At 61.6% G+C, this 57,181-nt stretch carries 52 protein-coding genes (1 of these 52 cut by a window edge); 29 read left to right on the forward strand and 23 right to left on the reverse strand.

What is annotated here, in order from left to right; all coding sequences use genetic code 11:
• The 3 genes from JMJ54_RS14405 to JMJ54_RS14415 all read left to right on the forward strand — a co-directional run.
• Nucleotides 1-602: pyruvate kinase (locus JMJ54_RS14405; protein WP_239000112.1), on the forward strand; the 602-nt coding region annotated here is incomplete at its 5' end.
• A gap of 267 nt (nt 603-869) precedes the next feature.
• Nucleotides 870-2,096, forward strand: coding sequence for a serine/threonine transporter SstT (gene sstT / locus JMJ54_RS14410; protein ID WP_203539257.1), 1,227 nt, complete (start codon nt 870-872; stop codon nt 2,094-2,096).
• Nucleotides 2,097-2,259: 163 nt separating this feature from the next.
• A complete protein-coding gene (locus JMJ54_RS14415; RefSeq protein WP_203539258.1) occupies nt 2,260-3,264 on the forward strand; it encodes a LacI family DNA-binding transcriptional regulator in 1,005 nt (334 codons plus the stop codon).
• A gap of 55 nt (nt 3,265-3,319) precedes the next feature.
• Here JMJ54_RS14415 and JMJ54_RS14420 read toward each other — a convergent pair whose 3' ends face one another.
• From JMJ54_RS14420 to JMJ54_RS14470, 11 genes are all read right to left on the reverse strand, one after another.
• Nucleotides 3,320-4,120 (reverse strand): transporter substrate-binding domain-containing protein, encoded by an 801-nt coding sequence (locus tag JMJ54_RS14420; RefSeq protein ID WP_203539259.1) that lies wholly within the window; start codon nt 4,118-4,120, stop codon nt 3,320-3,322.
• A gap of 43 nt (nt 4,121-4,163) precedes the next feature.
• Nucleotides 4,164-5,078, reverse strand: coding sequence for a glycosylasparaginase (locus JMJ54_RS14425; RefSeq protein WP_203539260.1), 915 nt, complete (start codon nt 5,076-5,078; stop codon nt 4,164-4,166).
• Nucleotides 5,079-5,082: 4 nt separating this feature from the next.
• Nucleotides 5,083-5,817, reverse strand: a complete 735-nt coding sequence (locus JMJ54_RS14430) for an amino acid ABC transporter ATP-binding protein (protein WP_203539261.1) — start codon at nt 5,815-5,817, stop codon at nt 5,083-5,085.
• 1 nt (nt 5,818) lies between these two features.
• Nucleotides 5,819-6,490, reverse strand: a complete 672-nt coding sequence (locus JMJ54_RS14435; RefSeq protein WP_203539262.1) for an amino acid ABC transporter permease — start codon at nt 6,488-6,490, stop codon at nt 5,819-5,821.
• Nucleotides 6,490-7,161 (reverse strand): amino acid ABC transporter permease, encoded by a 672-nt coding sequence (locus JMJ54_RS14440; RefSeq protein ID WP_203539263.1) that lies wholly within the window; start codon nt 7,159-7,161, stop codon nt 6,490-6,492. Before JMJ54_RS14440 ends, JMJ54_RS14435 begins: the two co-directional genes overlap by 1 nt.
• Nucleotides 7,162-7,336: 175 nt before the next feature.
• A complete protein-coding gene (locus tag JMJ54_RS19450) occupies nt 7,337-8,347 on the reverse strand; it encodes a GGDEF domain-containing protein (RefSeq protein WP_275411122.1) in 1,011 nt (336 codons plus the stop codon).
• 208 nt (nt 8,348-8,555) lie between these two features.
• Nucleotides 8,556-9,422: a hypothetical protein gene (locus tag JMJ54_RS14450; protein WP_203539264.1), complete on the reverse strand. Its 867-nt coding sequence runs from the start codon at nt 9,420-9,422 to the stop codon at nt 8,556-8,558.
• A gap of 102 nt (nt 9,423-9,524) precedes the next feature.
• Entirely contained in the window at nt 9,525-10,766 is a 1,242-nt protein-coding gene (locus JMJ54_RS14455; protein WP_203539265.1) for a hypothetical protein, read from the reverse strand.
• Nucleotides 10,750-13,935 carry an outer membrane lipoprotein-sorting protein gene (locus JMJ54_RS14460; protein WP_203539266.1) on the reverse strand — a complete coding sequence of 1,062 codons (3,186 nt, stop codon included), beginning with the start codon at nt 13,933-13,935 and terminating at the stop codon, nt 10,750-10,752. The genes JMJ54_RS14455 and JMJ54_RS14460 overlap by 17 nt, the downstream gene beginning before the upstream one ends.
• 14 nt (nt 13,936-13,949) lie before the next feature.
• The gene (locus JMJ54_RS14465) at nt 13,950-15,110 is read right to left on the reverse strand and encodes an alkane 1-monooxygenase (RefSeq protein ID WP_203539267.1); all 1,161 of its coding nucleotides are present in this window, start codon (nt 15,108-15,110) and stop codon (nt 13,950-13,952) included.
• Between the two features lie 16 nt (nt 15,111-15,126).
• Entirely contained in the window at nt 15,127-16,245 is a 1,119-nt protein-coding gene (locus JMJ54_RS14470) for a 2Fe-2S iron-sulfur cluster-binding protein (RefSeq protein WP_203539268.1), read from the reverse strand.
• A gap of 299 nt (nt 16,246-16,544) precedes the next feature.
• Between JMJ54_RS14470 and JMJ54_RS14475 the strand changes: the two genes are divergently transcribed.
• The 9 genes from JMJ54_RS14475 to JMJ54_RS14515 are packed head-to-tail and all read left to right on the forward strand — an operon-like array spanning nt 16,545 to nt 26,385.
• Entirely contained in the window at nt 16,545-16,826 is a 282-nt protein-coding gene (locus JMJ54_RS14475; RefSeq protein ID WP_203539269.1) for a MoaD/ThiS family protein, read from the forward strand.
• Between the two features lies 1 nt (nt 16,827).
• Nucleotides 16,828-17,982: a molybdopterin-synthase adenylyltransferase MoeB gene (gene moeB, locus JMJ54_RS14480; RefSeq protein ID WP_203539270.1), complete on the forward strand. Its 1,155-nt coding sequence runs from the start codon at nt 16,828-16,830 to the stop codon at nt 17,980-17,982.
• 21 nt (nt 17,983-18,003) lie between these two features.
• A complete protein-coding gene (locus tag JMJ54_RS14485; RefSeq protein WP_203539271.1) occupies nt 18,004-18,441 on the forward strand; it encodes a hypothetical protein in 438 nt (145 codons plus the stop codon).
• Between the two features lie 6 nt (nt 18,442-18,447).
• Nucleotides 18,448-21,117 (forward strand): aminotransferase class III-fold pyridoxal phosphate-dependent enzyme, encoded by a 2,670-nt coding sequence (locus JMJ54_RS14490; RefSeq protein ID WP_203539272.1) that lies wholly within the window; start codon nt 18,448-18,450, stop codon nt 21,115-21,117.
• The gene (locus JMJ54_RS14495) at nt 21,114-21,854 is read left to right on the forward strand and encodes a sterol desaturase family protein (protein WP_203539273.1); all 741 of its coding nucleotides are present in this window, start codon (nt 21,114-21,116) and stop codon (nt 21,852-21,854) included. Before JMJ54_RS14490 ends, JMJ54_RS14495 begins: the two co-directional genes overlap by 4 nt.
• Before the next feature lie 13 nt (nt 21,855-21,867).
• On the forward strand, nt 21,868-22,215 hold the full coding sequence (locus tag JMJ54_RS14500; RefSeq protein WP_203539274.1) for a hypothetical protein: 348 nt from the start codon (nt 21,868-21,870) through the stop codon (nt 22,213-22,215).
• A gap of 2 nt (nt 22,216-22,217) precedes the next feature.
• On the forward strand, nt 22,218-23,507 hold the full coding sequence (locus JMJ54_RS14505) for an APC family permease (protein WP_203539275.1): 1,290 nt from the start codon (nt 22,218-22,220) through the stop codon (nt 23,505-23,507).
• A gap of 11 nt (nt 23,508-23,518) precedes the next feature.
• Nucleotides 23,519-24,457, forward strand: coding sequence for a ferritin-like domain-containing protein (locus JMJ54_RS14510; protein WP_203539276.1), 939 nt, complete (start codon nt 23,519-23,521; stop codon nt 24,455-24,457).
• 20 nt (nt 24,458-24,477) lie between these two features.
• Nucleotides 24,478-26,385, forward strand: a complete 1,908-nt coding sequence (locus JMJ54_RS14515; RefSeq protein ID WP_203539277.1) for a metal-dependent hydrolase — start codon at nt 24,478-24,480, stop codon at nt 26,383-26,385.
• Here JMJ54_RS14515 and JMJ54_RS14520 read toward each other — a convergent pair.
• Entirely contained in the window at nt 26,380-27,096 is a 717-nt protein-coding gene (locus JMJ54_RS14520; RefSeq protein ID WP_239000113.1) for a helix-turn-helix transcriptional regulator, read from the reverse strand. The genes JMJ54_RS14515 and JMJ54_RS14520 overlap by 6 nt on opposite strands.
• A 1,633-nt stretch (nt 27,097-28,729) precedes the next feature.
• Between JMJ54_RS14520 and JMJ54_RS14525 the strand changes: the two genes are divergently transcribed.
• From JMJ54_RS14525 to JMJ54_RS14550, 6 genes are all read left to right on the forward strand, one after another.
• Nucleotides 28,730-28,912, forward strand: coding sequence for a hypothetical protein (locus JMJ54_RS14525; protein ID WP_203539278.1), 183 nt, complete (start codon nt 28,730-28,732; stop codon nt 28,910-28,912).
• 284 nt (nt 28,913-29,196) lie between these two features.
• Nucleotides 29,197-30,435 carry an HlyD family secretion protein gene (locus JMJ54_RS14530; protein ID WP_203539279.1) on the forward strand — a complete coding sequence of 413 codons (1,239 nt, stop codon included), beginning with the start codon at nt 29,197-29,199 and terminating at the stop codon, nt 30,433-30,435.
• A 1-nt stretch (nt 30,436) separates the two neighbouring features.
• The gene (locus JMJ54_RS14535) at nt 30,437-32,557 is read left to right on the forward strand and encodes a peptidase domain-containing ABC transporter (RefSeq protein WP_203539280.1); all 2,121 of its coding nucleotides are present in this window, start codon (nt 30,437-30,439) and stop codon (nt 32,555-32,557) included.
• A complete protein-coding gene (locus tag JMJ54_RS14540) occupies nt 32,550-34,445 on the forward strand; it encodes a hypothetical protein (RefSeq protein WP_203539281.1) in 1,896 nt (631 codons plus the stop codon). The genes JMJ54_RS14535 and JMJ54_RS14540 overlap by 8 nt, the downstream gene beginning before the upstream one ends.
• 75 nt (nt 34,446-34,520) lie before the next feature.
• The gene (locus JMJ54_RS14545) at nt 34,521-34,961 is read left to right on the forward strand and encodes a toxin-activating lysine-acyltransferase (RefSeq protein ID WP_203539282.1); all 441 of its coding nucleotides are present in this window, start codon (nt 34,521-34,523) and stop codon (nt 34,959-34,961) included.
• Nucleotides 34,952-36,082, forward strand: a complete 1,131-nt coding sequence (locus JMJ54_RS14550; protein WP_203539283.1) for an erythromycin esterase family protein — start codon at nt 34,952-34,954, stop codon at nt 36,080-36,082. Before JMJ54_RS14545 ends, JMJ54_RS14550 begins: the two co-directional genes overlap by 10 nt.
• Nucleotides 36,083-36,146: 64 nt before the next feature.
• Here the strand turns inward: JMJ54_RS14550 and JMJ54_RS14555 are convergent, their stop codons facing one another.
• The gene (locus JMJ54_RS14555) at nt 36,147-36,662 is read right to left on the reverse strand and encodes an RrF2 family transcriptional regulator (RefSeq protein WP_203539284.1); all 516 of its coding nucleotides are present in this window, start codon (nt 36,660-36,662) and stop codon (nt 36,147-36,149) included.
• Nucleotides 36,663-36,794: 132 nt separating this feature from the next.
• Here JMJ54_RS14555 and JMJ54_RS14560 point away from each other — a divergent pair, with 132 nt between their 5' ends.
• Entirely contained in the window at nt 36,795-37,997 is a 1,203-nt protein-coding gene (locus JMJ54_RS14560) for an NAD(P)/FAD-dependent oxidoreductase (protein ID WP_203539285.1), read from the forward strand.
• A gap of 209 nt (nt 37,998-38,206) precedes the next feature.
• Here the strand turns inward: JMJ54_RS14560 and glmS are convergent, their stop codons facing one another.
• Nucleotides 38,207-40,033, reverse strand: a complete 1,827-nt coding sequence (gene glmS / locus JMJ54_RS14565) for a glutamine--fructose-6-phosphate transaminase (isomerizing) (protein WP_203539286.1) — start codon at nt 40,031-40,033, stop codon at nt 38,207-38,209.
• A 194-nt stretch (nt 40,034-40,227) separates the two neighbouring features.
• Here glmS and JMJ54_RS14570 point away from each other — a divergent pair, with 194 nt between their 5' ends.
• Complete coding sequence (locus JMJ54_RS14570) at nt 40,228-40,536, forward strand: hypothetical protein (RefSeq protein WP_203539287.1); 309 nt, start codon at nt 40,228-40,230, stop codon at nt 40,534-40,536.
• A 15-nt stretch (nt 40,537-40,551) separates the two neighbouring features.
• On the opposite strand, the gene JMJ54_RS14575 is transcribed toward JMJ54_RS14570, so the two are convergent.
• The 4 genes from JMJ54_RS14575 to JMJ54_RS14590 form a co-directional block, all read right to left on the reverse strand.
• A complete protein-coding gene (locus JMJ54_RS14575; protein ID WP_203539288.1) occupies nt 40,552-42,087 on the reverse strand; it encodes a BCCT family transporter in 1,536 nt (511 codons plus the stop codon).
• A gap of 123 nt (nt 42,088-42,210) precedes the next feature.
• Entirely contained in the window at nt 42,211-42,876 is a 666-nt protein-coding gene (locus tag JMJ54_RS19275; RefSeq protein ID WP_239000114.1) for an outer membrane lipoprotein, read from the reverse strand.
• 136 nt (nt 42,877-43,012) lie between these two features.
• Nucleotides 43,013-44,680: a DUF2813 domain-containing protein gene (locus JMJ54_RS14585; RefSeq protein ID WP_203539289.1), complete on the reverse strand. Its 1,668-nt coding sequence runs from the start codon at nt 44,678-44,680 to the stop codon at nt 43,013-43,015.
• A gap of 113 nt (nt 44,681-44,793) precedes the next feature.
• Entirely contained in the window at nt 44,794-46,386 is a 1,593-nt protein-coding gene (locus tag JMJ54_RS14590) for a methyl-accepting chemotaxis protein (protein WP_203539290.1), read from the reverse strand.
• 233 nt (nt 46,387-46,619) lie between these two features.
• On the opposite strand from JMJ54_RS14590, the gene JMJ54_RS14595 reads away from it, so the two are divergent.
• Entirely contained in the window at nt 46,620-47,711 is a 1,092-nt protein-coding gene (locus tag JMJ54_RS14595; RefSeq protein WP_203539291.1) for an AI-2E family transporter, read from the forward strand.
• A gap of 13 nt (nt 47,712-47,724) precedes the next feature.
• On the opposite strand, the gene JMJ54_RS14600 is transcribed toward JMJ54_RS14595, so the two are convergent.
• From JMJ54_RS14600 to gcvA, 3 genes are all read right to left on the reverse strand, one after another.
• Nucleotides 47,725-48,384 carry a Pr6Pr family membrane protein gene (locus JMJ54_RS14600; RefSeq protein WP_203539292.1) on the reverse strand — a complete coding sequence of 220 codons (660 nt, stop codon included), beginning with the start codon at nt 48,382-48,384 and terminating at the stop codon, nt 47,725-47,727.
• Nucleotides 48,385-48,520: 136 nt separating this feature from the next.
• Nucleotides 48,521-48,979, reverse strand: coding sequence for an MEKHLA domain-containing protein (locus JMJ54_RS14605; protein WP_203539293.1), 459 nt, complete (start codon nt 48,977-48,979; stop codon nt 48,521-48,523).
• The gene (gene gcvA / locus JMJ54_RS14610) at nt 48,976-49,899 is read right to left on the reverse strand and encodes a transcriptional regulator GcvA (RefSeq protein WP_203539294.1); all 924 of its coding nucleotides are present in this window, start codon (nt 49,897-49,899) and stop codon (nt 48,976-48,978) included. The genes JMJ54_RS14605 and gcvA overlap by 4 nt, the downstream gene beginning before the upstream one ends.
• Before the next feature lie 106 nt (nt 49,900-50,005).
• Here gcvA and JMJ54_RS14615 point away from each other — a divergent pair, with 106 nt between their 5' ends.
• Both JMJ54_RS14615 and JMJ54_RS14620 read left to right on the forward strand, forming a co-directional pair.
• Entirely contained in the window at nt 50,006-50,299 is a 294-nt protein-coding gene (locus JMJ54_RS14615) for a hypothetical protein (RefSeq protein ID WP_203539295.1), read from the forward strand.
• A gap of 67 nt (nt 50,300-50,366) precedes the next feature.
• Nucleotides 50,367-50,909, forward strand: a complete 543-nt coding sequence (locus tag JMJ54_RS14620) for a carbohydrate-binding protein (RefSeq protein WP_203539296.1) — start codon at nt 50,367-50,369, stop codon at nt 50,907-50,909.
• A gap of 1 nt (nt 50,910) precedes the next feature.
• On the opposite strand, the gene JMJ54_RS14625 is transcribed toward JMJ54_RS14620, so the two are convergent.
• Complete coding sequence (locus JMJ54_RS14625) at nt 50,911-51,405, reverse strand: outer membrane protein assembly factor BamE (RefSeq protein WP_203539297.1); 495 nt, start codon at nt 51,403-51,405, stop codon at nt 50,911-50,913.
• Between the two features lie 289 nt (nt 51,406-51,694).
• On the opposite strand from JMJ54_RS14625, the gene JMJ54_RS14630 reads away from it, so the two are divergent.
• On the forward strand, nt 51,695-51,997 hold the full coding sequence (locus tag JMJ54_RS14630) for a hypothetical protein (protein WP_203539298.1): 303 nt from the start codon (nt 51,695-51,697) through the stop codon (nt 51,995-51,997).
• Nucleotides 51,998-52,032: 35 nt separating this feature from the next.
• A complete protein-coding gene (locus JMJ54_RS14635; protein WP_203539299.1) occupies nt 52,033-52,293 on the forward strand; it encodes a carbohydrate-binding protein in 261 nt (86 codons plus the stop codon).
• Nucleotides 52,294-52,354: 61 nt separating this feature from the next.
• Here JMJ54_RS14635 and JMJ54_RS14640 read toward each other — a convergent pair whose 3' ends face one another.
• Entirely contained in the window at nt 52,355-55,177 is a 2,823-nt protein-coding gene (locus JMJ54_RS14640) for a valine--tRNA ligase (protein WP_203539300.1), read from the reverse strand.
• 196 nt (nt 55,178-55,373) lie between these two features.
• Here JMJ54_RS14640 and JMJ54_RS14645 point away from each other — a divergent pair, with 196 nt between their 5' ends.
• From JMJ54_RS14645 to JMJ54_RS14660, 4 genes are all read left to right on the forward strand, one after another.
• Nucleotides 55,374-55,691, forward strand: coding sequence for an ElaB/YgaM/YqjD family protein (locus tag JMJ54_RS14645; protein ID WP_203539301.1), 318 nt, complete (start codon nt 55,374-55,376; stop codon nt 55,689-55,691).
• Between the two features lie 79 nt (nt 55,692-55,770).
• Nucleotides 55,771-56,160, forward strand: coding sequence for a phage holin family protein (locus JMJ54_RS14650; protein WP_203539302.1), 390 nt, complete (start codon nt 55,771-55,773; stop codon nt 56,158-56,160).
• The gene (locus tag JMJ54_RS14655; RefSeq protein ID WP_203539303.1) at nt 56,157-56,462 is read left to right on the forward strand and encodes a hypothetical protein; all 306 of its coding nucleotides are present in this window, start codon (nt 56,157-56,159) and stop codon (nt 56,460-56,462) included. Before JMJ54_RS14650 ends, JMJ54_RS14655 begins: the two co-directional genes overlap by 4 nt.
• 12 nt (nt 56,463-56,474) lie before the next feature.
• Nucleotides 56,475-57,181 carry the 5' portion of a carbon-nitrogen hydrolase family protein gene (locus tag JMJ54_RS14660; protein ID WP_203539304.1) on the forward strand. The gene runs 52 nt beyond the window's last position, so the window shows 707 of its 759 coding nt (coding positions 1-707); it begins with the start codon at nt 56,475-56,477; its stop codon lies off the right edge, out of view.

Below are 57,181 nucleotides of genomic sequence, written 5' to 3' on the forward strand. Positions count from 1 at the left end.
TCACCGCGACGCAGATGATGGAATCGATGATTTCCAGCCCGGTGCCGACCCGCGCCGAAGTGTCCGACTGTGCCAATGCGGTGCTCGACGGCACCGACGCGGTGATGCTGTCGGCCGAATCGGCGGCGGGCAAGTACCCGGTCGAGGCGGTCGAGGCGCTGGTGCGCACCTGCATCGAGGCAGAGCGGTCGGTCGACGGTCGCGGCGAAGCCCCGCACGACACCTTGCCGTTCGACCGCATCGACCAGACCGTGGCGATGGCGACGCTGTACGCCGCCGGCCACCTCGACCTGAAGGCGATTGCCGCGCTGACCAACTCGGGCACCTCGGCACTTTGGCTGTCGCGTTACATCAGCGGCACGCCGATTTATGCCTTCACGCGCGACGAGGTCACGTACCGCAAGATGGCGCTGTACCGCCACGTGCAGCCGCGGATGATGGATGCGGACCTGCAGGATCGCGATGCGCAGATCACCCATGTCCAGACGGCGCTGTTGAAGGCCGGCGTGGCCGCGCCGAACGACCGGATTGCACTGACCTTCGGCCAGCCGGCCGGGCGGGGCGCCAACACGCTGCGGATTCTGGAAATCGCGTCGCGCTGATCGACGCACCAGCCCCCGAAGGCCCGCTGTTGCGGGCCTTTTTTGCGCCGGCTGCCGGCCCGGGACATCGGGGGAGCGTGCGCCGGGTGTCCGTGGATGACGGCATGCCATTGGCACGGTGGGCTATCGTGACACTCGGGAAAGCGGTGATTGCGCCGCCGGACGACCGCAGGGTAAAAGCGCGGCCCGGGACGAAAACCTGTCCGCCACGCGATGGCGGAGGCGTCCGGACCCGTTCAACCGCTTCAACTCCATATCGAGAAATTCATGCGATTCGCATCCAAATGGTTGTCGCTGTTCCTGACCGGCAACCTGATCCTGCTCATCCTTGCCGGCATGGTCGGCGGTGCGCTGCTGGCGATGCTCTGGCCGGCGGCAGGCGAGGCCGCCGCCTTGCTCGGCACCATGTTCGTCAGCGCGCTCAAGGCCATTGCGCCGCTGCTGGTGCTGCTGCTGGTGGCGTCGTCGATCGCCAACAAGCGTCGCGGCAGCGCTACCGGCATGCAGCTGGTGCTGGTGCTGTATCTGGTCGGTACCTTTGCCGCAGCGCTGGTCGCGGTCTGCGCCAGCTTCCTGTTCCCGTCGTCGCTGACGCTGGTGACTGCGGCGACATCGACCAATCCGCCGAGCGGCATTACCGAAGTGCTGCGCAGCCTGCTGCTGCAGGTGTTCGACAATCCGGTGCACGCGCTGGCCAACGCCAACTACATCGGCGTGCTGGCCTGGGGCGTCGCGCTCGGCTTCGCGCTGCATCACGGCAGCGAGCCGACCCGGCAGATCCTCGCCGACGTCTCGCACGCGGTGTCGCGCATCGTGCAGATCGTGATCCGTTTCGCGCCGTTCGGCGTGTTCGGCCTCGTCGCCGAGTCGGTCGCGGCGACCGGGTTTTCGGCGCTGCGCAGCTACTCGCACGTGCTGCTGGTCCTGCTCGGCTCGATGGCCTTCGTGGCGCTGGTCGTCAACCCGCTGATCGTCGCCGTGGTCACCCGTCGCAATCCGTATCCGCTGGTGTTCACCTGCCTGCGCGAAAGCGGCATCACAGCGTTCTTCACGCGCAGCTCGGCGGCGAACATTCCGGTGAACATGCAGCTGTGCGAAAAGCTGGGCCTGAACGAGGACACCTATTCGGTGTCGATCCCGCTCGGCGCGACGATCAACATGGCCGGTGCCGCGATCACGATCACGGTGCTGACGCTGGCGGCGACCAACACGCTTGGCATTCCGGTCGACCTGCCGACGGCGCTGCTGCTGTGCGTGGTCGCCAGTCTGGCCGCGTGCGGCGTGTCCGGTGTGGCCGGCGGTTCGCTGCTGCTGATCCCGATGGCGTGCAGCCTGTTCGGCATGCACAACGACGTGGCGATGCAGATCGTCGCGATCGGCTTCATCATCAGCGTGATCCAGGATTCGGCCGAAACCGCACTCAACAGCTCGACCGACGTGCTGCTGACCGCTGCCGCGTGCATCGCCCGCGAGCCGCATTCGGTCCCGCGCTGATTTGCCGAGGCCTGGACGAAAACAGCCCGCCATCGCGGGCTGTTTTCACGTGGTGAAGGCGCGCCGGCGCAATTACCGGTTGCGAAAGAAAACCGTTTGCCGTCGCGGTAACGGGCCGGCGGCGAGGTATCATGGCGGCCTGACCCATCAGGACTCTCGCCGCGTGAGCCAAGACCCCGCACCGGATCGCAAACCGACCATTTCCGACGTTGCCGCACTGGCAGGCGTATCGCGCGCGGTGGCGTCGCGCGCCTTGTCGAGCGAGCCGCGACCGGTGGCCGCCGGCAAGCGCCAGCGTGTGCTCGAAGCGGCGCAGCAGCTCGGCTTCACGCCCAATCTGCTGGCGCGCAGCCTGACGACGCGCTCGGTCAATCTGGTCGCCATCATCGTCAACCACATCCATGACCTGAGCGACCTCGACCTGTTCGACCTGTTGCTCAGCGAGATCCAGACCCTCGGCAAACAGGTGATCCTGCTGCGGGTCGGCTCGGTCGACCGGGTCGAGGACTTCCTGCGCAGCGGCATCGCCTGGCATGTCGACGCGGTGCTGGTGTTCTCCGATTTCGCCGACGCCGCCACCGTGCGCAGGATGTTCGATACCGGCATGACGCTGATGCTCAACGGCCGAGGCGATGCGCAGTCGCCGGCGGTGCTCGCCGACGAGGCCAGCGGCATCGCCGAAGCCGTGGCCCACGCCGCGGCCAGGGGCGTGCGCGACGTGGTGCTGGTGACCGGGCGGGCGACGTCGAGCGTCGAGGCGGTGCGGATCGACTGCTACCGTGCCGCGTTCGCGCAGCACGGCCTGCGCCTGCTGCAGACGCTGCAGGGCGACTACTCGTACGACAGCGGTCACGCAGCGGGGTCGTCGCTGTTCGACGCCGGCGAGCCCGATGCGGTGTTCTGCACGTCGGATGCGATGGCGATGGGCATTCTCGACGTGCATCGTGCGTCGTTCACCGATGGCCGGCCGACGCGGTTCCGCCTGTACGGCTTCGACGACCTGTCGCTGACGCACTTCGATGCCTACCCGGTCGCGTCGATCGGTTACGCCAAGCGCGACTACGTGCGCGAAATCCTGAAAATCCTCGCCGATCCCGGCTGCTTCAGTCCCGGCATGCCGCCGGTACGGGTGCCGACGCGGTTCGTGCCGCGCAGCAGCGCGGGCTGAACCGGACATGAAAAAGCCGCGCAACGCGCGGCTTTTTTGCGGGTAGCGGACCGGCTTATTTGATGTCGGTCAGCGACGGCGGGTTGGCGGTCTTGCCCCACCACTTCTTGTAGTTGGCCACGTAGGCGCCGGACTTGATGTAGTCGTCGACGAAACCGTTGATGAAGGCGAGGAACTTCGGGTCACCCTTGGCGATGCCGATGCCGATCGGGTCGTTCGAGTACAGGCCCGGCAAGGTCACCAGCGCGTTGTTCTTGGTGGCGAGGTAGTCGAGCAGCGACGAATCCTCGATGCCGGCGTCGACGCGCTTCTGCTGCAGCAGCAGCACGCCTTCCGGGGCGAAGTTGTCGGTGTAGACGAGCTTGGCGCCCGGTACTTCGCGCTTGATGAAGGCTTCGCCGGTGCTGCCGCGGCCGACGACGATGTTCTTGCCGTTCAGTCCCTTCAGGTCCTTGATGCCGGCACTCTTTTGCACGATCAGCCGCAGCCCGGCCCGGTTGTACGGGTTGGAGAAATCGATCGCCTTGGCACGCTCGGGCGTGATCGACACGTTGGCGACGACGAGGTCGAGCTGGCCGGACATCAGCATCGAGATCCGCGCATCACCGGAAACGTCGGTGAACTCGGGCTTCACGCCGAGCTTGGCGGCGATCCTGTTCGCGACGTCGACGTCGTAGCCGACCGGATTGTTGCGGGCATCGCGGAAGCCCACCGGCTCGCCGCCGAGCGAGACGCCGATGCGCACGGTACCGCGCGCCTTGATGTCCTCGAGCTTGCCGGCGACGGCTGTCGCGGAAGTGAAAGCGAGGCCGGTGGCCAGCGCCAGAACGGTAAAGCCGGAGAAGAGACGTTTCATGATGAGATTTCCCTGTCAGCGTTCGGTTGGAGTTTGGAGCCCGTTAGGCGCGCAATGCCGTGCGCAGCTCAGGCTGCGACATCGACGGTTCCCACAGCCAGTACTTGATGTCGCCCTGGCAACGGAAATTCACGACCCGGTGGTCGCCGTGGGCGTCGATCGCATGGATCACCACCCCGGCGAGGAAACCGGTCGACAGTTCGGACAGCTCTTCGACCGCGAGTGCGACCGCGTCTTCGAGCGAATGGCCCAGTTTCATCGCCAGCACGATGCTGCGCGACGTGCTGCAGCGTACTGTCATTTCGCCGGTATGGGTACACGCGGCGGCACCGTAGCGGCTGTCGGCGTAGAAGCCGGCGCCGGCGATCGGCGAATCACCCAGCCGGCCCGGATACTTCCAGGCCCAGCCCGATGTCGACGTCGCGCTGTGGATGCCCTGCTTGCTGTCGCGGCAGAGGAAGACCGTGGTGTCGCGCACGCGCTCGGGGTCGGTGATCGTCGTCGACAGCGGAATCAGCGGCACGTCGGGGAACCTGGCCGCGTCGGCGCCGAGCTCCTTTTCGAGCCGTTCCCACCAGACGCGCTTGCTGTCGTCGAGCAGCGTTTCTTCCGGCGAGAAACCGGTTTCAATCGCAAACCGTTTGGCGCCTTCACCGGTGAGCATCACGTGCGGCAGCCGCTGCATCACCTGTTGTGCGACCGCGCATGCCGGCAGGATGTCGGGCAGGGCACCGACGGCGCCGACGTCGCGGGTCGTGCCGTCCATCACCGCAGCGTCGAATTCCATCCGGCCCAGCATGTTCGGCCAGCCGCCGTAGCCGACGCTGCGAACGCTGGTTTCGCGCTCGACCTTGCCGATGCCGGCAACCATGGCGTCGAGCCCGTGGGCACCCTGTTTCAGCAGCTCGACCGAGTCGGCAAAGCCGGGCCAGGCTTCGGAGTTGGCCAGCAGAATCATCGTGTCATCCCTTGCTCATATTGGAGAGAAACTGCCGGACGCGCGGGTTCGCGAGCCCGCCGTCGTCGGCGAAAAATTCGGTGGTCGGCAGGTCGACCAGCAGGCGGCCTTTTTCCAGAAACACCACGCGGCTGGAGATCGTCCGGGCGAACTCGACCTCGTGGGTGACGAAAACCATGGTCGTGCCCTCGTCGGCCAGCCGGGCGAGGATGCGCAGCACTTCGGCCGTCATTTCCGGGTCGAGCGCGCTGGTGACTTCGTCGAGCAGCAGATAGCTCGGGTTCACCGCGAGTGCCCGGGCGATGCCGACACGCTGGCGCTGTCCGCCGGACAGTTGGGCCGGATAGGCATCGGCGCGCTCGCTGAGGCCGACCGAGGCCAGCAGTGCGCGCGCATCGGCTTCGGCTTTTGCCTTCGGCACCTTGAGCACTTCGACCGGCGCCAGCATCAGGTTCTGTACCGCGGTCATGTGCGGGTAGAGGTTGAACAGCTGGAACACCGTCGCCGAACGCTTGCGCGCCTCGGCCAGCTCCTTCGGCCGCGCGACGTCGAAACCGTCGACCGAGATGCTCCCGCCGTCGAGCTTCTCCAGCCCGTTGATGCAGCGGAGCAGCGTCGACTTGCCCGAGCCGGACGAGCCGAGGATGGACACCACTTCGCCTTTCTCGACTTTCAGGTCGATGTGGTCGAGCACGGTGACACCGTTGAATACCTTGCGTACGCCTTCGATCTTGATCATGTCACAGCCCTTTCCAGTCGCTGTGGACGCGCAGGCGCGCCTCCAGCTTGCCACCCAGCCGCGCAATCAGCTTGGCGCACAGGTAATACAGCACGCCGACGGCCGTCCAGACGATGAACGGTTCGAGCGTGCGCAGATTGAGGATGTTGCCGATCTTGGTCAGGTCGACGACGCCGATCACCGACACCAGCGAGGTGACCTGCAGCTGGTTTACCGCCAGACCGATCAGCGGGCCGATGGCGAAGGCGGTCGCCTGCGGCGAGACGACGCGGCGCAGCGTCTGCCAGCGGCTCAGGCCGAACACCCGCGCCGCTTCGATCTGGTCGCGGCCGACCGACTCGATCGCCGATACGGCGATCACGTAGATGAAGGCCGCGGTGTTGCCCGACAGCGTGATCACCGCCGCCTGCACCGGCGTGACGTTGATCTGCGCCAGCACCGGCAGGCCGAAGAACACCAGGAAGAGCTGCACCAGCACCGGCGAGTTCTTCAGCGTCTCGGCGACCAGCGTCACCAGCTGCATCAGCACGGGAATCCGGTAGAAGCGCACCGTTGCCCACGCGATGCCGAGGACCAGCCCGATCGCCGAAGTGGCGAGGAAGACCAGTACCGACACCGACAGGCCCTGCCCGAGCAGGACGAGGTCGTACCAGGTAAAGCTGCCGTATTGCATCAGGACACGACCTCCACGATGTCGCGGTTCAGCCGCCGGTGCAGCGCGCCGATCGCCAGCGAGACGCTCCACGTCAGCACCGCGTAGACGACGAGCAGCACGAAATAGACCTCGAACGGCCGGAAGGTGTCGGACGCGACGATCTTGGCCGAGCCGGTGAGTTCGTTCAGGGTGATCGTCGACAGGATCGACGAGGTCAGGATCAGGTTGACCAGCACCGCACCGAGCGGACGGATCGAGGTGCGCAGCGCGATCGGCATGACGATCTTCAGGAAGACGGTGCGCTTGTGAAGGCCGAACACCTGCGCGGCCTCGATCACGCCCGGGTCGATCGCGAGGATGCCCGAACGGATCACGTTCGAGGTGAACGCGCCGCCGGCGATCGACAGTGCGACCACGCCGGTGGTGAAGGCGTCGATGTACAGGCCGAGCACCGGCAGACCGAAATAGAAGAAGAACATCTGCACGATGAACGGCACGTTGCGGAAGATGTCGACATAGATGTCGGCAGCCCGCCGCAACGGTTTTGACGCCGACGTCGACGCCATTGCCACCAGCGCGCCGGTGACGACGCTGCCGGCCAGTGCCAGCGCACAGGCTTGTGCGGTCAGGATGGCACCGTCGCGCAAGACGCCGAGGTGCGGTAGGAGGACCGTGAGGTCGAACTGCATCGTGGCTCACCATGAAAGTGAAATCGGTTTCAATTTACGAGACGAGGATTCGGGCCGTCAATACCAAGGGCATGGGGTGTTTCCTCTATGCCGGTGCGGTGTCCGCGGATGCGGCCGTGCGCCAGCGGGTCAATGGCGGGGGAGGGCAGTATGCGACCGGTTGAAGTGACGGGGGTCAGTGGGCCGTGCGGCGATGCGTCTTGACGGCATACATTGCCGCATCGGCCTGCTGCAGCGCGCTCTGGATGTCGGTCTGCATCGGGTCGACCGATACGACGCCGACACTGGCGCCGCCGTAGTCCAGCCGGGCGTCGCCGACGGCAAAGGCGGTGACGGTCTGCGTGAACAGGCGTTGCTGGAAGCTGTGCGCGGCCTGTGCCGGTGGCGTGTCGTCGGCCGGCCCCATGCCGACGGCGACGAATTCGTCACCGCCGATCCGGGCGAGGAAATCGCCCGCACGAAGCGTCGTGGACAGCTGTTGCGCCACTGCCTGCAGCAGGCGGTCGCCGGCCTCGTGGCCGTGCGTGTCGTTGACCGTTTTGAAACCGTCAAGATCGATGAGCGCGATCAGTACCTGGTGTGCGCTGCGACCGGACAGCGAAAACAGCCGCCCGAGCTCCTGCAGCAGGGCACGGCGATTGGGCAGGCCGGTCAGCGGATCGGTCAGCGCCTGTTGCGACAGTTCGCGGTTGGCTTGCTGCAACTGTTGCAGCAGCTGCTCGCGTTCGACGTGCTCGGCGATCAGCCGGGCAAACAGCCCGATGATTCGGTCGGTGCCGGAGGTCAGCGTCCGTGGTGCCGCGCTGGCGGCGCACAGCGTGCCGTACAGCTCGCCCGAACGCATGCGTACCGGCGTGCTCAGATAGGTGCGGATGCCCAGCGCACGGGCGGCATCCGAATCGCCCCAGCAGTCGGCGACGTTGTCGGTATACATCCGTCCCTCGTCGAGCGCGCGCTTGCACAACGTGTCACCCCAGTCGACCGACAGGCCCTCGGGAATCACCAGCGCACCGGTGTTCCGCGCGTACAGGATGTCCTGCTTGCCGCGCGCTTCGTCGATCGTGGTCAGGTAGGTCGATTCGAGCCCGGTGACGGTTTCGAGCATGTCCAGCAGCGGTCGGGTCAGGCTTTCCAGATCACGGGCTTCGGTGACGGTATCCGACAGTGCCAGCAGCATCGTCTCCATGCGTTTCATCCTCTCATGCTGTTCGATGGGATCACGGCAGGCACCGGGTACGCCTGCCGCGACGATTTCGATGATGCCGGGGATCGGCAGCCCGGAAAAGACCAGCGTGCACCGGAGGACGAAGCGGGCCCGCCGGAAGGGCGTTCTGCCAGCGGCAGGACGCCGTGCAGCCTTGCCTTTCGGCCCGTACGGCGGGCCGACTGCGGGATCACTGGGCCTTGAATGCCGTATAGATGTCCCGGCTCCACGAGACATTGCGCATGCCGGCGACGAGGCGAGTGAAGTCCTTCAGCATCAGCCAGTAGGCATTGCCGCTCGGGTAGCAGTTCAGGTAGCGCCGGTTGTCCTTCTGCCCGGAGCGCCAGGGCGTCGAGATCAGCGTGCGCCGGTCGGTGCTGGTGATCTGTTTCAGCGTCGGCAGGTAGTGGTTCGTGTACACCGGGTCGAAATACGGGACGCCGGCCTGTTTGCCGCCGTACACCCGCGGTACGTTGGCCGCCATCGCAATCACGTGCTTGATGGGCTGATCGCGCAGCGCCACAAGCTCCGGCGAGCAGTTGTCGTTGTTCGACAGCACCAGCAGCGGGGCATCCTTGGATTTGGCCAGGTAAATGTGGATGTTGTTGCCGAAGGTTGAAAACGGCTGTTCGACAAAATCACCGAAAATGTATTCCAGTGACGCCAACAGCGGCGAAACCGTGCCGAATGCCGATTTTCCCTTGGCCAGCCTGAACATCGAGCGGATACCGGAGAAACGCCCGGCATGGTGCTGGTTGCGGAACACCATTTCGGCGTCCTCGCTGCACAGGGATTCGATGGCGATCCGGTTCCTGCCCGACGAAAAAGCCAGAAAACCGAACAGCGCGTACACCGAGCCGGAGAAGGCATGAATCTCGCCGAACCGCGCCAGCCGGTCGGCACCGATGGCGTTGAGCACGATGTACTGGCGCGTAAAGCTGGGGCCGGTACTGTCCAGCAGCAAGCATGACGATTCGGGCGTCTGGCAGGCGATTTCGTCGGCGATTTCGGCGCCCACGCGGGCCTTCAGCGCCTGGATGTTGGCCGGAATTTTCATGATGTAGCGCTCCCGATGCAGTTGGAGAACGGGGTGGCAAGAACCGTCATCGCAAGGCGCGCGCCGGGACGGCGGACGGACACGCGCCAAGGGTATGACCGATCAATAGATATAGGAAATTTCAGCAAACTGAACGTTGTTTTTACGTAGGCTACCGAAAAAGCTTTCATCCTTGCCGCGATAAATGTCGGCGCCCGCAGAAAGCTTGATGCTGTCGGAGTAACGCCAGTTGATGCGGGGGCGGATGGCATAGTCGCTGTCGCGGAAATTGACGACGCCGACGATTTCGTAATCGACGCTGTCGTTCCACAGGCGCTGCGCGATTCGCAGCGTGAGGCCGTCCTGGTACTGGTGGAACTGATTGTTGGCGATGCGCAGTTTCCGCCGCACCGCGCTCTCGGCGGGCGTCACCCCGTCGAGCAGCGGGTCTTCGTCGAAGTAGCGAAAGAAGTACTGCATGCCAATCGTGGCATTGGCCGGCAGATTGGTTTCGACGCCGGTGATGCCGTACCAGTGCGAAATCCGGCCGTCGTTGACCTTGAAGTCGGTTTCGGGGAAATCCATGTGGGCGATTTCGCCGCGCAGGCCCCAGCCGCTGAGCGTCGTCGCCGCATCGGCACCGAAGACCTCGAGTTCGGCGTAACCGCGATTCACGCCCACGATGCGCTGGTCGGCCAGCCGCATCAGCTGCAGCGAGCGCGGCTTTTCCAGTCCCTTGAAGTACGACAGGGACCAGTCGAAGCCGTCGCCGCTGTGGTCGAACTTCGCGGCGTACTCGTACTGCTCGGCATCGGGCCGCATCGGCAGGTTTTTCTCGGCCTCGTCGTTCGGCATCCGGCTCTGCTTGACCTCCTTGCCCAGCAGCGTCAGCCGCCCAGGATTGCCGAAATCGTGCGAGACCGACAACATCGCCGCGCCCATCCGCTGCGCCTCGTCGACCGACTGCGGCGAGGTGTAGTCGCGGGCACTGATGTTGTCCGTCGGGTTGATCCGGTCGGCCCGGCCCCAGGCGACGACCTGCCAGCCGGCCCGGATCTGCGTTTCCTCGCCGGTCCACTGCAGGAAGGCTTCGCGCAGGATGCTGCGGGTGCTGCCGCCTTCGTCCTGCGCGAAGTTGTAAACCAGACCGCCGGCGCGAACACTCAACTGGTCGGTGAGGTTGACGCTGGCGTCGGCGGACAGCATCGGCGCCAGGATGCCTTCGCGGTCGTCGAGCACCCGGTTGCTGCTCCAGGCCCCGAGCGAGGCGACCGCGCTGAACTGGGCATTGTCGAAGGCGGCGCCTGCACCGCCGCTTGCAGCGAGGCAAGCGGCGAGCAGCAGCGGCTTAAAGTTCGGTTTCAAGGTAGCGCGGTGTGAAATAGAGACCCTTCACGCCCTGATTGGCCTTGAAGTCGTACCAGTCGATCACCGTCTTGTGGCCGGTCTGCACGTTCTGTACTTCCATGTGCATCGGCTGCCAGCGGCGCTTTGCAACGTCGACGTTGACGAGGTTGCTCAGCGTAGCCACTTTGAGCAGTTGCTTGCCGTCGTCGTAGAACTCGGTCTTCAGCGCCAGAAACGACTCCTCGTCGATCCAGCTGACCCGCTTGGAGTAGCCGGCCTGCTCGGCCACCTTCGCGTCCTTGGGCAGCGACTCGATCATCACCACCGGCTTGTTCGCGATCGTGGCATTGCCGACGACCTTGTGCGTCCACTCGCTGACCTTGTGGCCGATCACGTCGCCGTACGACATGTCGGTGCCGGCGAAGCTCTCGTTCTTGTTGGCCGAGGTCAGCCGGCGGGTCTTCTTCAATGCCGGCATATAGATCCACATGTCGTCATCACGGTCGCTGTGCTCGGCCAGCAGGATCACGGTGTTCTTGATGTCGGTCGGCGACATGAAACGGGTCATGCGCTTGGTGTCCACCGTGTTGTCCTGCATCTGCGTCGCGCCGAAGGTTTCGCGGACGCGGCGGTCGCCGTTCTTGTTGATCAGCTGGAACGTTGCCTTCGAGGTCGAGTCGGTAAAGCGGTTCGCGACGTAGTTCTTTTCCATCACGCTATCGGCCGGCGCACTCGTCGCCTTGGCTTCACGCGGGAGCGACAGTGTCCCGAGGCCGAGTACAGCCGCGACCATCAGCATGCCGCTGGTCGAACCTGCCGTGCCGAGTGCGGTGCCTGCCACGTTCACGGTCTGCGATTTGCGGTCCATGCGCTTGAGCAGGAAGGCCGGCTTGAGCAGCTGGATCAGCGAAGGCAGCAGCAGCAGGGTGGTGGCCACGCTGACGACCATCGACATGACGATCAGGATGCCGGACCAGATGTGGATGTTGAAGCCCTTCGACAGCATCAGCACCGAGTAACCGCCGCCGATCGCGGTGCCGACATAGAGAATCGCACGGCCTGCCGATTCGATGGCGCTGTCGATTGCCGCTTCGAGTGTCGGATGGAACTGCAGCTCTTCGCGGATCCGGTACAGCAGGTAGATCGCATAGTCGGCACCGATACCGATTGCCATCGGCGCGGTAATGGCGTTGGGCGTGTTCAGCGGAATGCCGGTCAGGCCCATCACGCCGAAGTTCACCAGTGCAGTGATGGCCAGCGGCGTGACCACCAGCAGGGCTCCGAGCAGCGAGCGGAACAGCAGCAGCGACACCGCGAAGATCACCAGACCGATCTGCAGGACGTTCTGCAGCTTGCCGTTCACCAGCGATTCGGACAGCGCCGTCGATTGCGGCACGCTGCCGCCGAAGTAGATCTTGATCCGCGGATCATTGTGCTGGGCCAGGAAGGCCTTGGTGTTGCTGATCACCTTCTGGATCTGGCCACTGTTGTCATGCTTCACGAAGGCGGTGATGTTGGCGTACTGGTAGTTGTAATCGACATAGCGGTCGAAGTCGGCCGGTTCGCCCGACATCGAGTACAGCAGCAGGTATTGCGACACCAGATCGCGGCTGGCCGGAATCGACATCGCTGCCGGCGAGTCGGCGTGCATTGCCTGGTTCATGCGCTTGAGCAGATCCACGACCGAGATCGTCTTGCCGATGCCAGGCTGGGTTTCAAGGAAGCGCTGGGTCTGCTCGATCAGCTGCAGCACCTTCGGATCCTTGATCACGTCGTGCGCATTGCCTTCGAACACCACGTACAGGGTGTTGGTACCGGCCATTTTCTCGTTGATCAGCTTGTCGTCGAGCTGGAACGGCAGGTTGGCGGCAAAGAAGCTCTTGTTCGAGTTCTCGACCTTCAGGTGCGTCAGGCCGAAGGCCGACACGATCACGATCAGCAGGAAGGCGAAGTGGATCTTGCCGAACTGGCGCGGGCTGATCGCGCGCTTGATCAGGCCGATGACCGGGCTGAGCACGTCGAAGCGCGGCTTCGTGGTCCGTACCTTCGGTGCTTTCAGCCACGAGCGGACCGCCGGAATGAAGGTCAGCTCGATGATCAGGCCGGACAGGATGCCCAGACCGGTGAAGATGCCGAAGTTGCGGATCGTGGCAATCTCGAACGACATCAGCGACAGGAAGCCGATGACCGCGACAATGCCGGCGGCCAGCATGACAGGCCCGACCTTGGACATCGAGCGGATCACCGCCTCGCGATTGGCTGCCTTCGGTGCCAGGCCATTCTTGACCGCGAGTTCGAACTCCTCGTAGTAACGCTTGAGCAGCTGTACCGCGTGGCCGGCAGTGACGGCGAGAATCAGGATGGGCGTACTGGCGTTGAAGGCATCAAGCGGCACCTTGGCGATGCCCATCATGCCCAGCCCCCACAGGACCGACAGGAAGGCGGTCACCAGCGGCAGGAAGAAGCCTTGCCAAGTGCGGAAGGCTTCGAAGTGCAGCAGGCCGACCAGCAGCAGCGCGATCGGGAACAGCAGCGCCATGCGCTGCGTATATTTCTCGACGTAGTAAACGAACATCGGCGTACCGCTGACCGCGACGCTGATGTCGTTGTTGGCCAGCGGCTGGACCAGTTTGTACGCGGCTTCCAGCGTCGGGGTGAAGCCCTTGGCGCCCTTTTCGACGGCGATGGAAATCGTCGCCATGTCGCGGGCGTCGGATACCACGACACCGCTGTAGATCGGGTTGCGCTGGATCGCCGTTTTCAGCTTGGCGATGGCGTCCGCGTCGATCGTGGCGCCATGCAGCATCGGCTTGACCTCGAGCCCTTCGTCATTGCCGGCGATGCCCTTGGCCCGCTTGGCGGAAAGGCTCATCAGGGTTTCCGGCTTGACGTTCGGCAGCGTGCGCAAGCCGTCCGAAATGGTCCGTACCCGATCCAGCACGGCAGGCTGATAGATGTCGCCATGCTTGGGTGCAACCGCCACGACCAGCACGTAGTTCGAGCCGAAGACCTTTTCGGCCAGATTGGTGCCGATCACGTAGGGATGCTTTTGCGGCAGCATCTGGTTGGGGTCGATGATGACCTGAAGATGCCGCATTTGCGACATCATGAATCCCGTGACCAGGAAGGTGGCCAGGATGACGAGGAAACGCCACCTGATGATCTGCCCAATATACTTGGTAAACATTGCTTGTATTTCCTTCAGTCGTTGCCGCGCATCAAGATTGGATTAAGGCTGAGCTGATTGGCCTGCTTGGCCAGGATCTTTTCTTCCGGCGAGGCGGAATTCCTGTCCCATTGCGCCAATTGCGGCGCCGCAAATCGATGCCACCAGAACGGAATCATCGCCACCACGATGGTGCCGATATAGCCGTACTTCAGCTGCAAGCTGGTATCGACTGCTTCGAGTTCCCAATACCGCTTGTGCGCATTGGCATGGTGATCGGCGTGGCGGGACAGATTGAGCAGGGCGTTCGACGACATCCGCGAATCGCAATCCCAGCTGTGCCGCGGCTCGACCTTGCTGCCGGGCACGCGGACGACGCCGTAATGCTCGATGTAATTGACGGTTTCGAACAGGAATTTGGCCAGCACGATCACGAAGGTATAAACCGCGACGCCGAGCAGGCCGGCGGCCAGATACCACAGGACGTAAATGGCGGCGGTCATCGCCAGTCCGGTCAGGACGCGGTTGTGCAGCGACAGCAACGGCTTGCCACTATTGGCCAGCCGCTGCGATTCCACTTCCCACGACTCCCGGTACTGGCCGAGGCTGGAACGGATGAAGAACGCATAGACCGACTCGCCCCGGCGCGCGGTGGCCGAATCCAGATCCGTACCGACATTGCGGTGATGCGAATACACGTGGGAAATCGAGAACTGGGCGTCACCGGTCATGGCCAGCAGATAGCGGCCAATGAGCATGGCCACCTTGTCGGTCGTCCGGTGCACGAGTTCGTGGGCGTACAGGTGGTTGGACGACAGCACATATCCGACGGCAATGGTGCTGGCGATCATTCCGCCAAGGCCGGCTTCCTGCTTGATTGCAAGCAGATTGACCGGAACGAGGCTCGATAGCGCCGCCGACAATCCGAGCAGATCGCCCGGAGAAACAATCCACATCAGGCTGAACATATAGAGCGATACGATGGGTACATACAGATACACCATCGAATCGAGCACCCAGTGCTGCGAATAGCTCGGCACGCTGCGATCCGGCGGCGTCAGGATGTCGACCAGCGCATTGATCAGGATGATGGCGACCGGGACAAGGAAGGCCCACTGCGGTGCCAGAAAAACCGTCATCGCTGCGGACGGCACAATGAAGCAGGTCAGATAAGAGTGCTTGAAGTATTTGTACATGGTCACGCTCTAGCCATTAAATAACCGCAGCGGTCGTTGCGGCGACCCCTTGCTCGTATTTGTCGAAACTCATTTGATCCGGATGCATGCCCGCCTGCCGAAGCGTGGCGATGGCGCTGTCCACCAGCGGCGTGGGACCGCACAACAGGACGTGCCAGGCCGATGCCGGCAGCCGGAACCGGTCGTTGTGCCGTGCGGCTTCCGCGAGGATGTCGGTCAGGTGTTCGGCGACATAGCCGCGCCTGCCCGCCCAGCTGCTGCCGGCCGGCTCGCGGTCCAGAACCACGTTGACCGACAGCGGGATTTGCGCCGCCTCGGCGCGGCGCTGCAATTCGTCCAGCGCATATATCTCTTTCTGGTCGCGGGCGCCGTAGACCAGAACGACGGGTCTGGCGGTCGGCGAGCCGCTGAACTTGTCCAGACAGGTGCCGATCATTCCGCCAATCGCACCAAGGCCGCTGCCGCCGGCAATGCACAGCAGGGGCAAGGAGGTGTCCGAACCGGTTTCGTCGAGGCCGAAGTCGCCAAAAGGCGCTTCGATGCTCAACGGCTTGCCGGCGTTGGCCGGATCGACGATCCAGGACGAGAGCGCGCCGTCGGGATAGTGGGTGATGTCGAACTCGACAATATCGGCGTGATGGCCTGCCGCAATCATCGAATAGCTGCGTGCGGTGATGTCCAGCTCGAACGGCTGCAAACGGGCGAACTGGCCGGCGCGCCAGCTCAGCGGCGCATCCAGTTGCAGGCGGACCCGATGGATGCGCGCGGTCATCGGCCGCACCTCCAGCAGGCGCGCGCCGACCTTGGCGGCACCATCCGGCTCGCTGTTGTCCCAGGCGATCACCATGTCTGAGTGCACGGCGGTCTGGCACGCCAGATAGGTACCAGCCTCGATTTCCTGCCGGGAAAAAACGTACTCCCGCTCCATCAGGGATTTGGGGCGTCCTTCGATTACCTTGATCTGACAGGTCTTGCACGCACCAACACGGCAGTTGTAGGGGGCGGGCATGCCATGCCGAAGTGCCGCCTCCAGAAGATTGCTGCCCTGCTCGATTTGCAGGGTCGTGTTGGCCGGCAGGAACCGTACTTCGAACTTGGCGGTTTCCTTCGGCTTCCTCTGGAACAAACCAAACATAGCGTCTCCCGTTCATTACTGCCTGCCATCGCCCTGCATGGCCAAGTGCACCGCGTTTATGAGGTTCGGCGCATTAGGGCCGGCGGAGAATAGCGTGCAAGCCTGCGGGGACAAATAGTCAGATCGGATGGGGTATTTAGAACTACGCCTTAATGACCGTGCCGGTCTGCTCATATCCATTCATGCCGAATGCGTAAAGAATCCGTCGACCGAATAAAGCGTCAAATCCGGCCGCGTTCTGCCTGACGTGGCTTTCTGCTCCAAATGGCATCCAGTTGATTCGAGAAGGAAGCAAAGCAATGAGCGTGGTACACATCAATTTGCCGGTTCCCCTGCGCAAACTTGCCAAGGGCGCCACTTCAATCGAGTGTCAGGCCAATACGGTCCTGGATGCTTTGCTGAAGCTGGACGAGATCGATGCATCGATTTCCGCGCGATTGCTCGAGGATGATCGCAGTGCCTTGAAGCGTTATATCAACGTTTATGTTGACGGAAAGCACATTTCAAAAACCGGCGGCCTGCAGACGACGCTTGCAAACAGCAGCAAGCTGGAAATCGTGACTGCATTTGCAGGAGGCTGAATTGAGCTACGAACAGCGTGCAGTCCATTTGCGAGCCGCGATCCCCGAAATTCCCGCCGAACAGGTGCTGGACATGCTCCGGCATGACGACGCGGTGCTGATCGACGTTCGTGATGCCGAAGAGGTGAAGGGCGGTCTGCCCGAGCCGGCGCAGCATCTCGCGCGCGGTCAGCTGGAATTGAACATCCATCATCTGGTCGACGACGTGCACCGCCCGATTGCGGTGATGTGCGCCAGTGGATTGCGTTCGCTGTTTGCGGCCGAAAGCCTGATCAACCTCGGCTACACCAAGGTGTTCAGCGTCCGGGGGGGCTTCAAGCAATGGAAGGATGCCGGTTTGCCGACGCGCGTTCCGCAGCAACTGAGCGTCTTCGATCGCGAGCGCTATTCGCGCCACCTGCTGATTCCCGAGGTCGGTGAAAAGGGCCAGCTGCGTTTGAAGAGCAGCCGGGTGCTGCTGCTCGGTGCTGGCGGGCTGGGCTCGCCGGTGGCGCTGTATCTGGCCGCCGCCGGTGTCGGCACGCTGGGCATTGTCGATCCGGACGTGGTCGAGAGCAGCAATCTGCAACGCCAGGTGATCCATGGTGAAGACCAGCTGGGAAAGCTCAAGGTCGACTCGGCCGAAGCTGCGATCCATCGGCTGAATTCCCAGATCAAGGTGATCAAGCATCCTGTGCTGCTCGATGAAAGCAACGCATTGTCATTGCTGCAGGACTACGACCTGGTCGTGGATGGCTCCGACAACTTCAAGGCCCGGTATCTGGTCAACGATGCCTGCGTCAAGCTCGGCATTCCGAATGTGCACGGTGCCATTTACCGTTTTGAAGGCTATGTCACGACGTTTGCAGCCTCGGACGAGGCGCCGTGCTATCGCTGCATGTATCCGGAGCTGCCGCCGCCGGAAATGGCGCCTTCGTGTGCCGAGGCCGGTGTGCTCGGCGTGCTGCCGGGTGTGATCGGCCTGCTGCAGGCAGTCGAAGTCATCAAGCTTCTGCTGGGTATCGGTCGCAATCTGTCGGGAAAAATGCTGCGGGTCGATGCGCTGAACAATGAATTCTCGATGCTCGATATCGACAAGGCCGAACAGTGCCTGTGTTCGCATCACCGGGACGAAATCCAAATCAAACCGATCGAAGCCTTTGCCTGCGCGATTTAACCCCGGACCGCCAATTCAATCATGACTTTCTACAAGATGCTGATCCTGGTCCACGTCATTGCCATGATGTCGTGGATCGGCGCGATGTACTTCAATCTGACCTTGCTGTTTCCGATGTACAAATCGCAAGGCGGAAATAGGTATGCCGATCTGATGCAGGCGCAGGGTACGCGGGCGGCGCCATTGCTCTATTTGCTGATCGTGCTGACATTGATGTCCGGTATTGGCCTGGCATTGCTGGGGAGTCAGCCTTTTTTTGCCCCTGAGGCAATTTCAAAAACGATCGGTCTTCTCTTGATGGCCGGCTGCCATCTCTATGGCAGCCTTGTATTGTGGCCACGTGTCTTTTTTGCCCTTGATTCGGAAAAGGAAAGTCTTTTCTCCGTCTATCGTCTCTCCATGTTCATCAGCGCGAGCCTCGGTACTGGCGCAATCGTTGCTAGCTATCTCTGGAAATAATTTCATATGAACAACAACGAAAGCTGTTATCTGAATCCGGACCGGGACTACTTGCTGCGGCACGTGCAGCTGAACAAGACCATGGTACGCGGCGAGGGTGTCTATCTGTATGACGAGGACGGCCACCAGTACCTCGACTTCCTCGCGCAGTACGGTGCGGTGCCGTTCGGCCATAACCCCGAGCAGGCTTGGGACGCGCTGTGCGCCGGCCGCGGCGAGCCGTCGATGGTGCAGCCGTTTTATACCCGCGCAGCCAAGTCGCTGGCGCAGGAGCTGGTGTCGCTCGAACCCGAGTTCAATTTCAGCTACGCGGTGCTCAGCAACAGCGGCGCCGAGTCGGTCGAGGCCGCGCTGAAGCTGGCGCGGGCCGCCACGGGCCGCGAAGTCATCATCAGCCTGTGCCTGGGCTTCCACGGCAAGACCAGCGGCGCGCTGACGGTCACCGGCAACCCGGTCTACAGCGAGCCCTTCCTCGTCAGCACTGCGCAAAGCGTCAAGGTCGAGCCGGAGGATTTCGAGCAGCTCGAACGCGCGTTTGCCGAGCACGAGGTTGCCGGCTTCATTTTCGAAACCGTGCTGGGCGAGGGCGGCATGCAGCCGCTGTCGGCCGAGTACATCCAGCACGCTGCCGCGTTGTGCAAGCGGCACGGTGCCATGCTGATCGCCGACGAGATCCAGACCGGTCTGGGCCGCTTGGGCGAATTCTTCTCGATCAAGCGGGTTCCCGGCGTCCGTCCGGACATCATGTGCCTGTCGAAAGCGCTCGGTGGCGGACTGGTGCCGATCGGCGCGACCTTGTGTACCAAGGGCGCCTGGAGCGAAGCCTTCGGCATGTATCACAGCTCGACCTTCGCCAATAACCAGGTCGCATGCCGTGTTGCCCTGTCGACGCTGGCCAGGCTCAAGGAAAACGACCGTGCGCTGATGCGCCATGTGGATTCGATCTCCGCGTATCTCGATCAGGCTCTCGAGACGCTGGTCGGCCAGTATCCCGATGTGTTCAGCCAGCACCAGGGCACGGGCCTGATGCACAGCCTGCGGCTCAAGCCGTTCTGTGGCGCCGAGAGCTACTTCCTGGCCCACGCCAGCATTCAGGGTTATCTGGTACCGCTGATCTGCGGTTATCTCGTCAACGTCGCACGCATCATCGTCGCGCCGCTGTTCAACCGCCAGGATCTGCTGCGGATCGAACCGTCGCTGATCATCGAGCGCGAGCATATCGATCGCCTGATCACGGCGCTGTCCGAGTGCGCGCTGCTGATCCGCAACAAGCAGTTCTCGTCGCTGTTCGCCTACGTGGTCGGCCGTCAGCCCGAGGAGATCAGCTATTCGTGCAAGCCGCCGGTCGCGCTGCCGATGGAAGCGTTGCGCGAACCGAACGTCGGCGGGGACCCCGAGCGGCTGGGCAGCTTCGCCTTCCTGATCCATCCGACGTCGGCCGAAGATCTGCTCAACATCATGCCGCGCTCGATCATCGATTTGAACGAGTCACACAAGCTTGAATTCCAGCAGTGGATGGCCAGCTGGTTCTCGCGCCGCTACGAGCCGGCACCGGTATTCCACGCACCGCGCATCAAGTCCAAGCTGGGCGGCTATGTCGAAGGCTGGCTGATTGCCTGCCCGTTGCCCCCCGAGCGCATGATCCGCCTGCCCAAGCAGCAACGGATGAAACTGCTGAAGCAGTATGTCGAGGCAGCCAAGTCGGTCAACGCCGACATCATCGGTCTGGGCGCCTTTACGTCGATCATTTCACGCGGTGGGATGGATATCGTCGGCGAGGGCATTCCGATCACTACCGGCAACAGCTTCACCGCAATCGCGAGTGCCGAAAGTCTGCACAAGGCGCTGGTTACGACCGGGAAGCAGTCGGGCGACAGCCGTATTGCCATCGTTGGCGCGGCCGGGTCGGTCGGCCGGCTGGCCGCGATCCACCTCGCAACCTACTACGCCTCGCTGATCCTGGTGGGCAACTCGGCAAACGCGCAGGCGCTCGATCAGCTCGGCGAGATAGCCGGCGAAATCTACGCACAGGCCTTGGTGCAGATGCAGCAGCATTCAACGTCGGGGCTGGCGAACTATCTGCGCGAGCACCTGCTCGATCGCCAGACCGTGATGGCGCGTTGCAACCAGATGCTGCTGAGCGACGGTGCACCCGATTACCGTGCCGTGCGGCAACTGATCGAGTCGCACCTGCCCGGCGCCGCGCCGATCGAAATTTCGGTCAGCATCGAATACGCGATGCGCAATGCCCATGGCGTGCTGTCGGCCACCAGCGCCGGTCACAGCTTCATCGAGCCGGCATGGTTGCGGCAGTCGGCTGTCGTCTGCGACGCGGCCCGCCCGCCCGATCTGAAGGACAGCGTTCGCGAAGAGCGCCCCGACGTGGTGGTGTTCGAAGGCGGTGTGGTGCGTTTCGTCGAGCCCTACCGGTTCGGCCGCGCCAACATCCTTGGCTTCTGTCCGACGCTGAACCTTGCCTGCCTGTCGGAAACCGTCGCCCTGTCGATGAGCGGCGTGAAGCAGTCGTACAGCCTTGGCAACCGGATTCCCTACGATCAGGCGCTGCGCATCTACCGGCTTGCGCTGTCGCACGGTTTTTCGGACTGCATCGCCACCACCGAAGGCGAGCTGGATTTGCGCGTGCATCACCTTGAAACGGAAGGTGCGCTGCTATGAGTGCGCAGGCCGTTTACCTCGGTGCATTGCGGCGCGCCTATTTCTCCGACCACAGCGTCCTGTTCTACGGCGTGCTGTCGGTGTGCTGCGCGGCTGCCGCTGTGACGCAGCTGCCGTGGTCGCAGTCGCTGCTGTGCTTCTTCATCGGCTGGTGCCTGTACCTGCCGGAGGAGTACTTCAGCCATGTGGTGGTCTTCCACGGCAGGATTCCGCGCAACGCCTTTCTGTACCGGCTGCTGTACCGGCTGCATCTGGGGCATCACGACAAGCCGCGACGGCTCGACCTGCTGTTCACCCCGGTGTGGTACACGCTGCCGGCGTTGCTGCTCAATGTCGTGCTGTTCTACTGGGTCAGTGGTGACGTCTGGCAGGCCGCGGCGCTCAGCGCCGGGCTGATGGCCGGCTACCTGATGTTCGAATGGTGGCACCTGATCGTCCATTCGCCGTACGAGCCCGGACCCGTTTTGCGCTACATCCGTCAGCAGCACATGGGCCACCACCACTGGAACGAGAAGCGCTGGTTCACGATTACTCCGGCCGCCCTGGTCTTCGACGTGGTGTGCCAGACCGGCGGCAAGGTACACGACGCGCCGCGCAGCAAGAATCCGCCGACGGCAGGGCTGGACGAAGACGATGCACGCCTGGTGCGTGCACGTGACCACTACCGTTTCAGCAGCGACTGGAACGAGAACGAATCGGCGATCTGGCAGCTGGTCGGCCAGCAATCATCGCAGTGATGGGACAGGAACGATGCTCAACATACTTGAAGACTTCAAACTCCAGGTCAACGCAAACCCGCAAATCCAGCGCATTGTCAAAAGCTGGGATACCGATATCGTGCTCGAAGAAAACGATACGGCGACCAGTTACTGGATGAATATCGATCGCGGCCAGATCGGCCAGATCCATCTCGGCGATATCGCCAATGGCAACGACAATCCGATCCGTATCGTCGGCGACGGCGCGACGCTCCGCGCGGTATTCGAGGGAAAAATCAACGGCATCCGGGCCAACAATGACGGATTGCTCGAGATCTATGGACAGATGAATGATCAGGTCAAGCTCGACGCGATTGCACTGATCCTGTGGGGAATCTGAGCGTGAAAAACGCTTTTGATGTCCTGAGGTTGTGCGCCATTGCGGTGGGCATGGCCATCACCATCAGTTGCAACACGGTGCTGGTCTCGCTGTTCCCGTTCGTGCAGGGGTCGGCATTGTTCGCCGCGCTCGGCATTGCCGGGCTGTGCATGGGCGTGATTGTCCTGTGCTTTACCGAGCTGGCATCGCGCTTTCCGGGAGCGATTGGCATCCGGGCATTTACCAAGGCGGCATTCGGCAACCGGTTTTCGCTGAGTATCACGCTGTTCTACGTCGTGATGATGATGATGATCGGCGGTCTTGAGGGCTATCTGTGTTACTTGCTGCTCTTGCAGGTCCTGTCCCCGCCAATTGCCGTGCTGGTATTGCTCGTGCTGGTCCTGTCGATACTGATGGTCAACCTGTCCGGCTATGAATTGTCGTTGAACCTGCAAATCGCCATTACCGTCGCCGTCGTCACGCTCATGCTGGTGCTGGCCGTCATGGCCTTTGCCGAGCCCGCAACCGGGACTCATCCGGCGGTGGCACCGACCAGGATTGACGGCTTGCTGGGCGCCGTGCCGCGTGCGCTGTTCCTGTTTGTCGGCATCGAATGGGCCGTCATGCATGTCTCGCGTCACGATGCGTTCCGCCGGACGCTGCCGATCGCACTGATCATTTCGGTGGCCACGATCGCACTGCTGTACGGCACTTTTGGCGCTGCCCTGCAAAAGCATTTCGTTGCGGCCGAACTGGGCAGCCTAGCGCTGCCTCACCTTGAACTGGCCCGTGTCATCGCCTCACCGGCCGCACTGTGGCTAGCGACCCTGGTCGGTTTGCTGGCCGTGCTCAGCTCGTTCAACGTGGGTTTGTCGGGTGCCGCGCGCATTCTGTACAGCCTGGCGCGCGAACGTGAAATTCCGGCTTGGTTCGCGCAATTGCACGGGCCGAGGCTGAGCCCGAGAAACGCCATGCTGTTCATTTCGGCAGGCGTGATGCTGATGGCGCCGCTGATGGCAGCACCGGTACTGAATACCTCGCTGAGCCGTCTGTTCAGCGCTCACCTCGTTGCCGTTTACGCGCTGATTCTGTTGGCCTGGCTGAAAATCCGCCGGCAGCCGGATCGGCGCGGGGTGAAGCAACCGCTGCATCCGCTGATTGTCTGGCCCACGATGCTTTTCCTTGCCGTCATTGGTGTCGGTGTCATTGCCGAGCCGGAGGCAAAAATCGCACGCCTCATCCTCCTGGGTGAATTGGCAGTCATCGGCGCGATTTGCACCTATCTGTACCGTCCTACTTTGATAAAAGCCTGAGGAAACCGAAAGTGATTGAATCCGTTGCTGCTGAATCGCCGAGCAAGAGCGTTACGTCTGAGGTTTTGGCTCAGGAGAAATTCGTTGCCGACGACTGGGATCCGTCCCGTTTCGATGTCCAGCACTGGCTCGAGCGTGCACCGTGGCGCACGCTCAGGGATACGCGTTACGGCATTCGGCCAGATATCGGTGTGACCCACCATGCGGTCCATGACGACAAGCTCGTCAACCAGATCTACAAGCTGGACATTGCCACGTTCCTGACCGCTGAACGCGTCTCCTATACCGGCATTGCCAAGCTCATGCAGCACGCGCCCGATGAGGCTTCGCAGGTTTTCCTCGCGACGCAGACGGTCGACGAAACGCGGCATTACGAAGTGTTCTGTGAGCGTTTGGCACAGTTCGGCGTCTCGCCGCAGCAGCGCGACCAATTGATGGAAGACATGACGACGAAGGAGTTGCGTTCCTTCTATGACCTGATCCGCGAACAGGTCGACAAGGGTGATTTTGCCGCGGCGATGATGGCGCACAACATCATTCTCGAAGGAATGGCCTATCCGATTTACCGTTACGAATCGGCCTACTGGTCGGTCTTCGACCCGAGCCTGTCCCAGCTGATTCGCGGCGCATTCTCGGACGAAGTCCATCACGTCCGCTTCGGCGAGGCCATCATCAGCCGGTATACGAAGCTGGGCGATGCGTCACGCAACCGGATGCAGCGGCTGGCTTCCGAATTCCACAAGCTGATGACCGACGTCTTCGAATCTTCCATTCAGCACTACATCCACCTCTATCAGCTGGTCACCGACCAGTACATGGAAGAGGTGGGCGATATCGAAATCTTCCAGGGCAAGAAAATTCGTGATGTTTCGGAAAAGGATCAGGCCTACATCCTGATGGAGCAGATCCAGCAAGAGCATCAAAACCGGATGCAGCGCATCGGCTTGTAACCCACAGAAGCTCAATTGCCATGTCACCTTATATCGCGTTCTTCCTGCCTGCGCTGACGTGCTACGGAACATATGCCATGTGGCCGGGCGCCTATGGCGGCCTTGCTTTTGTCTATGCGGCCATCGTGTTCATTTTCGGCGCCATTCCGCTGGCCGATTGGGTGGCAAGCCGGGGTACGAAGGATGGCGCGCGCGCGGCGACGGTTCGCCCGATCAGCGAGGTGCTGATCGTGGCGATGAGCCTGCCTTTGCAGATCGGCAATATCTTCTTTTTTGCCTGGTATGTGACGACCCATGATCTGAACGGCTACGAGGCGGCTGCCTTGCTGTTCATTGCCGGCATTTTTTCCGCCTTGTACGCGCAGAACCCTGCCCATGAACTGATTCACCACCGTAACCGTCTGGAGCGGGTGATCGGCATCCTGCTCTTTTCGACCAGCCTTTATTCCGGTGCAAAACTGGCCCACGTTCACAGCCATCATCTGCTTGTGGCCACCGACCGCGACCCCACCTCCGCCAAGTACGGGCAATCGCTGTACGGCTTTCTGCCCAAGGCGATTGCGGTGAACCTGTTCGGCTGGTGGGGCAGGAAAGGGGACGGCTTCGTCAAGGTGCCGCTGTTCCAGCGCCGGATCGTCTGGGAAAACCTGTTCGGTTATGCAATGAGCGCGATTTGGGCTGCGCTGATCTTTTCACTGTTCGGTGCAGTAGGGCTGGTGTTTTTCCTGCTCCAGTCCATGATCGGCATTCTGGTCCTGGAAATGATGAATTACATCGGCCATTACGGGCTGGAACGGCGTGTCGATGCAGCCGGCCAGATGGAGACGGTGACTGCTTGCCACGCTTGGGACTGCGATCTGCCGTTCAGCAATCTGGTGCTGATTTCGGTGCAGAAGCACGCGGATCACCACGTCAACCCGAACAAGCCGTACGGCGAATTGCAATGCCTGCCCGACAGCCCGCGCTTGCCGCTCAGCTATCCGCTGCTGTTCATCCTGACGCTGATGCCTGGCCTCTGGCGCCGGCTGATCCATCCTCGGCTCGATGCATACCGTGCTGCGCATGGTCGCGATGACAATCGATCGGGAGGAGGATCGCCGAGCAGTACCCCGGTCGAACTGAGTTTCGCATCGCCGGAGCTGGATTTCGGGCGCTGCGACCCGGCCCGCTGGAATGGCGGATCGGTCGTCAAAAGCCATTTCTGGAACACGATGTCGAGCTTGCTGCCCAATATCGAGTTCTGTGCGATTCGCAGTCTGATGCCTTTGGCTTCGCAAATTCATGATGGCAAATTGCAACGCGAGGTCCGGCAGTTCTGCGATCAGGAAGCCAATCACGGCACCGTGCATTCCCGGTTCAACCGCGAATGCCTGCACTTGGCCTATCCGGCGCTTGCAAGCATGGAAGATTGGGAGCGCAAAGTCTTCTCGTTCTTCTCGCGGGTACTGCCCCAAAACCTGTTCCTGTCCCTTTTTGTCGCAGTGGAGCACTGGACCGCAGCATTCGCACAGTATGGACTGGACAATATCGACGAATGGTTTCCCGACTGCGATCCGGTAATGCTGAAACTATGGGAATGGCATGCGGTCGAGGAACTGGCGCACAAATCGGTGTGCTTTGATATTTACCGATACCTGGGTGGGCGCTATTTCGGCATGGTTATCGGCATGTTCATCCTGTTGGGTACCGTCATGCTGCCCGGCATCATATTGCGGCTTGGTTATCTCCTGTGGAAGGATGCACCGCTATTGAAACTGTCAACGTACGCTTCGCTGCTGAGTTACCTGTTCGGCTGGCACGGCATTTTTACCCGGACGACATCGGATTTTCTGAAATATTTCAGTCCGAGCTACAAACCGTGGGATGTGGATAGTCTGCCGCTGATCAACGCATACCTGCAAAAGGAACAGGCAGAACCGGCCTTATAAAATCTTGGCGATGGCTTGAGTTCTGTTGCAAACCTGAAGCTTGATCAATATGCGCTGAACATGATTTTTTACCGTTGATTCGGCAACGCCCAGAATATAGGAAATCTCGGAATTGGTTTTTCCGAGCCGAATGAACCCCAGGATTTCCCGCTCACGAGGTGTCAGCGTGCTGATCGACATATTCTTGTTTTGCTGGCTTTCGTCGAAGGCGAGGCGGTTCAGCACGCCGTGCAGGATGGCCGTGACGACGGACAGTCCTGTCCGGAGTGCGTCGTGATTTTTGGCATCCAGTGCAATTTTGGGATCGGTGACGCAAACGTAGGTCAGGGCACCATCTCGTGCTTCAAAGTTGGTTGAGCCAACGACCAAGGAAACCCCTTTTTGCCTGAACAATGAATGCCAAAGGGCATCGTCATCGCCCGAAGACAAATCATGCATGATCGGGGCCTTGGCATGATGCGACTCGTTGAGCAGTGGCATCGTCAGAAACTGGTCCTTGATCTCGAGTGTCTTGATCAGGATGTCGGGGAAGTGCGGGGAAACAAAATATGGCGTCATCGACAGGTTTGGCATCATCCGGCCAAACCCGATGAAGACGCTGCTGGCGCCACAATGCTCCAGGAAATGGGAGTTCGCCCATTGCGCCAGCTGCTGCCTGTTACTTATCTGCGTCAGTCGGTCGATGACGCCTAGCATATTCATATTGTACATTTGTGTATCTGTCAGTTTCTTGTGATCAGGAAGTCATCCGCCCGAGGGCGAAACATCGTCTCCACGCGGTCTCCCACCAGCGTTGCGGCTGTGTGTCCCCATGAAATCAATCATTTATGAATGAAATTCATGATGGATGCGAATTAACGGACGAGACTCTTCCGTGATGAAGCGCTTGCGCTCCCCAATTTAGTGCTTACTACATTCTGATCAAGTATGCAACTGCAGCGTAATTGCTGGTGATGGTGATGGCAAATGTCTCGAATATGCTGTTGTAATTAAGCTGTCGGTCCATATTGGCATTCCATTGTCTGGTTATTTTATGACGTCCTTATATAACAACGCGTTACGTCATCTGCCGTTGGTAGGCGACAGAAGGTATGCGTTGTCAGAGAGGGATGCTGACGGTGGGACCGAGGGCAGGTAATCCGCAGCGCTGTGATTGCATAAGGATCTTCTGCGTTGAGGTTGTGCTTGGCTGCGCCCTGGCTTTGCACCAGCCCGGCCAGCCTCCACCTTGAAAAGGATCGACGACTTCGATCTTTTCGGGCTTTCCTGGCCTGAGCAGCCTGCAGAATGAGGCGGTTTACCTGACCGCTATCGACTTGCGAAGTCACGTGTCCTGTCGGCGCCGCAACTTCGAGAGAGCAGGCGTAGTCTGCGGTCAGCCGGACTCGAGGTAGAGAATCCGTCCGAGTCTGCCGAAAGCTGGGATGGCATGACCCGCCCGGCAGGAAGGCAGGAAAAGCTGCGGGCTTCGTCGCCACCAGCCTGGATTTCCGGAATGTTTTATTCCTCGTTCTTCAGCAGGCGGTCATTTGGCGCAATCTATACCACCGGAATGTTGTACCGACCGGGCGGTACTGAGCACTGTGTGTCCGGATAAATCTCGATTGCTCGTATTACCGAATGCCATGCCCGATATGGCTCGTCCGTTGCATGAGCAGATACCTCTGTCAGTCGAACAGAGTGCCGAAATTTCCGGCTCTAAATATATTCAATGGAAAAGGCCGTCAACCACAAGGTTGTGGTCTTTTCTTATTGCACCTGTTCGAAAGCCGGGTGGCCAATGCGAATGCGCCTTTCATTCCTGATGAAATGGCGAGGGTTCACAAGCAGACACAAGAGGGAGTCGTATGACAGCGTGCATGTTTGCACCGATTCCGCCTCAGCCTGGCGCGACGGGGCCAAGTCAGCATCCGGAAATCGGCTGAGGCTGGTCAGAAAACAAACGCTCGAATTGCACCGTCCGGCACCGATAGATGGATGTTCCTCTAGTTGTTGACTCAAATCTTACGTGATTCTTTTGTAATTTCAGCGTAAAAGGCGTTGATTGATCGAAAGAAGCCGCCGATTGCAGGCTGCCACAGTGTGTGAAGTGCATGAACAAACAGTGCAAATTCCGATTCTGCTTGTACTGCTGTGCACCATTCAGCATCAGCAAATGCGTCGTGCCACGCCTGTCGAGACTCAGCAAGGACGAAAGATCGCTTGACAAATAAACAACAGAAAATTTGATCAAAATTAACGGTATAACTGACAGCTATGACCATGTCGTAAGATCAATTCGGCAACTTCTTACTCTGGAGTTGTCTTTTTTTCTAAACAATCGTTTGCAAAAGGGTATTTAACTATGCGTTTGCTTTCCCTGAATGAAATGAATGCGGTGGCTGGTGGCGCTACTGAAGTGCGTCTGTCCTTTGAAGGCCCGGGTACCGACCTGACCATTCCGCCGACTTCTGGCGGCGGCGGCAGCACCGGCGGTGGCAGCACCGGCGGCAACCCCACCGAAGTGAAGTATTCGTGGGAAGCCTAATTCGGCCATTTCAGCGGGCAGATGCCGCTGAATAAATGACCGTGTGAAAGGGCCGGGCATGCCCGGCTCTTTCCCCATGAAAGTGGAAAGTCCCGGATTGTCGCCAAAGCACGGGCGAGCCCAAGAAGATTGTCCGGGTAGACCGCACATTACGCCAATCGAGGCGAGTTAAATTTGAACTCAATGTTTTCAGGTATCCGTCGGGTAGCTAAATAAAACAAACGAAGCAGCTTCTCTGATCGTGCAGTAAGGCAATAAATAAGCACGGGTTTGTTCGGATTGATATGACAGATTTGTATAGAAAAGAAGCCCTGGAAAATACGGACTCGCAGAACTTGGGGTCCATTGTGCTGGCACGCCCATTCGGACTTCGCGCCATTGCCATTGCAGCAGCCATTCTGATCGTTTCACTTGTGGCCATGGCCACGCTGACAAGCTATACCCGAAAAATTTCGGTGCAGGGTAGCCTGCAGCCGGATCATGGCGAACTGAAGATACTGGCCACGTCCAGCGGCATTGTGATGGAAATAAAAGCGCAGGAGGGCGTGAAAGTAAGGCCCAGGCAAACGCTATTTGCCATTTCCAACGAGCGCTTCGCCAAGGCGCCAGTACAGGCATCACTCAGCAAATCGGTCGAGGACAAGATATCCAGTCTGAACAAGGAACAGTTTCTGGATGCCGAGTCGGCAGTGAACAAAAGAAACACGCTGCGCGAAAAGCTGGTTGCTCTGAAAGGAAGCTATATGCTGCTTCAGGAAAAGCGTGAAGTGCAACAACGGAAGTTCGACATCATCAACCAGAGCTACAAGAAGCAGATCGAGTTGAAAGACAGTGGTTTCATCTCGGACATGGGGCTCAAGCAGAAGGAACAGGAGCTGATTGATCAGGAGGCCCAACTGGTTGATCTGAAAAAGGCGACGCTGGAACTGGACGCAGAAATAAAAAGCGTTTTGACCCAGGATCAGGCGCTGACCTTGGCCCAGAAAAAAGAAAAGGAAGAGTTGCTGCGGGTAATCGGATCTGCAAAGACGGATTTGATTCAGAGCGAAGCCAACCAGGAAACCAGCATCATTGCTCCTACCGGCGGCGAACTGGTTTCACTGTTGGTGATGAAGGGACAGTTTGTTGCTCCGGGACAGCTGCTGGCCAGCATCTATCCGGATGGTGCAACGCTTGAAGCCGTCCTGTATGTGCCGTCCGCCGCGATCGGATTCGTAAAGAAAGGCTCGGTCGTCAATCTGAAATACGACTCGTATCCCTATCAGAAGTTTGGATCACCCAAGGGGAAGGTCAAGAAGATTTCCAAAATTGCCATTGCATCCGGTGAATTGAAAAACGAGATGGTCAATCGGGGCTTCTTTTACAAGCTGATCGTCGAACTGCCGCGGCAGGATATTGAAACTTACGGTGTCATGTCCGAGTTGCGTGCGGGGATGGCCGTGCAGGCTGAAATAGAAGTGGAAACTCGCAAACTGTACGAATGGATACTGGATCCGATTTTTAGTTTGAAAGAAAGCGCATAAGATGAAACTGGACTTAGGCTTCAAATTGAGCCCCGCACATCATCTGCCGGTGATCTATCAGTCCGAGGCATCCGAGTGTTCACTGGCATGCCTGGCCATGATGGCGAGATATTATCGCTACGATATCGATCTGTACCATATCCGGAAGAAAATCAACGTAACCCTGAACGGGTTGACACTGGCTGGCGTCAATAGCGTCGCGATGGATCTGGGATTCAACAGTCGCGCGATCCGGCTGGATATCGACGAATTTGCAGAAGTCAAGTTGCCGATCATTCTGCACTGGGATTTCAATCATTATGTTGTCCTGAAAAGCATTCAGGGCGACAAGTTCACCATCCATGATCCGGCCGACGGCCTCATTGAACTGAGCAAAGCCGAATTCAGCAAGAAATTCACCGGTGTGGCGCTGGAACTCTGGCCCAGCAGCACGTTCGAGGAGAAAAAAGAACGGCAGAAAGTTTCGCTCGGATCGTTGATCGGTACCGTGGCGGGCCTGAAGGGCATCGTCGCAAGAATACTTCTGGTGGCCTTGGCACTCGAATTGCTATCACTGGTTGTACCGCTGTTCGGGCAGTGGGTCATCGATAATGTGATCCCCAGCAGCGATCGCGGTCTGCTTTTGATACTAAGTGCAGGGTTCGTCATTGTCTGCCTGATGGTCGGTACGGTTAAGGCCATCCGCGACTGGTACATCCTGCATGCGAGCATCCATATCAGTCTGCAATGGTCGGTCAATTTGTACCGGAAGCTGCTGAGCCTGCCGATCGACTTCTTTGAAAAACGAAACGCCGGCGATGTCGTTTCCAAGTTCCGCTCATTCAGAAGCATTCAGGAGACCATTTCCGGGGCTTTGCTCGGCGCACTATTCGATGGCGTCATGGCCATCGGCATGCTGATCTTGATGGTGGTCTACAGTCCGTCCTTGACCCTGATCACCGTGCTGGCCACGCTGTTGTACATAGCCATCCGGATTGCACTGATCTCGCCTTTGAAACAGGCAACCGAGAAATTCATCGTCACATCCGCAAATTCGGACAATCATTTTCTTGAGACCATTCGCGGTGTGCGCAGCATCAAGATGAACGGGATGGGAGATGCCCGGAAGTCGTCCTGGTTCAATCTGGCCGTGGATATGGCCAACGCGGAGGCGAACTCGAAGAAGCTGCACATACTTTACGATCTGGTAAACGGCCTGATTTTCGGGGTGCAGGCCGTTCTGGTCGTGGCGATCGGTGCGCAGCTCGTGATGAATCAATCCCTGTCGATCGGCATGCTGATTGCGTACATTGCATTCAGCAGCCAGTTCATCTCGCGTCTGGCTTCATTTGTCGATATGGTCGTTTCGATGAAAATGCTCGGCGTTCATTGCGAAAGGCTGGCCGATATTGCGCTCAATGAGTCGGAGGAGTATCAGGACATCGACAAGGTGGATCGGCACATCGACTCTTATTCGATTGCGGTCAGGAACCTGAGCTTCAAGTATTCGGAGAAAGACGAGCCGATCCTGTCCGGGATCAACTTCGATGTTGCGGAAGGCGAGTCCGTGGCCATTATCGGGCAGTCCGGTTGCGGAAAAACGACGCTGCTGAAAATATTGACCGGTATCCTGAAGCCGACGTCGGGGCAGATCGTCTTTGGCGATGTCGATTCGTCAAAAGTCAAACTGAAGCAGCTGCGCGGATTGGTTGCCGTGGTCATGCAGGATGATCAGCTGTTGTCGGGGTCCATCAAGGACAATATCGTGATGTTTTCGGCGCAGCATGATGGCGAAAGGCTGATCGAAGTTTGCCAGCTTGCCGGGATTCATTCGCAGATTCTCAAAATGCCAATGCAATACTACACATTGGTTGGCGATATGGGGACAACGCTGTCCGGTGGGCAGAAGCAGCGCATCCTGCTGGCAAGAGCGTTGTATCAGCAGCCCAAATTCCTGTTTCTGGACGAAGCGACCAGCCATCTCGATGTCGACAGCGAGCAGTGCGTCAACGAATCGATCAAAAGAATGCGTATTACCCGGTTGATCATTGCCCACCGGCCGGAAACCATCAGGTCGGCGGATCGCGTGATCGATTTAAGCCGCATCAACGAAGCCTTCAGTAAAGCGAGCAGCCATGTTTGAAGCATTTGCAACGTCCAGGTTTGTCACTGAAGAAAATACGCCGCTTTACAGGAATTTCTTGCCTGAAGCATCGTTCCTGAAGTTTGAAGCCTGCAGGCTGCGCAATGCCAGCATTGCATGGATCAACTTTGATCTGATGACCGAGCTGGGCATCGCGATTCAAACGACGGCGGACATCGATGCATTGAAGACGGCGTTGCTGGAGTCGTTTGCATACATGATTCCGAACGAGCGTGACGATCCGGCTGCATTCGATTTGAACGACAGACGCGAATTTCTGGCCGAACGCTATGGTGATTTCGGCGAGCAATGCAATGGTGGTGGCGTGCGCTGCGGGCTGAATGGCCACTTTCAATCCAAGGGAATCGGCCGATCGCTGCTGGTCGGCCGGCAGATGGACTTCTGGCATACCCATGGTGGCGCAACGATTGAGGAAGGCATTCGCGAAGCCATCTGGAGCGAGGTATTCAACCAGGAGTTGCCTTTCGGCGCGGTACGGATACTGGCCGTCATTGCAACGGGCAAATCGACGGCATTCGATTACGGTCTGCTCAGGAAGGAAGGGCAGACCGAGCCACCCGGCGGCCTGATGATCAGGCAGGCCAATCTCAGGCCTGCACATTATCAGCGGGCGCCTTTTTACAAGCCGCAGAAAGAGCTGGGTGCGCATTTCGTACATGACGCGGTTCGTACCGAGCAAGCGATGGCGATGATGAGCAAGGCATTGTCGGTGCCGGATGAAGCGCCATTTGATGAAGTCATCGGGGCATTGAGGGCAACATCGGAAAAATTCGCCAAGCAGGTGGCGTACTCCAGAATGCTGCGCCTTGCACACGGCTCGCTGACGCAGGGAAACATCGAACTTGGCGGGAAGTACATCGATTTCGGCACTTCATCGGCATTGAGTGGCTATGGCAACCCGATTCTCTCACGCGGTTTTCCTGCAATCTGGCATGAGGCGCAGCAGCTGGCCGGCAACGTAACGTCGCTGGTTTTTTACGCCAACAAGTACCTGAATCCCGATATCACGACCGATGTGCCGGCGATGTCGCTGGAGGTCGAGCGGAACTACAGCAAGCACTACGATCAGGGCATCGTGCAGGCTTCGCTTGTCATCGCGGGCTTTCCTTTGTCCGTTCTGGTCGAAAACGAACAGAGCACCGAGCTGGGGAATCTGATTGTTGCGCTCGCCAGGGACGGCACGCTGGACGACGAGCCGCTGGGGGCCATTCCCGATTCATTGGGGGGCTGTGACATTACCGGTTTCCTCAAGCTGGCTGCCAGTCAGGGGGAGGCACTAGCCGTCGATCAGTGCGCGAGTGATGTGCAGAAATATCATGCGATAGAAAGATTGGTAGAGCTGTATCGCGAAGTCTTTGCCGGTGCAAAAACGGTGATGTCGAGCATGGGTATTGCCGAGCCGGCGTTCAAGCGGTTGCTTGCCGGACGTATCGATCAGTTTGCGGCCGATTTGTCGGCGCTTTACCGGGACCGGTTGCAGGGCAACATCAATGAATTGATCGACACGCACCCGGTCGGTGATGAACTGCTTTCGGCCATGACGGCCTTTGTATCCGGCGTGCTGGACCAAACCATCCGTACACGTGCCTTCTGGAGCGAGTTCGAGTACTGCCGTCAATTCGTTACGCTGGTACCGGGTCTTGCGTATCGCGCGGAGATTTACAGCGCGCCAGGTTCACGCGACATTTTCCGATATGTGCTGTCCGACGGTTATTTTCCGAAAGATTGCTTGAACGACAATTTCCAGTTGAGGCATGGCAATCAGATCGTTCATCCCGTTCGTGTCGGAAAGCACTGGGTGGCTGATTTTGAAGTACCGATCGTGCTGGAGGCGCTTCTCGTAGAGGTGCCGCAGTTCAGTACCTGATACGGGTGATTTTCAATCAAGGCCGTTTTGTGCCAACTTCAGTGTTGTTCAATTTATTGCATGCCGGAGAGACCGATGTTGCAAATCAAGTTTGAGCCCGACTCTTTTGAGGAGGGGATTAGCCGGCAGGTCGGATTTGCAGCAAAAATCATGTCCGAGAACAAGAAATACATGCAGTTCCAGTTCGCGGCGATTCCGCAATGGATCAGGATGCCCGTACTGCATGAGCAGTGTAAGTTTTTCTTTGATGGCGGTGGCGATCCGGTCGGCTTCGTGACGTGGGCCATGGTATCGGAGAAGACGCTGGCAACCATTCTCAGAGACAAGGATTACATCCTGCATGCCAGCGAATGGAATGATGGCGAGATCATCTGGATCATGGATTTGTGTGTCAATCGCAATCACTTCAAGCCGGTGTTCCAGTACCTGAAAACATTCGATTTTGGCGGTCGGGACATTTATTCGGCAAAACGGAAGATTGATGGCTCTTTCATCAGAATGAAAAAATGGCGATAAAGTGTGCCGTCGCAGCGGCGCCCGATCAATTCTGGTCGTTGCTCGGGCAGTCGGTTGGTTCGGCCAGAATATTCCTGATCAGTACCCAGACGCATGGTTCGGGCAGCGATTACGCGCTGATGAGCCGCATCGTGAAATACCTGCATACCCGGCATGACTTCTCGGTGCTGTGTATGGCCAGCGGATTTTATGACGGTCTGAAAATAGAAGAGAACGCAGCGTCTTTGCCATTGCGATCACGGATCGAAGGGGCGCTTTTCCGCATGTATGCCAATGCCGAAGAGCTGGAAATCCTGTTCGACCATATCGAATCCAGTGCCGGTACGGGGAAGGCACTGCGTCTGGCCGGTGTCGATGTGCCGATGGGCGGGCACTATTCCAGGCAATGCCTGGTTTCCGAGCTGGTGGCGTATCTCGATACGAACCGCATTGACCGATTCGGGCTGGATGATTTTCTCGGGCTGTGTCAGGCGTATTTGTCGCTGGAACCGGTCGGGCATGCGGCGCGCAGGGAGATCATGCAGGACGGATTTTTCCGTCTCGACCAATCGTTGTCGGCTGAGGGTCTGCAGGGGGCTGATTTCTGGAGGCTGATGGTTGAAAACCTGAAGGCGCGCTATGCGTTTACCGAATTAGGGCAGTCGCGTGATCTGCAGATGGCCAACAATTTCCGCTATCTTTACGAATCGCGGCACAGCGGCGAGAAAGTCATACTGTGGGGGCATGCCTGCCATGATTTGCCGATGGAAGGCAATCTGGGCGGATTTGTGAAGTCATGGTACGGCGACGATGTGTATGTCTGCCATTTGAGCGGTCAGGACGGCCAAATCGTCAATTTCGAAACGGGCGGCACTTTCGAAATTCCGGCCGCAGCACCGGGCTTCATCGAGGAAAAGTTGTCGTCTCTCGGGTTCGACACCGCGCTGGTCACCGCCATGCCGGCCAGACTCGATTGCGCTGCCGAGGCCCTTGATCTGGACGACGACATTCAGGTCCGGTTGCTGGCTTACTCCTCGTCCTGCCAGTTGAACCGGGTTTTTTCCAGTCCGGATGAACGCGGGCTGATCGACGCCATCGTGTTCACCAGGGATATCGTCCCGACCAGGCAAATTCGGCGCTGAATGAGCCTGGGCTGCTTCGCGGGATGAGGCGAACGGGCTCCGGACGCGCGTGCGGCGCCCGGATTCAGGCCGATGCCTTGCCGCGACGGTCGGTAATCCACTGCTTCACCTCGACGGTGAACGTATCCGGTGCTTTCCGGTACATCCTGCGCGCCAGGTCGAGGATGGTATGCCGACCCAGCTCCTCTTCCATGCGCTGCTGGGCGCTGTCCATCACGGCGCGGACGCCGCAGGGGCCGTCACAGGCCCACGCGGGTGGCGTCTCGTCGAACAGGGCCAGCCGCTGCCGGATTTCGCGGCATTCGAACGCCGACTTTCTTCCGTCGATGGCCTGCACCACGTCCAGCACGGTGATCAGTTCGCTGGCGCGTGCAAGCCGGAACCCGCCACCTTTGCCTTCCGAGCTGACCACCAGCCCGGCGCGGGAGAGGCTGGTGAAAATCTTGGCAAGGTAGTCGTACGGAACATTCTGCAGTTCCGCCATTTCGCGCACGCTCATTTCACGCCCGTTGCCCTTGGCATCGACCATGTTCATCAGGCTGTGAATGCCGTATTCCACGCCGGAACTGTAAAACGCCATCGGAGGCTCCGCTCAGGTTCTGTCTGGCTGATGATAGCGCAGGTACTCAGAAAGATCTTGTCGGAGTTAACTCGGACATGTACAGTGGGAGTTGTCGGGGCCGGCTGGCCCGAATACGCGAAAGGACACACCATGAAGCAACGCATTCTGATCATCGGCAGCGGTTTTGCCGGCATGTGGGCCGCTGTCGGCGCAGCGCGTCTGGCACACCTTCAGGGCCGTGATGATCTGGAGATTGCCGTGCTGTCACCGCGGCCCGAACTTCGGGTCCGGCCGCGCTTCTATGAAGCGAATGTCGCCAGGATGACGGCGGATCTTCAGCCCCTGTTTGCCGCGCTCGACATCCGTTTCATTGCCGGTAGCGTCGAGCAGCTCGAGAGCCGGGAAAAAGCGCTCTGGTACCGCAATGCGCAGGCCGAAAAGGTCCGCATCACTTACGACCGGCTGGTGCTTGCCGGCGGCAGCCACCTGCAGCATGCCGGCGTGAAGGGCATGGCCGAACACGCGTTCGACATCGACCAGATGGAGACCGCGCAGCGTCTTGAAGACCACCTCGCCGCACTGGCAAAACAGCCGGACAGCACGGCGCGCAATACCGTGGTGGTCTGCGGTGGCGGTTTTACCGGCATCGAACTGGCCACCGAACTGCCGTCACGGTTGAAATCGCTGTTCGGCAATGAAACGAATACCAAAGTGATCGTAGTTGAGCGCGGTTCCGTGATCGGCGGGCGCTACAGCGAAGCGCTGCGCGAGGTAATTCGCGAGGCCAGCGACGAACTCGGGGTGGAATGGCGGCTGAATACCGGCGTCGAAGTGGTGGATGCTGCCGGCGTCACGCTGCAGGACGGCAGCCGCATCGACGCAGCTACCGTGGTCTGGACCGCCGGGGTCAAGGCCAGCCCGCTCGGCGACGCCTTGGCTGCCGATCGTGATCCGCAGGGGCGTTTCATCGTCACGCCGGAGCTGCGAATCCCCGGTCACCCGGACATCTATGCCACCGGCGACATGGCGCATGCCAAAACGGACGACGTCGGCAACACGGCGCTGATGACCTGCCAGCATGCGATCCAGTTGGGCAAGTTTGCCGGGCACAACGTCGCGGCCAGCCTGCTGGGCGTCGACCCGCTGCCTTACCGGCAGGTGAACTACGTAACCTGCCTCGATCTGGGCGCTTGGGGGGCGGTGTACACGGAAGGGTGGGACCAGCAGGTGAAACTGGTCCGTGACGAGGCGAAGAAGCTCAAGATCGCCATCACCAACGAACTGATCTATCCGCCTGCAGCCGATCGCGATGCCGCCTTTGCAGCTGCCGACCCGCTGGCGAAATTCGTCTAGTTTTTCTGCCTCGTACCCGAGCGCTTGATCACCCTGCCTGAGGTGTCATGCGCGGTAACAAAGGGAGTCCGGGACGCCGTGCAATGCGTCGCCCGGAGTCGACTGTTTTCCGCAGCGCTCCTGCCCCGGTTTCCGCACACCCGAAAACGGGGCTGCTCCGGGCGGCACAGGTGACTGCCACTCCGTACGAAGAACCGGCCGGACGCGGTTTACTCGACCGTCACCGATTTGGCGAGGTTGCGCGGTTTGTCGACGTCGGTGCCCCGTTGCAGCGCGGCGTGATAGGCGAGCAGCTGCACCGGCACGGCGTGGAGGATGGGGCTGAGCACGCCGATATGGCGCGGCGTGCGGATGACGTGGACGCCGTCCGACTCGCTGAAATGGCTGTCGAGATCGGCGAAGACGAACAGCTCGCCGCCGCGTGCGCGGACTTCCTGCATGTTCGATTTCACCTTTTCGAGCAGGCTGTCGTTCGGCGCGATCACCACCACGGGCATGTTGTCGTCGACCAGCGCGAGCGGGCCGTGCTTGAGCTCGCCGGCCGGATAGGCTTCGGCGTGGATGTAGCTGATTTCCTTGAGCTTGAGCGCGCCTTCGAGCGCGATCGGATAGTGGAGGCCGCGGCCGAGGAAAAGCGCGTGGTCCTTGGTGGCAAACTTTTGCGCCCAGGCGGTGATCTGCGGTTCGAGATTGAGCGCGTGCTGCACCGAGCCGGGCAGGTGGCGCAATGCGTCGAGGTAGCCCTGTTCGGCGGCGTCGTCGAGGCGGCCGTGTAATTTAGCGAGCGTACCGGCAAGCGCGAACAGCGCGATCAGCTGGGTCGTGAAGGCCTTGGTCGATGCCACGCCGATCTCGGCGCCGGCGCGGGTGTAGAACACGAGGTCCGAAGCGCGGGGAATCGCGCTTTCGCGCACGTTGCAGATCGACAGCGTTTTGTCGTGGCCAAGTGATCTGGCGTATTTCAGTGCCTCCATCGTATCCAGCGTTTCGCCGGACTGGCTGATGGTGACGACGAGGTGCGACGGGTTGGCGACGACGGTACGGTAACGGTACTCGCTGGCCACCTCGACATTGCACGGCACGCCGGCGATGGCCTCGATCCAGTAACGCGCGACCGATGCGGCGTAAAAGCTCGTGCCGCACGCGATGATCTGCACACCCTGCACCTGCGGCAGCAGGTCCGCCGCCCTGGGGCCGAACAGCGCCGGGACGAAACCGGCGTCGAGCAGCGGGGCTATGGTATCGGCGATCGCCTTCGGCTGTTCGTGGATTTCCTTCTGCATGTAGTGGCTGTAGGGGCCGAGTTCGAGCGAAGCGAGCGACACGTCGGACAGGTGCTCCTCGCGGGTGATCGCGGTGCCGTGGCGGTCGAACAGTTCGATGCCGTCGCGGCGGAGGCGGGCGGTATCGCCTTCTTCGAGGAAAATCACCCGGCGCGTTGCCGACAGCACGGCCGAGACGTCCGAGGCGATCAGGTTCTCGCCGTCGCCCAGACCGATCAGCAGCGGGCAACCCATGCGGGCGACGACCATCTGGTCGGGATGGTCGCGGGCGATGACGGCGATGGCGTAGGCACCGGTCAACTCTTGCGCAGCCTGCTGTACCGCACCGAGCAGATCGCCCGATTCCCGATAGTGGGCATGGACGAGGTGGGCGATGACCTCGGTGTCGGTCTGCGATTCGAACACGTAGCCGCGCGCCTTGAGTTCGTCGCGCTTCTGGTCGTGATTTTCGATGATGCCGTTGTGAACAACGGCGATCAGGCCGCCGGAAACATGCGGGTGTGCGTTCGGTTCGGTGACGCCACCGTGCGTGGCCCAGCGGGTATGGCCGATGCCCAGCGATCCGGTCAGCGAGACTTCGCGCGTTGCCGCTTCCAGCTCGGCAACACGGCCGACGCGGCGCACCCGACGGATTTCCTCATCCAGGACCGCGACGCCGGCCGAGTCGTAGCCCCGGTATTCGAGCCGGGCCAGACCGGCAATCAGTGCCGGGACCACATTGCGTGAAGAAATCGCGCCGACAATACCGCACATGAACCACTCCAGAATTTTGCGTTGCACAAAATTTATGCGATGAACGTCGATTTGTCGTTACAGAAAAACCCGCAAGCCGGTTGTCGGCCTGGCCGCGCAACCGATGGGCGGACGGTTTGCGCCGACTAGAGTAAAAACTGGACGGGACGGGACCCGCCCGGAGGCTCCGGCTTTTTTCCGGGGCGGGAGTTCGCATGGCCACACAGCTGCTGTCGCTCGGGATGTTCGGGGTGCGCCTGATGGACCGTATCCTTACCGCGCCTGCCGTGCTGCCGCACGAGCTTGCCGATGATCTCGTCGACGAGATCAACTACTACCTGCCCTGCACGCACGGCCGGGAACAGCGGATGCTGTTCCAGCTGGCCTGCGAGCTGCACGAGGCCATGGACGAGGCGTTTACCCGTGTCGACGGCCTGGCTGCACGCCACAGCACGATCGGCCTCGTCAATGCGCTGCTGGATCAGGCCCACGACCAGAGCCGCGATCCGCAGACCGAACCCTGAGGACGCGCAGCCGACTCAATCGCCGAGATGCGGGTCGCGCGCCAGCATGGCGTCGACGGCATGGCGGCGTGCCTTTTCCTTGTGCGCGCGGGCGCGATCGTCCTCGGCCAGTGCCTTGTAGAGCGAGAAGCACAGACCGACCATGATGAGCGCGAACGGCAAGGCCGAGACGATGGACAGGGTCTGCAGCGCCTTGAGGCCGCCCGAGAACAGCAGCACGACCGCCATCGCGCCGATGACGAAACCCCAGACGATCTTGATCCACGCCGGTGGATCCTGACGGCCCTTGGTCGACAGCATGCCCAGCACTAGATTGGCCGAGTCGGCCGAGGTGACGAAGAAACTCACGATGAGCGCCAGCGCCAGCACCGACAGAACCTGGGTCAGCGGCAAGGCGTTGAACATGGCAAACAGCGTCTTGGCATAGTCCTCGTGCTGGACCGCGAGCAGGTTGATGCCTTCCATCAGCTGCTGGTGGATTGCCGTGCCGCCGAAGGCCGAGAACCACAGGAAACTGACCAGGCTTGGGGCCAGCAGCACGCCGACGATGAATTCGCGGATCGTCCGGCCCTTGGAAACCCGGGCGATGAACAGGCCCACGAACGGCGCCCAGGTGATCCACCAGGCCCAGTAGAACAGCGTCCAGTCGGCCACCCACGAACCCTTGCTGAACGGGGTCAGCCGCAAGCTCATGTACGACAGGTTGTTGATGTAGCCGCCCAGCGTGGTGGTGAACGATTCGAAGATGAACTTCGTCGGGCCAAAGGCAAACACCGCCAGCAGGAGCAGGAAGGCGATGCCGATGTTGATGTTCGACAGCCACTGGATGCCGCGGCCGACGCCTGACAGCGACGAGGCGATCGCCAGCCCCATTGCGACGACGATGATGACGATGTGCAGCGAGTCGGTATCCGGCACGCCCAGCGCATGCGTCAGGCCGCCGCCGATCTGCAGCGTCCCCAGACCGAGCGAGGTGACTACGCCGCAGGCGGTGGCGATGATCGCGAGGATGTCGACCAGCTGGCCCAGCACGCCGTTGACCCGGTCGCCGAACAGCGGCCGGAATGCTTCGGACACCAGCGTCGGCAGACCGCGGTTGAAACTGAAATAGGCAATCGCCAGCCCCATGACGCTGTAGATCGCCCAAGGGTGCAGGCCCCAGTGGAAGAAGGTGTAACGCAAGGCGGTGCGTGCGGCGTCGGCGGTCAGCGCATCGCCCGATGGCGGGGTGGCGAAGTGGGCCAGCGGCTCGGCTGCGCCCCAGAACACGAGACCGATGCCCATGCCGGCCGAAAACAGCATTGCAAACCAGCTGATCCGGGAGAATTCGGGTTCGGCATCGTCGCCGCCGAGCCGGATCGAGCCAAAGCGGCCGAAGGCAAGATAGATGGCGAACAGCAGAAAGCCGAACACCGACAGCAGGTAGAACCAGCCGAAGCTGCCGATCGTGCCCGACAGCAAGCCCTGGGTGGTGGCGCTCATGCTGGCCGGCGCAATCACGCCCCAGGCGACGAAGCCCAGGGCGATGGCGAGTGAAACGATAAAGACCATACAACTCTCCGGTGAATGCTTCTTTTTAGGCTAACACCGGAGGTTGGAGGTCGATATGTCAATGTAAGCCATTGACGGATAAGACGTAATGAAAACGCCCCTGCAGGGCGGAGGCGTTCCGGCTTAGTTGGCGACCAACTGGCCACCTGCATCGCGGACCCGGTCGCCGGTGGCGAATGAGGGCTGCTGCGGGTAGCTGTAGGTGCGCTGGCTGCCGTCCTCGAACGAAACAACGACGTCGTAAACCACGGTCTTGCGGACCTGTTTTTCGATCTGGTGGCCGGCCAGCGCACCGCCGAGGGCGCCGACGATCGTGGCCGCCGTATTGCCGCGACCGCTGCCGATCTGGTGACCGACCACACCGCCGACGGCTGCGCCGGCAACGGCGCCGCCGCCACTGGCCTGGCCGGCTTCCTCGTGCGTCTGGATCGCGACGACGCGGCCGCAGCTGGCGCAGACCTGGGGGGCCGGGGCCGGACGGGATTCGGCCTGTTCCTGCGGACGCGGCGTCGGCTTCGGCTTGGGTTTCGGATGCGGCGTCGGCTTGGGCGTCGGGGCGGGTGTCGGTACCGGCGTCGCGGTGGGTTCGGGTGTGACCACCGGCGCCAGTGTTGCCGGGACCGAAGCGACGGCTGGCTGGCTGGCGATGATCATGACCGGTTCGCTGGCCACCGGAGCCGGAGCGGCACCGATCCAGCCCAGCATCTTGGCCGTGACGACGCCGGCGGCGACGATGACCGCACCGGCGGCGGCGAGAAACGCCGGGTGTGTTTTCGGGGCGTTCGACATACGGACAGTCTCCTGTGGGTTGTGCACCGATGATGCAGTAGCGCCCAGTCTAGCGTCAGTGACCCTGCCCACAGTCCGGCCCGGCACTTTTCACCCGATGTCAACGCATGCCGGCATCGCGTGACTGATGCCGGCATCACCGCGTTTCGCGCGCGTCCTCGTCCTGAGCCAGTTCGGCCAGCGTGTCGAACAGCCGTGCCAGCAGCGGCGGAATGCTGGCCTTGCCGCGCTGTTCGGCGGCTTCGGCGATCGCCAGTGCCATACCCGGTTTGGCTTCGCGACGGATCGCCCGGTGGATCAGTTCGGCGGTGTCGGGGAGCGGGCCGCGCGTCCAGTGCGCGGCCTCGCGGTAAACATCGTCGAAACCGTTCTCGAACAGATAGTGTTCGATGTCGCGCGAGGGCAGGACGGTCAGATGGCGGGCTTCGTCGCGGCCGTGCAGCAGCGCCCGCGTCTTGTTCGCATACATCCGGCCTGCGTCGTCGCCGTCGGTGATCAGGTGCCAGCGGATGCCGAACGCATCGGCGAACTTGATCAGCGGCGCCAGCCCGGCCTGGGCGAATTCGACGCTGCGGATGCCGAGCGCGCCGAGGTTGACGCCGTAGCGGCGCGCCAGCTCCGGCAGCAGCCAGAATTCCGTTTCGCCTTCGACCAGCAGCCAGGTCCGCGCGAACAGGCTGTTCGGGCGGTTGGCGCGGACATGGAATCCCACCTTGCGCGCATCCTGCCGCGACAGTGCGTCGCGGCCCAGCTGGTAGACGAACACCTTGTCGTCGCCGCGCACCAGCCGGCGCAGGCTGTGATGTGGGAAGCTGGCCAGCAGCTCTCCGCTGTTGGTGGTGACCAGCTTCTGGACCGGCAGTTGTTCGACCAGTCCCCACAGCTGGATCAGCTGGGTCGGATGCAGATGCGTTTCCGGGTCCTCGACCAGCAGCAAGGGCATTTCGCCGTCGTGCAGTCCGCTGGGGCCGCGCGCTTCGAGCAGGGAGCCGAGCAGAAACAGCAGCGCGAGCTGCTGGGTGCTGCTGCCCGCGCGGTTGGCGATGTCCAGCAGGCTCGCATGGTCGCGGAACGTGACCGGCGCAGCGGCAATGTCTTCGGCGAGCCTTTGCACCGATGGCTGGTGCAGGCGGTCGGCATGGCGCCACAGCAGTTCGCGCATCGCGGCGATGCCCTGTTGCAGCACGCCCGGGCCGACCTTGTGCGGCTGCTGCAGGAGCGCCTCGAACGTGCGCTGGACGGTCTCGGCCGGCGCTTCGCCGTTGTCGAGTGCAATCGGGGCGACGTCGTGCGGCGGCTGGGCCAGCCATTGCGACAACTGCAACTCGCGCAAGCGCAGCACGGGGTGGCGTTCGACCAGTTCGCAGGCCAGCGCATCCGCCTCCGGATGGCGGCGGACCTTCCCGGCCGGGCCGAGCAGTTCGCGCCGGACCACGACGTTGTTGCCGTCGCCGTTGCGGTGCGCAGCGATGCGCAGGCTGAGCCGCCAGCGGCGCTTGCGGTCACGCCAGGCCAGCGAGGTCAGCCGGGGCGACAGGGGCAGTGGCTGGGGTTCGTCGTCGCCGAAGGTCAGCGTGATGGCCAGCCATTTGGCGGCCACGCCGGTGGCGTCATGGTGGAAGTCGTCGACGTCGAAACGCGCACCGGCGGCGGCACCGGGGCCGAGGCAGCGGGCCAGCGCTTCGATCAGGCTGGTCTTGCCCCAGTTGTTTTCGCCGAACAGCACCGTCCGGTCGGCTTCGAGCGACAGTGCGATGCGGCTGATGCCGCGGAAATTGTCGACCTGCAGGTGGATGAGACGCATGCATGGCTCCGTGTGCAGCCTCAAGCATGGCGCGCCACGCCGCCTGCGGCAACGGGGGCGTAAAAAAGCCCGGCTTGCGCCGGGCTGAGCGGGATTGTTGTTCTAGCTTGTTATCAGAGCTTGAAGCGGCGGATCTGTCCGGCCAACTGGTCGGATACCGACTTGATCGACTGCGCCGCGTCGACAGTGCCGCGCGCTGCGGCCAGCGTGCCGTTCGACGATTGGGCGACTTCGTCGACGTCGTTGCGGATGGCCCGGCTGGCGCCGACCTGATCGGCCAGCGTGCGGCCGATGCCGTCGACGACCTGGGCGGTTGCCTCGGTCTCGGCGCGGATCGCCTTGACCGCCTCGCCGCCTTCCTTGGCCTGGCGAATGCCTTCCTTCAGCTGTTCGACCATGTCGTCCATCCGGGTCTTGGCGGTCTGGCTGCTGGTCTGCACGGCGTTGATGGTGTTGCCGATTTCCTGCGTCGCGGTGCTGGTGCGTTCGGCGAGCTTGCGGACTTCGTCGGCAACCACCGCAAAGCCGCGGCCCTGTTCGCCGGCGCGGGCCGCTTCGATTGCGGCGTTCAGCGCCAGCAGGTTGGTCTGGTCGGCGACGTCGCGGATCACCGCGATCACGGCCGAGATGCTGCCGACGCGGGCGGCGAGGTCATCGATGCTGGTTTGCGTATCGCCGACCGATTGCTCGGTTTCGGTCAGCCGCGCCACGGCGGCCGAAATTACCTGCTGGCCCTTGGCCGAAATGCCGGTGGCCGATTCGCTCTGACGGCGTGCGGTGTCGGCTTCGGCTTCGGCGCTCTGGGTCTGCTCGGCGAAGCGCTCCGCGGTCTGGGCAATGCGGCGGGCGGCGTCGCCCTGTGCCTCGACCAGACGGTTGCTGCCTTCGGCCTTGCCGACGATGTCGTCGCTGGTCCGGTGCAGCGTGCCGACGGCCGACTGCAGTTCCTGCATCACGCCACGCAGCGCGTCGCGCATTTTCAGCACCGAGCCGTAAATGCTGTTCGGCGCGACGTTGCGGGTCGTCTGACCGGCAGCGAGGTCGCCATCGGCAACGCGTTGCACCAGCTTGAGGACTTCGCCGGGTTCGCCACCGAGATCGCGCAGCAGACGGGCCACAGCAGCGAGCATCAGCGCGGCGACCAGACCGGCGACGATCAGGCAGACGATGACCTGCCAGCGGGCGCTGGCCCAGAAGCGCGCATCGGCTTCGGCCGAGCTGACGCCGGTACCGACGATCCAGTGCCAGCGCGGCGTGCGCTGCGCGACCGAGACGAGGTCGACAACCTTGCCTTCGCGTTCGCTGGTCCACGGATACTGCGTCAGCGCGCCGCCGGACTGGTCGAGCGCTGCAGTGGCGATCGCACCGACGCTCTTGCCCTGCGCATCCTTGAACTCGTTGAAACTGGTGCCGTGCAGCTGCGGGTCGAGCGGCGTTGCAACGAAAGTCAATTTATCGTCGGTGACATAAACGTACTCGGATTTGTGGTATTTGTTCTCGCGCAGAATCTGCGTGGCGATTTTCTTGGCTTCGTCGTCGCTGATCATGCCGCTCGCCGCAGCGCTTTCCAGCTGGGCGATCGTGTTGTAAGTGCTCTTCATCAGCTGTTCGATGCGGGCGCGGTTGTCGAGGTTGGCTGCATGACGCATGGTGAACAGGCCGGCGAACATGACGCCGAGCAGCGCGACCAGGACCAGAGCTGACAAGCTCCAAGCTTTTAGACGCAAAGTCATCGAGTACTCCGTTTGAAACGACGAAAACGCTGTAAGCATACCGTGAAATAAATCAGAAAAAGCTTATTTGGATCAATTGCAGACCATTGGTCTTTTTCGCGTGGCTGCAGCGCAACAATGGCCGCGTACCGGGCGCGCGAAAACGCGGGGCGCCATTCGCCGGATTCGTCGATCCGCGAAGGCCGGAATACATCACAAGGGGTTGTATGAAAACAAAAAATTCTTGGGTCGAGCCTGCGATCGCCACGTGCGCCGTGGTGCTTCTGCTGGCCTTGTCGTACCAGATCCTCGCACCGTTCATTGCGGCGCTCGTCTGGGCCGGGATTCTGGTCTACGCAAGCTGGAAACCTTACTCATTGCTGTCGAAGTGGATGCGCGGCAACCGTTTGCTGCCGGCTTTGCTGCTGGTGGGGACATTTGCGCTGGTGGTCGTGGTGCCTTTGGTGATCGCCGGGGTCGAACTGGCGGGCAATATCGACGGCATTTCGCACTGGCTGCAATCGCACATCGAGGCCGGGCTGCCGCCATTGCCGCATTTCCTGACCTCGCTGCCCTGGTTCGGTCCGAAGGTGTCCGAGTTCTGGAACGCACTGGCGCAGGGTGATCCGGAAGTCGTCAATCGCCTGAAGGAGTGGCTCAAGCCCATCGGCAGCGTGCTGCTGCTGTTCGGCAAGGCTATCGGCAGCGGACTGATGCTGATGCTGATGAGCCTGGCGTTCGCGTTCTTCTTTTATGTCGGTGGTCACGAGATCGTCCGCTGGTTCATTCGCGTGCTGAACAAGATCGGCGGCAAGCGCGCCGAGGAGTTGCTGATGATCGCCGCGGGTACCGTGCGCGGCGTTGTCTACGGCTTCATCGGTACTGCACTGGTCCAGGGCGCGCTGGCGTGGTTCGGTTACTGGCTGGTCGGCGTCGAGAACGCTGCGGCCTTCGGCCTGGTCAGCTGCTTCCTGTCGCTGATTCCGGGCGGCCCGAGCCTGCTGGGCCTGCCGGTGGCGTTCTGGCTGTACCAGCAGGGCGATACCGGTTGGGCGGTGTTTCTCGGCATCTGGATGGTCGCGGTCGTCAGCATGGCCGACAACGTCGTCAAGCCGCTCTTCATCGGCAAGGAAAGCAATCTGCCCTTCGTGCTGATCCTTGTCGGCGTGCTCGGTGGTGCGCTGGCCTGGGGGGTACTCGGCGTATTCCTCGGCCCGACCCTGTTGGCGGTCAGCTACGCGCTGCTGCACAACTGGGCGGCGCGACAGATCGAGGAAGAAGCTGAACAGGACGCCAAGGCAAACGATACGGCGTCGTGAGTGCCAGTCCGGCCTAGGCCGGCTGCGGCGCCAGCCGGTGGTCGAGCGCGACGATCAGCAAGCCGGTTGCGGCGAACGCGAATGCGAACGCCGCCGCGTTCCACAGAACCGGGCCGTAGCCGTAGCTTGCGACGTTGAAGAAAGGGTAAGGATAGTGGGCCAGCAATCCGCCCCGGATCAGCACGTAGCCGAAGTAGGCCACCGGCCAGATCAGCCAGCGGAACGCATCGCGCCAGCGTAGCGTTCCGGCCGGTGCATAGCCGAGCCAGTAGCAGAGATAGGCGGCGGGCAGGACGTCGTGCAGCAGCAGATCGACGACGAATTCCAGTCCGCGCGGCGCCCACAGGTGCCGCAGCAACACTTCATAGGTAACCGCAACGACCAGCACGTAGACGAGGCTGGCCGCGCGGACACCGGGCCGCCACAGCCAGCGGGCCAGCCGCCCTTGCGGTCCGAGCCAGGCCGCCGTCAGCACCAGTGCTAGCAGCAGCATGCTCAGGTTGGTGAAGAAATCGAAGAAACGCGATAGCGCGGCAAGCAGCGTGTGCCCCTGCGCCAGCTCGGCCGACACCGTCAGCCCCAGTCGCGCGAGCACGGCAAACCATGCTGTCAGCCCCAACAGCAGTTCAAGGCGGTTGGCCCGTGATCGGGCCGTGGACGAGGGGCGGGTCATTCGGCGTGTTCGGTTTCTTCGGCGCGGCAAGCGGGGGGCGATACCGCACCGGTTCTACCGTCTTAGCGCCGATTGCCGGTGGCGGCGAGCCGCAAGCCGGATCGACCGACTGCCGGTCTGTCCTGTCTCCGCCCGCTCAGGCGGGCGTAATGCGCCGGTACGTGGCTGCCTGCCCGAGGCGGAGGCCGGCCGCATCGACCAGATTCCACACGGTGACGTCCTCTATCCAGAACCGCCGGCCCGATTTGGCAATGCGCAGGCCGCGATAGCCGCTGGCGTAGCCCTGACGGGCGACATCGGCGAGCAGCCGGTCGCGTTCGTCGCGATTCGGGGCTTCGGCCGACAGCCGCGACGGCAGCCCGATGAATTCGTCCCAGTCGTACTCGAAACAGGTCTGTGCCGCGAGGTTCGCGTAAATGAAGCACGGGTCGGCCTGCGTGTCGTGCGCCAGTACGCAGAACGGTGCGGCGTCGTACAGCCAGCGCGCCGCATCGGATGGCGGCAAGGCCGGGTCGACCAGATCGTGACCGGTCAGCCGCCGGTGGCTGGCGCAGAGCAGGGCGGCAAAATCCGCGGAGTGGGGCGTGACGATCACGTCGGGGATTCTCCATAGGCGTAGCCCGAGTGCGCGACTTCCTCGCGCAGCCAGTCGACAAAGGTCGCGACGGCGGGGCGATAGGGCGGCGGTGACGGCGACAGCAGCCAGTAGGCGCCGGGCATCGGCAGCTTGGTCGGGAACACCTGCACCAGTCGGCCCGCAGCCAGATCGTCATGCACCAGCACTTCCCGTGCGAGCGCGATGCCCTGCGCGTCGAGCGCCGCCTGCACCAGCAGGCCGGAGTCGGTAAAGACCAGCCCGTTCTGCGGCTCGGGCCAATCCAGCCCGGCTTCGACAAACCAGTGGGTCCACGGCTCGATCGACGAGCGCAGCAAGGGCCAGCGCGCGAGATCGGCGGGGCTTGCCGGCAGGCCGCCGGCCAGCTGCGGGCTGGCGACGACCACGAACGCATCGCGCATCAGCGGCTCGAGATACAGGCCGGGCCAGTCGCCGGCACCGACACGCAGGCCGAGGTCGATACCTTCGGCGGCCAGATCCTCGCGCGCCTTGGTCGAGCGGATCCAGACCTCGATTTCGGGATGGCGATTGATGAAGCGCCCGAGCCTTGGCGTCAGCCATTTGGCGGCGAACGAGGGCAGGCAGGTCAGCACCACGCGCGGCCGGTTGCGCTCGTGCTGCAGCTCGGCAATCGTTTCGCCGACGCGGCAGAGGCTGGCGTTCAGCGTCTCGGCCAGCTGCCGGCCTTCGGCGGTGAGCTTGACCCCGCGGCCGTCGCGGCTGAACAGCGCAAAACCGAGCGTGTCTTCCAGCGCGCGAATCTGATGGCTTACTGCACCATGCGTGACGAACAGCTCGTCGGCGGCGCGACCGAAGTGGCCGTGCCGTGCCGCTGCTTCGAACGCGCGCAGCGCCGGCAGCGAGGGCAGTTTTCCGGGTGATTTGAATGGTGAATTCATTTCACGATTTCGGTGAAAAGTGGTCGTTTGTGGCGCGACGGTGCCCGAGCCAGAATCCTTGCATGACAACGGAATCGGCGCAAGCAGTGCCAAAGGAAGGTGCATCATGGCAGACGATCGGCTGCATCGCAGGCTCGCTTCCGGAGAAGTGATCCGGATTCATGTATTGGAGCTCACCATCGGTTCCGGCGTCGTCTGGGCGACCGATGAGAAAGGACGGGACATCCTGCTGGGAGCGGGCGATCGCCTCAGCGGTGGTGCCATGGTGCTCGAGGCGCTGCAGCCTTCGGATCTGTCCTGGCGTGCCGCCTGTTCGGACAGCCGCCTGCGGCGCAGCTGGGCCAGTGTTCGCCGCTGGATACGCGCCATTTTTGGCTACCGTCCCGTCATGGCGCGTTAACCGGATCACAGCGGCCAGCCGGCCGGACTGGCACGATGGCGGCATTCCCCTGCCTGGACGCGCGATCGTGAAACAAGGTCTGACCCATTCCCTGCTTGCACTGATACTGGCCGGCGCTGCGGCGCTGGCCACGGCCGACTCGTGGCGCGAAGGGCGCCACTATGCCCCGGGTGATGTCGTCTTCTATCAGGGGCAGCAGTACCGGGCGATCCAGGGGCATGACGCCCATCGGGGCGCCAACTGGAATCCGCGTGACGCCGCGTCGCTGTGGCAACCGGTCGGGCGACAGCATAGCGGCCGTTACGACGACGGCCAGTATCATCCGAACCCGCGTTACGACGATGGCCAGTACCACCCGGACCCGCGCTACGACGATGGCCGCTGGCGTCCGGACGTGCGCAGCGACGATTGGCGCCGCCGGCACTGGGAAAACAACGGCCGGCGCCGTCCGGACGGCTGGCGCGACGGCCACCGCTACGGTGGCGGCGAATGGGTGTGGTATCGCGGCCGGGCCTACGAGGCGCGCCGGCCGGTCAACGAGGCGGAGCTGTGGATGAACCCGCTGCAGGTGCCGGGGCTGTGGCTCGACATCACCGCCACGCTGCGCTGACTTACTGGTAGCCGTCTTCCTTGGTGTCGACGGTGATGCGCAGCAGCTTGCCGCTGGTGCCGGAGATGCCGCCGCCGACGAAGGTCAGCCGGCCTTCCTTCTTGTAGAACGTCTCGAAGCGGTAGGCATCCTTGCCGAAGTAGAACGGCACCCAGGCCTTGCCGGTGGTGTAGGTCTTGGTGTCGCTCGGGTTGCCGATCAGGTCTTCGACCTGGCGCTGCGACATGCCGATCTGCAGCTTGCCGAACTTGCTCTTCTTCGCCGGCGTGCCGACGATTTCGCCCTCGAACGTGCCGTCCTTGGACATCACCTTGCGACCGCCCGGCGACGCCGGGTCGGCCTGTTGCGCCGTCTGCTGTGCAGCGCCCTTGCCCGAATTCGTCGCTGCGGTCTTGCCACCGCTGGTGGACGACGCGGTCGTGGTGCCGGACTGGCTGGCGCAGGCTGAAAGCAGGGCGGCGGCGACAAGCAGGGCAAGGCGGGGGCGGTAAAGCATCGTGGTCTCCTGAACAGGGGCCGGGACGGCCGGGCAAGGGAAGCGGGCTGCTGCGCAGCCCAGCCGGCCATGCTAATGCAATATTTCGTTTTCTTGTTCCTGCTTCTTCATTTCTGTATTGATTTTTTCGTAAGTTGACAGTTTTTCCCGCATTTCTCTGGCGCCTGCATGGCGACAAGGGCGGCCCTGTGACGCGGTTCACAGTGGATCGCGGCCGTTCGGTCATAGTTCACAGCGGATTGAGTTGGTTGTTTGAAACAATCAACTTATGCAAACAGGGAAAAACAAAATGAAACGCACGAGCAAACTGGCTCTGGTGGTGCTGATGGCCGGCACCACAATGGTTGCGTCAGCACAGACGTGGAATGAGGCGCAGGGCAACGCGGTTGCCGTATCGCAGCCGGCCGATGGCGGCTTCCTGCGCGTCAGCGACAACGGTCAGTACCATCCGGATCCGCGTTACGACGATGGCCAGTACCATCCCAAGCGCCGCTATGACGACGGTCAGTACCATCCGGACCGTCGCTACGACGATGGCCAGTACCATCCGAAGCGCCGTTACGACGACGGCCAGTATCACGAAGGCCGCTGAGCCGGCTGCCGTCAACACGACAAAGGATCGGGATGATGACCAGAACCGGAAAACTGCTTGTCGCGCTGCTGATGAGCTGTACCGCGCTCGCCGCGTCGGCGCGGGAGTGGCACGAAGGCCGCCACTATTCGCGTGGCGAAGTCGTCAGCTATCACGGCCAGCGCTATCGCGCGCTGCAATCGCATGACGCCGCCCGCGATGCCGGCTGGACGCCGCAGCGTGCGCCGTCGTTGTGGGAGCCGCTCAACGGCAACCGGAATGACGGTCGCTACGACGACGGCCAGTATCACCGCTGAGCCTCGCCGCACCATGAAAAAAAGGGCCCCATCGGGGCCCTTTTCGTTGTTGCCGTGCCGATCAGGCCAGCTTGGCGAGCTGCTGCTTGAGCTTGGCCAGCTTGTCGTTCAACTCTGCGATCTGCGCACGATCCTTCTCGACCAGATGCGCCGGTGCCTTGTCGATGTAGCCCGGCTTTTCGAGCTTGGCGGTCATCTTGGCGAGACCGTCCTCGGTCTTGGCGATTTCCTTGGTCAGGCGCGCGGTTTCGGCGGCCTTGTCGACTTCGACCTTGAGCATCAGGCGGGTCGTACCGGCAACGGCGACCGGGGCGTCGTCTTCCGGCAGCCTGGCGACGACGCTGACTTCCGACAGCTTGGCCAGCGACTTCAGGTAGTCGCCGAAACGGGCCAGCGCGGCGTCGCCTTCGATGAACATCGGTACCTTGGTCGACGGCGGCAGACCCATTTCGCCGCGCAGATTGCGCGCGGCGAAGGCGATGGCCTTCAGCTCGTCGACATCGGCGTAGGCCGCGGCGTCGATCTTGCTTTCGTCGGCGACCGGCCACGCGGCGATCATCAGCGATTCGGTGTCCTTCTTGCCGGCCAGCGGCGCGACGATCTGCCACAGCTCTTCGGTAATGAAGGGCATGATCGGGTGGACCAGCCGCAGGATCACTTCGAGCACGCGGATCAGGGTACGGCGGGTGGCACGCTGCTGGGCTTCGGAGCCGGTCTGCACCGACACCTTGGCGAGTTCGAGGTACCAGTCGCAGTACTCGTTCCAGACGAATTCATAGATCGCCTGCGCGGCGAGGTCGAAGCGGAAGGTATCGAGCGCCAGCGTCACTGCCTTCTCGGCTTCCTGCAGCTTGCCGATGATCCAGCGGTCGGCGAAGCCGTAGTCGAGTTCGGCGCCGTCCTGCAGGCCGCAGTCCTTGCCTTCGACATTCATCAGCACGAAGCGGGTCGCGTTCCACAGCTTGTTGCAGAAATTGCGGTAACCCTCGCAGCGCTTCTGGTCGAAGTTGATCGAGCGGCCCAGCGAGGCCAGCGATGCGAAAGTGAAGCGCAGCGCATCGACGCCGTAGGCCGGGATGCCGTCCGGGAATTCCTTCTCGGTCTTCTTGGCGACTTGCGGTGCCTTTTCGGGGCGGCGCAGGCCGGTGGTGCGCTTTTCCAGCAGCGGTGCCAGTGCGATGCCGTCGATCAGGTCGACCGGATCGAGCACGTTGCCCTCGGACTTGGACATCTTCTTGCCCTCGCCGTCGCGCACCAGACCGTGCACGTAGACGTGGGTGAACGGCACCTTGCCGGTGAAGTGCGTCGTCATCATGATCATCCGGGCGACCCAGAAGAAGATGATGTCGTAGCCGGTGACCAGCACGCTGGAGGGCAGGAAGGCCTTCAGCTCGTTGGTGTCGTTCGGCCAGCCCATGCTCGAGAACGGCACCAGGGCCGAAGAGAACCAGGTGTCGAGCACGTCGTTGTCGCGCGTCACCGGCTTGCCGCCGGCCTGGGCGATCGCTTCCGCTTCGCTGCGGGCGACGTAGACCTTGCCGTCGGCGTCGTACCACGCCGGAATCTGGTGGCCCCACCACAGTTGGCGGCTGATGCACCAGTCCTGGATGTTGTTGAGCCACGCGTAATAGGTATTGACCCAGTCGCCCGGGACGAACTGCACTTCGCCGTTCTGGACGACTTCGAGCGCCTTCTGGGTGATGCTCTTGCCGGTCGCCTCGTCCGGTTTGCTCATCGCGACGAACCACTGGTCGGTGAGCATCGGCTCGATCACCGTGCCGGTGCGATCGCCGCGCGGCACCATCAGCTTGTGCTTCTTCGCTTCGACCAGCAGGCCCTGTGCTTCGAGGTCGGCGAGTATCGCCTTGCGGGCGTCGCGGGTCGACAGGCCGGCGTAGGCGGCCGGCAGTGCGATGCCGTCATGGGCAGAACCGTCGAAACCGAACACCTGTGCGTTCGGCAGGATGGTCGCCTGCAGGCTCATCACGTTGATCAGCCTGGTGTCGTGGCGTTTGCCGACCTGGTAGTCGTTGAAGTCGTGCGCCGGGGTGATCTTGACGAAGCCGGTACCGAATTCCTTGTCGACGTATTCGTCGGCGATCACCGGAATGGTACGTCCGGTCAGCGGCAGCGCGAGCTGCTTGCCCAGCAGGTGCTGGTAGCGCTCGTCTTCCGGGTTGATCGCAACGGCGACGTCGCCGAGCAGCGTTTCCGGTCGCGTCGTCGCGACGGTGATGAACTCGTCCGAGCCGACCACCGGGTACTTGATGTGCCACATGTGGCCGTCTTCTTCCTCGCTGACCACTTCGAGGTCGGACACGGCGGTGCCGAGCACCGGATCCCAGTTCACCAGGCGCTTGCCGCGGTAGATCAGGCCCTGTTCATAGAGACGGACAAACACTTCGCTCACGCAGGTCGACATCTTGTCGTCCATCGTGAAGTACTCGCGGCCCCAGTCGACCGACGCGCCCATGCGGCGCATCTGGCCGGTGATGGTGTCACCCGACTGCTTCTTCCAGTCCCAGACCTTCTCGATGAAGGCCGGGCGGCCGAGCTCGTGGCGGCTGATGCCCTGCGCGTCGAGCTGGCGTTCGACGACGATCTGCGTTGCGATGCCGGCGTGGTCGGTACCCGGCAGCCACAGCGTGTTGTCGCCGCGCATCCGGTGGTAGCGGGTCAGCCCGTCCATGATGGTCTGGTTGAACGCATGGCCCATGTGCAGCGTGCCGGTGACGTTCGGCGGCGGCAGCTGGATGCAGAACGACGGCGCGTCCATGTCCATGCTCGGGCTGAAGTAGTTCGCGCTTTCCCAGCGCGGGTACCAGCTGGCTTCGATGGCGGCCGGTTCAAAACTCTTGGCGAGTTGGTCGAGTGCAGTGCTCATGGGCGGGCGGCGAAAAATCGGTGAAAAACAGGCAATTATACAGGCTGGCGCGTCGTGCGTCGGCGCGGCTTGCAGGGCCGTAGTTCCCGGCCAGTCTCGGGTAATCGTAACGGTTGGGGTTTCCCGCCCGGTAAGCCACAATGAGAGATGAGGTAATTTGAAGTCCTTGTCCGTCATTTCTCAGGAGGTAATGCGAATGTCCAGCAATGGTGAAGCGAATCTGAACCAGGAAGAACTGATCGACGATCTGCGCAACGTGCTTGCGGAGACCGAGTCCATGCTCAAGGAAGTCGCCAGCGACGGCACCGAACAGGGCAGGGCGCTGCGCGCGAAAATCGCCGCCAACCTCTCGGTCGCCAAGGACAAGCTCGTCGAAACCGAGCGTCTTGTCGCCGGCAAGGCCAAGGTCGCGGCCAAGGTGACCGACGAATACGTACACGAAAATCCGTGGACGTCGGTGGGTGTCGCCGCAGGTGTGGGTTTCCTGCTCGGCCTGCTGGTGTCGCGCCGCTAAATCCACTTCGCCGGCTTGCACCCAAGCCGGCGTTTCGGGCATCGTGCCCGTCCCTCTTCTCCGAGCCCGTGTCCAACACATGAGCGATACCGAAACGGCCGGCACCCATTCCGGCCATCCCAACGTCCTCAAACGGCTGGCCGGCAGCGCGCTGGGGCTGATGCACGCCCACCTCGGCATCCTGTCGATCGAACTCGAGGAAGCACGCGAGCGCCTGCTGAAAACGCTGGTGCTCGGCGTGCTTGGCGCCGGCCTGCTGTTGCTGGCGCTGCTGGCGATCACCCTCGGTGCCATCCTGCTCGTCCCCGAACCGTGGCGTGCCTATACGGTGATCGCGCTGGTGCTGGCCTTCCTGCTGATCGGGGCCGGCTGCCTGTGGTTCGCCTGGAGCGGCATACGCTACGCCAAGACCCCGTTTGCGCTGACCATCGAAGAGCTGCGCCGCGACAAGGAGCATTTCCTGCGATGAGCGATCCGCGCCTCAAGGGCCGCGAGGCCCGCAAGCAGTTGCTGCAGCTGGAAGCCGAAACGCACCGCTTGCAGATCGCCGTCTGCCTGACCGAAATCCGCGCGCCGCTGGCGCAGGGCAAGCGCGGGCTGCTGTGGCTGTCGATCTTCAAGAAGCTGCAGGGCAACGCCGGCGTGCTGATGCTGGCAAGCAAACTGTTCTCGAAGAAGTACCGCGTACGCGGCATTGCGCAGATGCTGCCGGTTGCACTCGGCGCGTGGAAGGTGGCGCTGCTGGTACGGCGGTTGTTCAAACGCGGTTAGGTATCGCCGGCAATGACGATGCTTCGAATCGCTGCCGCGCAGTCGATATCAGTTCCTGGCGACGTTTCACGAAACGTCGCCACCCATATCGCGTTTGCCCGAGCCGCTGCGGCTGAATCGGTCAGCTTTCTGATTTTTCCCGAACTGTCTTTGAGCGGCTACGAGCCTGCGCTTCTGCACAAATGCACCCTTACTCCCTGTTCTGAGCTTTTGCAGCCGCTGCGCCAAATTGCCGCGAACGCAAAGATGACCATAGCGTTTGGCGCACCCGTCGAATCCGAGTCTGGCTCGGTGCCCTCAATCGGCAGTATCAATTTTCATGCTGACGGGTCGACCACGGTGTACCGCAAACGGTTTTTGCACCCGGGAGAGGACACGTTCGCAGTGCCTGGGCTGATCGACTCGCATTGTGTGGACATCGACAAGGCGCGCGTGGCGTTGGCCATCTGTGCGGATACCACGCACCCGGAACACGCCCGTTCTGCTGCCGCGGCCGGTGCAACGCTTTATGCAGCAGGAGTACTCTGGAGTAAGGCTGGTTACGCAGTTGACGCTGAAATGGTTAAAAGCCACGCGTTGGCGCATGGTTTCGGCGTGCTTGTGGCGAATCACGGTGGCCCGACGGGGGGATTCGTTTCGGGCGGCAAGAGTTCGTTTTGGGCCGGCAATGGCGAACTCGTCGTGCGCGCGCCAGACGAAGGTAACGCGCTGGTGATTGC

Origin of the sequence: Jeongeupia naejangsanensis (genome assembly GCF_016865585.1) — a bacterium.
Taxonomy (GTDB): Bacteria; Pseudomonadota; Gammaproteobacteria; order Burkholderiales; family Chitinibacteraceae; genus Jeongeupia; species Jeongeupia naejangsanensis.

Excerpts from the sequence above, each read along its gene's own strand:
- sstT (WP_203539257.1), top strand. The coding sequence starts at position 870 with ATGCGATTCGCATCCAAATGGTTGTCGCTGTTCCTGACCGGCAACCTG.
- JMJ54_RS14420 (WP_203539259.1), bottom strand. The coding sequence starts at position 4,120 with ATGAAACGTCTCTTCTCCGGCTTTACCGTTCTGGCGCTGGCCACCGGC.
- JMJ54_RS14425 (WP_203539260.1), bottom strand. The coding sequence starts at position 5,078 with ATGATTCTGCTGGCCAACTCCGAAGCCTGGCCCGGCTTTGCCGACTCG.
- JMJ54_RS14430 (WP_203539261.1), bottom strand. The coding sequence starts at position 5,817 with ATGATCAAGATCGAAGGCGTACGCAAGGTATTCAACGGTGTCACCGTG.
- JMJ54_RS14435 (WP_203539262.1), bottom strand. The coding sequence starts at position 6,490 with ATGCAATACGGCAGCTTTACCTGGTACGACCTCGTCCTGCTCGGGCAG.
- JMJ54_RS14440 (WP_203539263.1), bottom strand. The coding sequence starts at position 7,161 with ATGCAGTTCGACCTCACGGTCCTCCTACCGCACCTCGGCGTCTTGCGC.
- JMJ54_RS19450 (WP_275411122.1), bottom strand. The coding sequence starts at position 8,347 with ATGGAGACGATGCTGCTGGCACTGTCGGATACCGTCACCGAAGCCCGT.
- JMJ54_RS14450 (WP_203539264.1), bottom strand. The coding sequence starts at position 9,422 with ATGAAAATTCCGGCCAACATCCAGGCGCTGAAGGCCCGCGTGGGCGCC.
- JMJ54_RS14460 (WP_203539266.1), bottom strand. The coding sequence starts at position 13,935 with ATGTTTACCAAGTATATTGGGCAGATCATCAGGTGGCGTTTCCTCGTC.
- JMJ54_RS14465 (WP_203539267.1), bottom strand. The coding sequence starts at position 15,110 with ATGTACAAATACTTCAAGCACTCTTATCTGACCTGCTTCATTGTGCCG.
- JMJ54_RS14470 (WP_203539268.1), bottom strand. The coding sequence starts at position 16,245 with ATGTTTGGTTTGTTCCAGAGGAAGCCGAAGGAAACCGCCAAGTTCGAA.
- JMJ54_RS14475 (WP_203539269.1), top strand. The coding sequence starts at position 16,545 with ATGAGCGTGGTACACATCAATTTGCCGGTTCCCCTGCGCAAACTTGCC.
- JMJ54_RS14485 (WP_203539271.1), top strand. The coding sequence starts at position 18,004 with ATGACTTTCTACAAGATGCTGATCCTGGTCCACGTCATTGCCATGATG.
- JMJ54_RS14490 (WP_203539272.1), top strand. The coding sequence starts at position 18,448 with ATGAACAACAACGAAAGCTGTTATCTGAATCCGGACCGGGACTACTTG.
- JMJ54_RS14495 (WP_203539273.1), top strand. The coding sequence starts at position 21,114 with ATGAGTGCGCAGGCCGTTTACCTCGGTGCATTGCGGCGCGCCTATTTC.
- JMJ54_RS14500 (WP_203539274.1), top strand. The coding sequence starts at position 21,868 with ATGCTCAACATACTTGAAGACTTCAAACTCCAGGTCAACGCAAACCCG.
- JMJ54_RS14515 (WP_203539277.1), top strand. The coding sequence starts at position 24,478 with ATGTCACCTTATATCGCGTTCTTCCTGCCTGCGCTGACGTGCTACGGA.
- JMJ54_RS14520 (WP_239000113.1), bottom strand. The coding sequence starts at position 27,096 with ATGTACAATATGAATATGCTAGGCGTCATCGACCGACTGACGCAGATA.
- JMJ54_RS14525 (WP_203539278.1), top strand. The coding sequence starts at position 28,730 with ATGCGTTTGCTTTCCCTGAATGAAATGAATGCGGTGGCTGGTGGCGCT.
- JMJ54_RS14530 (WP_203539279.1), top strand. The coding sequence starts at position 29,197 with ATGACAGATTTGTATAGAAAAGAAGCCCTGGAAAATACGGACTCGCAG.
- JMJ54_RS14535 (WP_203539280.1), top strand. The coding sequence starts at position 30,437 with ATGAAACTGGACTTAGGCTTCAAATTGAGCCCCGCACATCATCTGCCG.
- JMJ54_RS14540 (WP_203539281.1), top strand. The coding sequence starts at position 32,550 with ATGTTTGAAGCATTTGCAACGTCCAGGTTTGTCACTGAAGAAAATACG.
- JMJ54_RS14545 (WP_203539282.1), top strand. The coding sequence starts at position 34,521 with ATGTTGCAAATCAAGTTTGAGCCCGACTCTTTTGAGGAGGGGATTAGC.
- JMJ54_RS14550 (WP_203539283.1), top strand. The coding sequence starts at position 34,952 with ATGGCGATAAAGTGTGCCGTCGCAGCGGCGCCCGATCAATTCTGGTCG.
- JMJ54_RS14555 (WP_203539284.1), bottom strand. The coding sequence starts at position 36,662 with ATGGCGTTTTACAGTTCCGGCGTGGAATACGGCATTCACAGCCTGATG.
- JMJ54_RS14560 (WP_203539285.1), top strand. The coding sequence starts at position 36,795 with ATGAAGCAACGCATTCTGATCATCGGCAGCGGTTTTGCCGGCATGTGG.
- glmS (WP_203539286.1), bottom strand. The coding sequence starts at position 40,033 with ATGTGCGGTATTGTCGGCGCGATTTCTTCACGCAATGTGGTCCCGGCA.
- JMJ54_RS14570 (WP_203539287.1), top strand. The coding sequence starts at position 40,228 with ATGGCCACACAGCTGCTGTCGCTCGGGATGTTCGGGGTGCGCCTGATG.
- JMJ54_RS14575 (WP_203539288.1), bottom strand. The coding sequence starts at position 42,087 with ATGGTCTTTATCGTTTCACTCGCCATCGCCCTGGGCTTCGTCGCCTGG.
- JMJ54_RS19275 (WP_239000114.1), bottom strand. The coding sequence starts at position 42,876 with ATGTCGAACGCCCCGAAAACACACCCGGCGTTTCTCGCCGCCGCCGGT.
- JMJ54_RS14585 (WP_203539289.1), bottom strand. The coding sequence starts at position 44,680 with ATGCGTCTCATCCACCTGCAGGTCGACAATTTCCGCGGCATCAGCCGC.
- JMJ54_RS14595 (WP_203539291.1), top strand. The coding sequence starts at position 46,620 with ATGAAAACAAAAAATTCTTGGGTCGAGCCTGCGATCGCCACGTGCGCC.
- JMJ54_RS14600 (WP_203539292.1), bottom strand. The coding sequence starts at position 48,384 with ATGACCCGCCCCTCGTCCACGGCCCGATCACGGGCCAACCGCCTTGAA.
- gcvA (WP_203539294.1), bottom strand. The coding sequence starts at position 49,899 with ATGAATTCACCATTCAAATCACCCGGAAAACTGCCCTCGCTGCCGGCG.
- JMJ54_RS14615 (WP_203539295.1), top strand. The coding sequence starts at position 50,006 with ATGGCAGACGATCGGCTGCATCGCAGGCTCGCTTCCGGAGAAGTGATC.
- JMJ54_RS14625 (WP_203539297.1), bottom strand. The coding sequence starts at position 51,405 with ATGCTTTACCGCCCCCGCCTTGCCCTGCTTGTCGCCGCCGCCCTGCTT.
- JMJ54_RS14630 (WP_203539298.1), top strand. The coding sequence starts at position 51,695 with ATGAAACGCACGAGCAAACTGGCTCTGGTGGTGCTGATGGCCGGCACC.
- JMJ54_RS14635 (WP_203539299.1), top strand. The coding sequence starts at position 52,033 with ATGACCAGAACCGGAAAACTGCTTGTCGCGCTGCTGATGAGCTGTACC.
- JMJ54_RS14640 (WP_203539300.1), bottom strand. The coding sequence starts at position 55,177 with ATGAGCACTGCACTCGACCAACTCGCCAAGAGTTTTGAACCGGCCGCC.
- JMJ54_RS14645 (WP_203539301.1), top strand. The coding sequence starts at position 55,374 with ATGTCCAGCAATGGTGAAGCGAATCTGAACCAGGAAGAACTGATCGAC.
- JMJ54_RS14650 (WP_203539302.1), top strand. The coding sequence starts at position 55,771 with ATGAGCGATACCGAAACGGCCGGCACCCATTCCGGCCATCCCAACGTC.
- JMJ54_RS14655 (WP_203539303.1), top strand. The coding sequence starts at position 56,157 with ATGAGCGATCCGCGCCTCAAGGGCCGCGAGGCCCGCAAGCAGTTGCTG.